The following is a 57,671-nucleotide window of genomic DNA, read 5'->3' on the forward strand; positions in this document are numbered from 1 at the left end:
GAATAGTCCCTTATAGGGACAGAGCAAGCCACCCGCTAAGCGGGTGGTCTTGACTATTCACCTAAAAACCCAAGATCAATTTCCCCATCAAACACCGTAGTTGCCGGACCGGTCATGTAGACGAGGTTTTCGTCTCTTTCCCAGGAGATGTTTAAGTTTCCTCCCAGGAGCTGTACAGTAACCGGTTTGCTGCCGTCAACTTTGTCGTTGAGGATGGAAGCTACCGTAACCGCGCAGGCGCCGGTGCCGCAGGCGAGAGTCTCTCCGGAGCCGCGCTCCCAGACACGCATCTTAACGGTGTGGCGGTCGATCACCTGAACAAACTCGGTGTTGACCCTGTCAGGGAAGCATACGTGATTCTCAAAGGACGGGCCGATTTTTTCCAGGTCAAGGCTGTCCACATCATCTACGTAGATGATGGCATGAGGATTGCCCATGGAAACTGCAGTCATATGATACTCTTTTCCGTCAACGGTAATGGGAGCGTTGATCACCTGCTCGGTTTCGGCAACCACCGGGATCTCTTTTGCAGTGAGGATCGGGGAGCCCATGTTGACTTTTACCATGGAAGCTTTGCCGTCGCGGATGGTGAGGTCTACATATTTAATACCGCTTCTTGTGGCAATGCTTAAAGATGTTTTGTCCACAATGCCGTGGTCGTAGACATATTTGGCAACGCAGCGGATACCATTTCCGCACATGGCGCCCTGGGAACCATCCAGGTTGTACATATCCATCTCGCAGTCCGCGATCTCAGACGGGCGGATCAGGATCAGGCCGTCGGAACCGATGCCAAAGTGGCGGTCGCTGACAAATTTCGCCACTGCGGCAGGATCTTTGACAGTCTCCTCAAAACAGTTTACATATACATAATCGTTTCCAATGCCGTGCATTTTCGTGAATTTCATAATAATAACCTCCTTATTCCTGAATATTATACTTGCTTTTTCCGGAGGAACACAAGCCCCTGCCGGAAAAATATACCAGTTTCTTCCTCAGGTATTATAGTATACTGGATAATTGTTATCGAAAAGTGAATTTTCCCGCAGATTGACAGAAAAAATACCGGGATTTATAATATTTTTATAAAGCTTATGAGAAGGAGGAAAGTACATGAGAAGAAAAAATATCTGGCTGAAAAAGGTTCTGGCAGTTTCCGTATGCGCGGCAATGGCGTTTCAGCCTGCTGTAACATTTGCGGAAGATTTTCCGGAAGAAAGTGTTCAGGAAGCCACCGGGGAAGTGGATGAAGAAACCGAGATCGGAGATGCAGCGGTAAAAGAACCGGAAGTTACGGAGGAACCGGCAGAGGAAATGCCGGAGGAACCAGCAGAAAATACCGAAATTCCGGACGCTGTGGAGGAACTTCCGGAAAACGAAGATTCACAGGTGGAGGATCTGGAGCCTGATGCAGCTGCAGAAAGTGATATGGACGATGAGGATGATCTTTTTTCCGACGGAGAAACTCCGGATGGAGAAGAAAAACAGGGTACCTGTGGAAAAGGTGTAAACTGGACATTGAAAGATGGAATCCTCACGATTTCCGGAAATGGGGAGATGGATGATTTTTATGTTGTTGCGGATTTTTTTACCGGTGAAATAACAGAAGAAAATTTGCCTGGCTGGAATGATTATAAAGATGAGATAACAGAAGTTTATGTAGAAGATGGTGTTACCTATATTGGAACGGAAGCGTTTATGAATTGTCCCAATCTGAAAAAAGCAGTGGTGGGAAATACGGTAAAAACAATTGAGAGAGATGCTTTTTCCGATGATCCATTGTTAACGGATCTTGCTCTTGGAAATTCACTGGAAAAAATTGGAGAAGAAGTATTCTGGGGAGCCGGACTGACAAAACTGGTATTGCCTGCAAGTATAAAAGAGCTGGATGGTTCAAGCCTGTCAGGGCTGAGGAGTTTGCAGTCTTTCGAAATGGAAGAAAATAGTATTTATAGCGTCAGAGATGGAATTCTTTATAAGGACAATGGAAAAACGTTACTTTCTTTTCCGGGAGGCCGTGTGGGAGAATACAGAATTCCGGAAGATGTGACCAGTATTGCAGAGAAAGCGTTTGCTTATACAAGCCTTACAAAAGTAACCATTCCAGGTACAGTGAAGAAAATGGGAGCATATCTGTTTCTCTGTGCAGAAAAGATAACGACTCTGATTTTTGAAAAGGGAATAAAAGAAATTCCGGATGGATGCTGTTACAGAGACTCTGTGCTGGAAAAAGTTGTAATTCCGGAAGGAGTTACGAGTATTGGAAATGGTGCTTTTGTGAGATGTCCGGCTTTGAAAGAGATTATGCTTCCATCTACTGTTGCGAAAATAGATGACAGTTTTGACAGCACTACAAAAATTAAATCCGCAGGTGGTGGTTTTTATACAATTGAGGATGGAACTTACATCAGCAGTGTAAAAGTAAACGTGCGTGCAAAGGAATGTTATGCAAAAGCTTTCGAAGTATTGAACCTGGTAAATAAGGAAAGAAAAAAATGTGGTCTGAAGGCACTGACCATGGATAAAAGTCTTCTTGAAACCGCAATGATGCGGGGATTTGAGAATGTACTATACTATTCGCATACAAGACCCTGTGGAAAAGACTGTTATACTGCCAATTCAAAAATGTACGGAGAAAACATCGCAGCCGGTACGACTACTGCATCTGCTGTAATGAATATGTGGATGAATTCCGAAGGCCATAAGGCAAACATTCTGGGAGAAGATTACCAGAGTATCGGAATCGGATGTGTATGCTACAATGGTTACTATTACTGGGTACAGTGCTTCAGCTATGACGGAGCAGATAAGGCAACATCATCTTCCTATAAAGATAAAACAAACGACCGCAAAATCGTCGTAAGCAAAGACAAAGAATACTACAGAGCTTCTCTGAACGTTTCCGCAACTTCCCTTAAAAAAGGCCAGACAGCAACCGCAACTGTTCTGTGGGATGGTATGCCGATGAAAAATACGGGAGTTGTGATGAAATCTTCCAATACATCCGTATGCACCGTGAAGGGGGGAAAGATCACAGCTGTAGGTGCAGGAACTGCAACCATCAAGATGTATTTTGCAGGATATGAAAACGGAGCTTCCACCAGAAAAATCACAGTAACTGATCCATCGGTTGCCAGATTGACGTTTAATCCAAACGGTGGCACAGTAACCACAAAAACCAAGAATGTCAAAGTAAAGGCAAAAGCAGGAACACTGCCGTCTCCGTCAAGAAAAGGCTATACCTTCACAGGCTGGTACACAGCAAAAAGCGGAGGCACAAAAGTAACAGCCGAAACAAAAATATCCAAAAGCCAGACCCTGTATGCACACTGGACAAAGACAACGGTTTCAAAGGCCGTGATCAGCAAGCTGACAAACACAGCCGGACAGAAACTGAATGTATCCGTAAATACAATCAAAGGCGTTCGTGGTTATCAGTTCATATATGCAGAAAAGAGTGATTTCAGCGGATATAAAAAAGTAAATTCCGCGAAAACGTCCGTAACACTTTCCAATCTGAAGAAAAATAAAACCTATTATGTAAAAGTCCGTGGATTCAAAAAAGATTCCGCAGGAAATTACGTATATGGAACATACAGTACTGTGAAAAAAATCACGGTAAGAAAATAGGAAAATCATGGTTATGAAGTTTCTGTGCTTGCATTTTATGAAAAACATGGTATCATAAAACAAGGCAATATGCATAATTATGTATAATTATTCCTGTACATTACGAATAGGGCTGACGGAAACCGGAGAGACATAACGTAAAGTACACAGAAACAGGAGGAAAAAAGAAATGAAAAGAAAACTTATGGCACTTGCACTGGCGGCAGCTATGACAGTATCCATGACATCCGCTGTTTTTGCAGCAGATGAGATCAAGAGCGCAGATGATCTGGAAGGAAAGAAGATCGGTGTTCAGCTTGGAACCACCGGTGATACCATTGCTACAGATATCAAGGACGCAACTGTAGAGAGATATAATAAAGGTAACGATGCAGTAATGGCTCTGAAGCAGGGCAAGATTGACTGTGTGGTGATTGACAGTGAGCCGGCCAAGAAATTTGTTGAGAAAAATGACGATCTTCAGCTTATCGACAATGTATTTGATAAAGAGGAGTATGCGATCTGTATTTCCAAGGACAACACAGATCTTACCAAAGAATTCAATGATGCGCTGAAAGAGCTTGAGGATGAGGGAACTCTGGATTCCATCAGAGATAACTACATCGGTGATGATGCAGGTAAAACTCCGTATGAGACTCCGAAGGATGCAGATCATTCCAAGGGAACTCTGACAATGGCTACCAATGCAACATTCCAGCCATATGAATATTATGACGGAGATAATATTGTAGGTATCGATGTTGATATCGCAAAGGCAATCTGCGACAAGCTTGGATACGACCTGAAAGTTGAGGATATGGAGTTTGATGCCATCGTAAATGCGGTAAAATCCGGAAAAGCTGACTTTGGTGCTGCAGGAATGACTGTAACAGAGGATCGTAAGAAGAGTATTGATTTCACAGATCCATATACAACTGCAGAGCAGGTTATCATTGTACAGAAATAAGTCTTTCTGATGAAAAATTATAAGAACTGAATTCAGGTTCCGGATATCCGGGAGTATACTTCCGGAATTCGGAACCTGTAGTTTGGGAAAGGGTGGAAATTTTGAGTCTTATTGAACAGTTTCAGTTTAATTTTCTGGACGACAGCCGCTGGCAGTTCATTGTATCCGGTCTGAAAAATACCATCATTATTACATTCTTTGCGGTATTGCTTGGTATTTTTCTTGGCTTTGTTATTGCCATTGTTCGTTCCACACATGATAAGACAGGCAAACTTAAGATCCTCAATGTGATCTGCAGAGTTTACCTGACTGTGATCCGTGGGACACCAACCATGGTACAGCTGCTGATCGTATACTATGTTATTTTTGCAACCGTAGATCCGGGAAAGATCGTAGTTGCGATCATTGCTTTTGGTATGAACTCTGCCGCATACGTGGCTGAGATTGTCCGTTCCGGTATCATGTCTATTGACCAGGGACAGTTTGAGGCTGGCCGAAGCCTGGGCCTTAATTACACACAGACCATGACGAAGATCATTCTTCCTCAGGCTGTCAAAAACATTCTTCCGGCTCTTGGAAACGAGTTGATTGTACTTTTGAAAGAGACATCTATCAGTGGTTATATTGGACTTATGGATCTGACCCGTGGCGGTGATATTATCCGAAGCCAGACCTACAGTGCGCTGTTCCCACTGCTTGCAGTAGCTGCAATCTATCTTATAATTGTTTGTTTCCTCACCTATCTGGTAGGAAGACTTGAGAGGAGGCTGAGAACCAATGAGCGTAAGTAATGAAGTACTTCTGGATGTGCAGGGCCTTCAGAAAGCCTATGGCAGCAATCAGGTCCTCAACGGAATTACCACACAGATCCGCCGTGGCGAAGTGGTGGCCATTATCGGACCATCCGGCTGTGGCAAATCTACATTCCTCCGTTCCCTGAACCTTCTTGAGGAACCAACCGGAGGAAAAATTCTCTTTGAGGGAACCGACATTACAGATCCGAAGGTGGATATCAACCGTCACCGTCAGAAGATCGGAATGGTATTCCAGCAGTTTAACCTGTTTCCGCATAAGACTGTAAAAGAGAACATCATGCTTGCACCGGTAACCCTGAAGCTGATGAGTAAAGAAGAAGCAGAGAAAACCGCTCTGGAGCTTCTCAAACGTGTCGGTCTTCCGGACAAAGCGGATTCCTATCCGGATATGCTTTCCGGTGGCCAGAAGCAGCGTATTGCCATTGCGAGATCTCTTGCCATGAATCCGGATGTGATGCTGTTTGATGAGCCCACATCCGCACTTGACCCGGAGATGGTCGGAGAGGTTCTGGAACTGATGCAGGAGCTTGCAAAATCCGGCATGACTATGGTTGTGGTAACCCATGAGATGGGATTTGCCCGCGAGGTGGCAACCAGAGTTCTTTTCATTGATGAGGGAAAGATACAGGAGGAGAATTCCCCGAAAGAATTTTTTGCAAATCCGAAGAATAAACGACTTCAGGAATTCCTTTCAAAAACATTATAAATCTGAATTATACTGAACTGATATTTTCCATATTCTGTACAAAAATGCAGGAGGAAAATATCAGTTTTTTTGTGGTATGACAGCTTCTGAAATGGAAAGTGTGTTATAATAATCAGAGAAAAAAGGGTTTTACAGCAAAAAACTAAGGGGGAAAAAACTATGACTATTTACACAGGAAAAGATTATCAGGATGTAAGCAGAAAAGCAGCCAATATCATGTCTGCACAGATTATTATGAAACCGGATGCGGTTCTCGGACTTGCTACCGGTTCCACACCGGTGGGCATGTATGCACAGCTGGTGGAGTGGTACAAAAAAGGAGATCTGGATTTTTCAAAAGTGACAAGTGTGAATCTGGATGAATATAAGGGACTTTCCGGTGACAATGACCAGAGTTACCGTTATTTTATGAATCAGAATCTCTTTGACCATGTAAATATTGACAAGGAGAGAACCTTTGTGCCTGACGGGCTGGAAGAGGACAGTGATAAGGCGTGTGCACAGTATAATGAAATCATCCGGAAAACCGGCGGTGTGGACATGCAGCTTCTTGGTATTGGCGGAAACGGTCACATCGGATTTAATGAACCGGGAGCGGCTTTTGAGAAAGAAACCCATTGTGTGGATCTGACGGAAAGTACAATCAAAGCCAACGCAAGATTTTTTGAAAGCATGGATGAGGTTCCGAAACAGGCCTACACTATGGGAATCAAGAACATTATGGCAGCAAAAAAAATCCTCCTTATGGCAACGGGAACTTCCAAGGCAGAAGCCCTGTACAATTCCCTGTACGGACCGATCACACCGAATGTTCCGGCATCTATTCTGCAGCTTCATCCGGATCTCACGGTTGTGGCAGATGAGGATGCACTGAGCCTGATCCGTGAAAAAGGACTTTTATAGAGGAAGCGCAGAGAGGGGCAAAAAAGTTATGATTATCCGAAATGGAAATGTTTTTCAGGAAGATGGCAGCTTCCGGAAAATGGATCTTTATGTGAAAGACGGGAAACTTGTATCCGGTGAGGCGGAAGTTTCTGATAAAGAAGAAATTGACGCTTCCGGACTGAAAATCTTGCCGGGACTTGTGGACATTCACAGCCATGGTGCGGTCGGACATGATTTTTCAGACGCAGATGCGGCCGGCCTGAAAAAAATTCTCCAGTATGAAAAAGTTCACGGAGTTACTTCCTACTGTCCTACATCTATGACACTTCCCATGGATGCGCTGATCCGGATTTTTGCGTCCGCAACAGAAGTGGAGCAGGATGAGAGTTGTGCCAGAATTGTGGGTCTGAATATGGAGGGACCGTTCCTAGATCCTGCAAAAAAGGGCGCACATGTGGAGGAATACATCCGCAAACCGGACATTGAATTTTTCCGGGAATGCCAGAACGCTTCCGGTGGAAGGATAAAGGTTGTGACTGTGGCTCCGAATATGGAAGGAGCAGAGGAGTTTATTGAAACGTTTAAAGATGATGTGGTGATTTCCATAGGCCATACAGGTGCGGATTATGATTGCGCCGCAAAAGCCATGGAAAAGGGTGCTCATCATGTAACCCATCTGTACAATGCCATGAATCCGCTGGGACACCGTGCGCCTGGAGTGATCGCAGCAGCGGCAGATGATCCGCTGTGTATGGTGGAGATGATCGGAGATGGAATTCATATTCATCCGGCAGTAGTAAGAAATACATTCCGGATGTTCGGGGAAGAACGGATTGTACTGATCAGCGATTCCATGATGGCGGCAGGAATGGAAAACGGTGTTTATGAGCTGGGCGGCCAGAAGGTGATTATGAATAACCGGAAGGCGGTTCTTGAGGATGGCACCATTGCCGGTTCCGCAACCAATCTCTATGAATGTATGCAGTGCGTGATCGCAATGGGTGTGCCGGAGCGTACGGCGATTTTTGCGGCCACCAGAAATCCTGCAAAGAGCATTGGCATCTATGGAGAGGTGGGCTCTCTTGTGCCTGGAAAACGGGCGGATATGGTACTTGCAGATGAGAAGCTGAATATTGTGAGGGTGATCTGATCGAATCAGATAAAGAAGGACAGAGAATAAGGCTCCGGTTCCCGGGAAAGCAGAATGAGAATATTCGCTTTATCCCGGGAACCGGAGCCTTGTTTTTGTTTTTTGGGGCTGGTAGCTGAGTTTATTCTTCAGCAGCGCCCTGTGCGGCTTTCATTTCGTTGTAACAGTATTTGATGATGGATTTTCTGGTTATGATTCCGATAAAGGCTCCCTGGTCATCCACAACTGGCACGAAGTTCTGATTGATGGCGCGGTCCAGGAGATCTTCCATATTGGAATCTGCGTGGACCGGTTTATAGGTGGCACGGCGTGGAATTGCCATGATGGGAACGCCCTCTGTTTCCTTGATATCGTGAATGTCTGCCCGGCGCATGCCCCAGAGAAGGTCGCCCTCTGAGATGGTGCCGAGATATTTGCCGTCCATGGTGAGAATGGGAATACAGGAGTACTTGCGGTGCTCCATTTTTTCAAGGGTCTGGCGAAGGGTCTCATCTTCGAAGATGTAGGCGACTTCGCTTTTGGGAATCAGAAAAAACAGAATGTTCACGTTATTACCTCATTTCCGCAAAAATTATAAATAAATCTGCAAGATGTTTTAGAGAAGCTGAAGTCCGTGTGCCTCTGCAGCATCTGTGATTTCTTTTGGCCAGAGAGATACATGTACTTCTCCGATGTGTGCTTTACGCAGGAAGAACATACAGATTCTGGACTGTCCGATACCGCCACCGATGGTGTACGGAAGTTCTTTGTTCAGGATGGCTTTCTGGAAAGGAAGCTCTCTTCTGTCATCGCAGCCTGCCTCGGTAAGCTGGCGGTCAAGTGCGTCCTCGTCAACACGGATTCCCATGGAGGAAAGTTCAAGTGCAATGTCAAGTACCGGATAGTACACAAGGATATCGCCGTTCAGTTCCCAGTCATCGTAGTCCGGGGCACGTCCGTCGTGGCGCTCTCCGTTTGTGAGGGTTTTTCCGACTTTCATAAGGAATACGGCACCTTTTTCACGGACGATCTTGTATTCACGTTCCTTCGGTGTGCAGTCCGGATACATGTCAAGAAGCTCCTGTGTTGTGATGAAGAAGATGTCTTTCGGAAGGATTTCTTCGATGTAGTCGTACTGTACAGCCATGTATTTCTCAGTTTTACGAAGGACACTGTAGATGGTGCGTACGGTCTCCTTGAGAGTCTCCATGGAGCGCTCTTCCTTGGAGATGATTTTTTCCCAGTCCCACTGGTCTACGTAAACAGAGTGGATATTGTCCAGATCTTCATCGCGGCGGATCGCTACCATATCTGTGTAGAGGCCTTCACCGTGAGAAAAACCGTATTTTTTCAGAGCGTAGCGTTTCCATTTCGCAAGGGAGTGTACGATCTCGGCGTTGCTGCCTTCGATAGCCTTGATATCAAAGCTTACCGGGCGCTCTACACCATTAAGGTTATCGTTAAGGCCGGATTCCGGTGCTACAAATGTTGGAGCGGATACTCGGAGAAGGTTGAGCTTCTGGGAGAGTGTCTGCTGGAAGAAATCTTTTACTGTTTTGATCGCAATCTGTGTGTCATGGAGGTTCAGGTCTGCATGATAGGTTGCGGGGATTGTGATTGTGTTCATTATCGCTTCCTCCTGATGATTTTTTGGCTTGTTGCTCTGTGGGGTATTATAGCAGAAAATGGCCAGGGTGGCAATATAAGGAGGTGTGAAGTCCGGGCCCTGGAGCGGGAAAAATACTGGGTATTGAGAGCATGATATGATATACTGAATGTAAATTGTGGAATGATCGCATTCAGGGACATGCAGCAGGACGAAATGGGAATGTCCGATTGATAAAAATAAATGTAAATGTCCGTTTTAACGGACAGAATGGAGGGAGTTTATGGCAGGTGAGAAGTGTCAGGTTTGTGGCGGCAGGGTTGTAAATGGCAGGTGTTCACTGTGCGGGATGCCTTACAGAAATGATGAAGTACTTTACCATCTTAATGAGCCCCGTGAGGTACATTACAGACATGCTTCCGCCAAAGTGCGGGATATGATGCGACAATATGGACAGACCGTTGATAAAACAGCACAGCGCAGCGGCCGGGTGAAGCAGAGTACGAATATGGGGCGGAATACGAATGCAGGCCGCAATATGAATACGGGACGGAATGCAGGAGTGAACCGGAATCCAGGCGGAAACCGAAATATAGGAAATACAGGAAATGCAGCTGCAACTGTGAAAAAGACCGCACCGGCAGGTAGTACCGTGTATAAAACAACGGCGAACAGAAATCGTACAGAAGTTTTAAATCAGGGGAAAAAGCAGCAGAACGAAGGCCGGAAAAGAAACAGTATAAGCTGGATCATATGGCTTATAGTGGCATTGGTCGCCCTGCTTCCCGAGATATGGGATTTCATCGCAGAATGGTTCCAAATGAATTTGTAAGAATATTTCCGCAGTGAGATCATGCAGTGCTAAAAGTCTGTATTTTTTTGTATACAGAAATATCCCTTTTCTTTTCCTCCCAGCTGTGGTATACTCATGCCTAGCACAATATATAGAGAAAAATCAAGATATAGGTAGAGATAGTACTATATATAGTATTTGGGAGAGATGAGCCATGTTATATGTAATTAAGAAAGACGGAACAAGAGAGGAGTTTAATCCTCAGAAAATCGTGGCTGCCGTGAACAAATCAGCAGAGCGTATTCTTTATACTTTTTCCGATGAGGAGAAGGATTTTATCTGCCGTTTTGCCCAGGAGCATGCGGATTCCCTTGGGAAAAATGAGATCGAGATCCAGGAGATGCACAACATCGTAGAGGGAGCGCTGGAGCGTGTAAATCCTGCAGTTGCCAAGAGCTACCGCGATTACCGGAATTACAAGCTGGATTTCATTCACATGATGGATGATGTTTACACCAAGAGCCAGGCTATCCGTTACATCGGTGATAAGAGCAATGCCAATACGGACAGTGCGCTTGTTGCAACCAAGAGAAGCTTGATCTTCAATGAGCTGAACAAAGAGCTTTACCGGAAGTTCTTTATGAACCGTAATGAACTTCAAGCATGTAAGGACGGTTACATTTACATTCATGATCAGTCTGCACGTCTGGATACTATGAACTGTTGTCTGTTTGATGTGGCAGCTGTTTTAAGCGGCGGTTTTGAGATGGGGAATGTCTGGTATAATGAGCCGAAGACCCTGGATACAGCCTTTGATGTGATGGGCGATATCATCCTCAGCACAGCAGCGCAGCAGTACGGTGGTTTTACCGTTCCTGAAGTTGATAAGATCCTGGCACCGTATGCGAAGAAGAGTTACGATAAATATATTTCCGAATTTCTGAAATACTCTGATGAGAGCTGGAGCGGCCGCGAGGAACGTGCGATCGAGTATGCCCTTGACAAAGTCCGCAGGGATTATGACCAGGGATGGCAGGGAATTGAATACAAGTTGAATACGGTTGGTTCTTCCAGAGGTGATTATCCGTTTGTTACAGTAACACTTGGTCTTGGAACCGAGCAGTTTGAGAAGATGTGTACGGTTTCTCTTCTTGAAGTGCATCAGGGAGGCCAGGGAAAAGCCGGACATAAAAAACCGGTACTGTTCCCGAAGATCGTATTCCTTTATGACAAAGAGATCCACGGCCCTGGAAAGTGCTGTGAGGATATTTTTGAGGCTGGTGTGGAGTGCTCCTCCAAGACCATGTATCCGGACTGGCTGTCCATGTCCGGCGCAGGCTATATCTCCAGCATGTACAAGAAATACAAAAAAGTCATCAGCCCGATGGGATGCCGTGCTTTCTTAAGCCCGTGGTATGAGCGTGGTGGCATGGAACCGGCAGATGAGAATGATACGCCTGTTTTTGTGGGCCGTTTTAACATCGGTGCGGTAAGCCTTCATCTTCCGATGATCCTTGCCAAGGCCAGAGCGGAGAGCAGAGATTTCTATGAAGTTCTGGATTTCTATCTGGAAATGATCCGTAATCTGCATATCCGTACGTATGAGTATCTGGGACAGATGCGTGCGTCTACCAACCCTCTTGCGTACTGTGAGGGTGGTTTCTACGGCGGACATCTGAAACCAAATGAAAAGATCGGCAAGATCCTGAAGCCGATGACTGCTTCCTTTGGTATCACAGCACTCAACGAGCTGCAGGAGCTTTACAATGGAAAATCCATTGCAGAGGATGGTGCTTTTGCCCTGGAAGTTCTGAAATATATCAATGACAAGGTAAATCAGTATAAGAAGGAAGACGGTTACCTTTACGCAATCTACGGAACGCCGGCAGAGAGTCTCTGTGGCCTGCAGGTAGAGCAGTTCCGTAAGATGTACGGAATTATTGAAGGGGTTTCTGACAGACCATATGTAAGCAACAGTTTCCACTGTCATGTAACAGAGGACGTAACCCCAATCGAGAAACAGGATCTGGAGGGACGTTTCTGGGAGCTTTGCAATGGTGGTAAGATCCAGTATGTACGTTATCCCATCGGCTACAATAAAGAAGCCATCCGTACACTGATCCGCAGAGCCATGGATCTGGGATATTATGAGGGCGTGAACCTTTCTCTTGCATACTGTGACGACTGTGGTCATGAGGAGCTGGAAATGGATGTGTGCCCGGTCTGCGGTTCCAGAAACCTGACGAAGATCGACCGTATGAACGGATATCTTTCCTACAGCCGTGTTCATGGGGACACCCGTCTGAATGAGGCGAAGATGGCGGAGATCGCTGAGCGAAAATCCATGTAAAATATAGGCCGGACAGATTGGCTGAGGTAGAGCTATTTACACAGATATGGCATTATGCTGTATCTGTGTTTTTTTGCGCCGATTTCCGGCATAAAAAATATCCCGCAGAACTGCCGGTAGATTCAGCAGTTTTCTGCGGGATATTGTTATGGGAAAGTGTATTATTTAATGATGGTTCCTGTCTTCTCACAGTATCCGTCTTTGGCGTGAGCCATATCGGTGATGATGGTACGGCGTCCGGTGCCTTTTTCAACGAAGGAAACACCTGCTTCAATCTTCGGAAGCATGGAGCCTGCCGCAAACTGATTGTCTGCGATGTATTTCTTCGCATCTTCTGTGGAGATGGTATCCAGATAAGATTCCTGATCGGTGTTGTGGTTAAGGCTTACCTTCTCAACACTTGTAAGAATCATCAGGGTATCTGCATTCAGTTCCTCTGCAAGAAGTCCTGCTGCACGGTCCTTTTCGATGATGGCGCTGGCACCGTTCAGCTGGGTACCCTGCTCAAGAACCGGGATTCCGCCACCGCCTGCTGCGATAACGATCTGCTCTGCCTGGGAAAGAACCTTCACGGTCTCGATCTCCACGATCTTCTGTGGCTTCGGTGCTGCAAGGATTCTTCTGTACTGTCCTTCCCCTACTTTTGTGACGAAGTTTCCTTTTTCTTCCTCGGCTTCTGCTTCTTCTGCATTCAGGACACGACCGATGATCTTCTCCGGTTCGGAAAATGCTTCATCATATGGATCAATGACAACCTGTGTGAGAATGGTGCTGACAGGTTTATAGATTCCTCTGGAAATAAGTTCCGCACGAATGGCGTTCTGAAGGTCATAGCCGATATAACCCTGGCTCATGGCAGAACATACGGACATTGGTGCAAATGTATAATCAGGATGTGCCTTGCCGAATTCATTCATTGCGGTGTGGATCATCCCTACCTGCGGACCGTTGCTGTGGGAGATTACCACGCGGGTTCCCTCTTCAACCAGGTCTGCGATTGCCTTGGCTGCAAGTCGGGCGGCTGTTTTCTGCTCAGGAAGTGTGGTACCAAGTGCTCGGTGGCCTAATGCAACTACTACGGTTTTTTCGCTCATAGGAAATACCTCATTTCTCTTTAAAATTGGTTACTGTTCAATAGTAACGAGTATTATATTTTATTATAAAAGACCTATGTTGGAAATGCAATAGAATTTTAGATGAATATGGTTTACAGATAGTTGTCAGGCCGTGAATTTTCAGACAAGGAAAAACCGCCTGATTCGGTCAGGCGGTTCATTTCCTACTATTTTTTGAGGGGGGAGATAGAGAGTGGTTTTTCATCTATCCAAGACCTATTATATAGAGGAAATATGTTTAAATTATGTCGGCAATCTAAAAGAAATCGAAAATTTATAAAGAAAGTTTAAACAAACTTTATAATTTTTATATCTGGTTGCGCCCATTTGAGGAATGTGCTACATTGAAAGAGTCTAATTTCCGCGCTCTGCGGAATGTATTCACGCATCAGTTCGATGCAGAAATCCTTTTTTTATTGATAAATATTGTTTTTCTGACGGTTATGCACCGTTTTGCCGGGGAGGGATGCCTTTGTCTGTGGAAAAGTAAGCTTCTGTTAAATGTGAATGTGTAAAAGATAATGCCATAGCAGGCAGAAATGGAGAATTGTGATGAAAAACAGAATATGGAAACAGATAAGGAGAACTTCAATTGCAGCTGCAGCTGCGGGAACTGTACTGGTGGGAAATATTCAGCCGGGAACCGTTTTGGCATCTGCATTTCAGTCAGGGCCGAACCCGAAAGTGGAGCAGAGTTGTTTCTGGACAGACAGAGAGAAGGGAATGGCAGAGCTGGATATCCGGATCACGGGATTAAAGGACTGGATAATGGAAAGAAGGATTTCGGACGGCAATGAGAACCTGCCGGAAATAACAGAATCGGAAAATAAGCAGGAAATGGAGGAAGAAGATGAGTACATGGAGGAGCTGGCATCCGGGAAAACAGTATACGAAGAGAATGAAACGCAGGAGGAAGAGAGTGAGGGCTCACAGGAGGGAACGACGTCCGGAGGAGAAGATGTAGAGAATGAAAGCTCTGCCATGATACTGGAAAACGAAGAAGTCACGGAAGAGGATCAAAATCCGGAAGAAACGGAGGAAATGCCAGAAGAAGAATCGGAAGAGGAATCCGGGGAAAACAAAAATCCTGACGTGGAACCGGAACCAGTGACCTGCGTGGTGTATGTCTCGGAATATTTTTCCCCGGAAACAACATCACTTCCGGAAAATGTACAGACACAGCAGATACCGGTGAAAAATCAGAAAGGCGAAGATACGGAAATCACAAAACTGGTATATAAGATAGAAACGGAAAATTTCCATGAGGAATCTATTTTGCTGCAGATTCCGCTGTCTCTGCGGGAAGAATACAGATATCCGGTGGAAGAAACCAGTTATCTGCTGGTGCAGGATGAACCGCTGCAGAAAGACTGTGATGGTGCGGGAACAGCTCTTCTGGTGAAAGAAAACGGAAGTACTCAGATTCTTGCGGAAGGAATTTCTCCAATTCTTACTGTGGAAGCTGCAAAAGCAGATATGACACTTTCTGTAACTTCCGAGACAGAAGAAATGAAAGCCGGAAAAACCATCCGTTATCGGGTAGATCTTGCGAATACAGGGGCTCTGGATCTTGAGAATATCCGGATGACCAGCAGTTTTTCCTGCCCGAAGATTACGCAGCAGTGGGAAGAAGCACAGGGACTTACCGGAAAAGGCTCCAGGGCGGAAGTGACAGAGTTGAAAGCCGGTGAACAGAGGAGTTTTTATATTCTGGCACCGCTTTTAAATGAACAGGAAAAGGATCTGGAGCATAAAGTGGAAGCAGGGGCAAAAGTGAAAGGCCGTCCGGAGGAAACTATCTTTCGGAAGGCGGAGGTGGTCAGTCCGCTGCAGTCTTTGAAGGCGGATTTTTCCGTAAAGAAAACAGCAGACCGGGAAAGCGCAGCTCCAGGAGAAACCGTGACGTATCAGATCTGTATCATAAATACAGGGGAAAAAACACTGCATTCGGTTGTTGGAACAGAACGTTTTCAGGCAGAGGGAATTGAAGCACAGTTTGTGGAAAAGGAAGGCATTAGGTTAAACAGCACCAGAACCAAGGCACTGATCCCACAGATAGCGCCAGGAGAAGCCGTGTCACTTCAGGCAACGGTAAAGATTCCGGAAAAAACCGTAAACCAGAAACTTTTTAACCAGATCTCTGTGACAAGTAAGGAAACCGGTGAAAAACAGGTGACTGCATCCGCAGAGATTACTGTGGAAGGAAAAGCCACCCAAGCGCTGGAAACAGAGATGATCTCAGAAAATGGAGAGCCGGATTCCACATCTGTACAGGAAGGAATGGCAAGAGAGGCATCCACACATCCGAAAACAGGAGATGATACAGATACAGAACTGTTTGTTCTGCTTGCACTGACAGCTGCAATCACAGCTCTGGGGGCTTTCTGGCTGTACCGAAAATATGCCGGAATGCGAGAGAAAAAGTGATGTTTCAGGCGTTGGGCGCACCGTAAAGAAACGTTGAAAACAGGGGGCAGGTGTGCTATTCTATATGGTATGTACATAAAACAAGAATAGTATGCCTTCCCGTATTCTGGCCGCGAAGCGACAGCAGAGATACGGGGAAATGGAGGAGAAAAAATGAAACTTTTATCCTTATTGGAACATCTTGAATACAAATGTCTTCAGGGAAGTACAGACCAGGAAGTTTCTTCTGTTGTTTATGATTCCCGTAAAGTGGAAGAGGGAAGCCTTTTTATCTGCATCCGGGGCGCTGTAGTAGACGGACATAAATTTGTGCCGGATGTTGTGGCAAAGGGAGCCAGAACTCTTATTGTGGAGGAACCTGTAGAAGCTCCTTCTGATGTAACGGTAATTCAGGTGAAGGATACCCGTTATGCCATGGCGTTTATTTCCGCTGCATGGTTCGGACATCCGGCAGAGAAACTGAAAACCATCGGAATCACAGGAACAAAAGGAAAAACCACAACCACCTATATGGTAAAATCCATCCTTGAGAATGCTGGATACAAGGTAGGTCTTATCGGAACTATCGAGGCGATTATCGGAGAAAAACATATCCCGGCTGCCAATACCACACCGGAGTCCTACATGGTACAGAAATATTTTCATGATATGGTAGAGGCAGGATGTGACGCGGTAGTTATGGAGGTTTCCTCACAGGGACTGATGCTTCACAGAACCCAGGGCTTCATCTTTGATTTTGGTATCTTTACCAATATTGAACCGGATCATATCGGACCGAACGAGCATAAGGATTTTGACGATTATCTTCACTGCAAATCCATGCTTCTCAAACAGTGTAAAGTCGGTATCGTAAACCGTGACGATGAGCATTTTGACCGGATTGTGGAGGGACACACCTGTGCTCTTGAAACTTACGGATTTTCTGAAAAAGCGGATCTTCGTGCAGAAGATGCAAAACTTGTGGGAAGAAAAGGATATCTTGGAATTTCCTACCATGTGAAGGGACTTCTGGACTTCCCGGTTGAGATTGATATTCCGGGTAAATTCAGCATCTACAATTCCCTGACAGCCATTGCCATCTGCCGTCATTTCAAAGTATCAGAAGAGAACATCATCAAGGCTCTGAAAGTAGCCAAAGTCAAAGGACGTATTGAGATGATCAAGGTATCGGATGAATTTACACTGATGATCGATTACGCACATAACGCCATGGCACTGGAGAGCCTTCTTGGAACACTGAAGGAATACAACCCGCACAGACTGGTATGCCTGTTTGGATGTGGTGGAAACCGTTCCAAACTCCGCCGTTATGAGATGGGTGAGGTTTCCGGAAAAATGGCAGACCTGACCATCATCACATCCGATAACCCAAGAGATGAAGATCCGCAGGCTATCATTGACGATATTAAAATCGGAATGGCAAAAACAGATGGAAAATATGTGGAGATTCCGGATCGTAAGGAAGCGATTGCCTATGCGATTCATCATGGCGAACCAGGAGATATTATTGTTCTTGCAGGAAAAGGCCATGAGGATTACCAGGAAATCAAGGGCAAAAAATACCCAATGGATGAGCGTGTGCTGATTCAGGAAATCCTGGAAGAAGACCAGAAAGCGTAAACGGATGATTTATGCAGATGTGATCATTGACATTTCACATGAGAAGCTGGACCGGGATTTTCAGTACCGTGTTCCGGAAGAACTGGAGCAGTCCATAAAACCGGGCGTTGTGGTTACAGTGCCTTTCGGAAAGGGAAATACAGTCCGGAAGGGTTATGTAATCGGGATTTCCACAGAAGCCAAATACGATGCTTCCAGAACCAAGGAAATCCAGGGAGTATCCACAGATGGTGAGACAACAGAATCCAGGCTGATCGCACTTGCGGCATGGATGAAAGAGACGTATGGTTCTACCATGATTCAGGCACTGAAGACGGTTCTGCCTGTAAAAGATAAAGTCCGGGCCAAAGAAAAAAAACTGATTTTTTTTACCGGGGAGAAAGCGGCTGCCGAAGAATTGCTGAAAGAACTGGAGGGCAGCCGCTTTAAGGCACGTGAAAGATTTCTGCGGACAATTCTGGAGTCAAAAAGTCTGGATTACACCTACGCATCCAAAGAACTGGGGGCCAGCAGTTCTGTTCTTGATTTCTTCGAAAAAAAAGGTTTTATAAAAATCGAAAGTCAGGAAATGTACCGGATTCCGGAAAGTGAGGGGCTTGTAAAAGACGACAGAGAGCTGTGCCTGAATCAGGAACAGCAGGAAGCGGCAGAGCAGATTTTCCGGGAATGGCAGAATCCACATCCGAGACCAACGCTCCTGTTCGGAGTAACCGGAAGCGGAAAAACCCAGGTCTATATGCGGCTGATCCAGAAAGTTCTGGAGGAAGGAAAACAGGCCATTGTCCTGATTCCGGAGATTGCCCTTACGTACCAGACTGTCCGCCGCTTTTATGCCATGTTTGGGGATAAGGTTTCGGTTCTGAATTCCAGACTTTCTTTAGGAGAGCGTTATGATCAGTTTAAACGGGCAAAACGTGGAGAGGTGCAGGTGATGGTAGGCCCCAGATCTGCACTGTTTACACCGTTTTCCAATCTGGGACTGATTGTGATTGATGAAGAACATGAACCCACATACAAGAGCGAAAATACGCCCAGGTATCATGCGAGGGAAACTGCGATCCAACGTGCACAGATGGAACATGCACAGGTTGTGATGGGTTCCGCAACTCCGTCACTGGAAGCATACAGCCATGGGTGCAGCGGAGAATATCTGCTGGTGAGACTGCGTGCACGTTATGAGGAAAGACCTCTTCCACAGGTATCGATTGTGGATTTGAGGGAAGAATTAAAAAAAGGAAACCGTTCTGTGCTGAGCCGGGAACTTAAAACTCAGCTGGAACAGGTCCTTGAAAAACGGGAACAGGCCATGCTGTTTCTGAACCGGAGAGGTTATGCAGGGTTTGTCTCCTGCCGGGCCTGCGGCCATGTGATGAAATGTCCACACTGTGATGTATCTTTAAGTGAGCATAACGGAAATCGGCTGATCTGCCATTACTGTGGTTATGAAACAGCGAAGCCGGAAGTCTGTCCGTCCTGTGGTTCGCCTCATATTGGAGGATTTAAGGCAGGAACCCAGCAGATTGAGAGAGTTCTGGAAAAAGAATTTCCGGAAGCCAGGGTACTTCGGATGGATTTTGATACCACAAGGACCAAGGACAGCTATGAAAAAATTCTGGCATCTTTTGCAGGGCATGAGGCAGATATTCTGGTGGGAACCCAGATGATTGTCAAGGGACATGATTTTCCGGATGTAACTCTGGTCGGCGTGATTGCGGCAGATCTTTCCCTGAATATGGATGATTATCATTGTGGAGAGAGAACCTTTCAGCTTCTGACCCAGGCAGTGGGACGTTCCGGCAGAGGTGACCGGCCGGGACATGCGGTGATCCAGACGTATCAGCCGGAACATTACAGCATTCAGGCGGCAGCTATCCAGGATTATGAAAAATTTTATAAAGAAGAAATGGGTTACCGGATGCTTCTGGATTATCCACCGGCAGCCCATATGATGACCGTTTTTGGCGCCTGCCAGGATGAAGAATTTCTCAAAAAAGCCATGTATTATATAGAAGTTTTTATCCGCAGGGTAAGTCCGAAAGAGGAGCTTCACATGATCGGCCCTGCGTCTGCATCGGTAGGAAAAGTAAAAGATGTTTACCGCCAGGTGCTCCATCTGAAGCACACAGATATACGTTTTCTCACGGCAGTCAGAGAAAAGCTGGAGAAATATATAGAGATAAATTCCGGATTCCGGAAGATATACATTCAATTTGATATGAATTAAAGGAGAAGAAAAATGGCACTTAGAACAATTCGTGTACAGGGCGATTCTGTACTGACAAAAAAATCCCGCACAGTGGACAAAATGACACCAAGGATCGGAGAACTGATTACAGATATGCTGGATACCATGTATGATGCAATGGGCGTAGGCCTTGCGGCACCACAGGTGGGAATCCTGAAACGTATTGTTGTAATTGATGTAGGGGAAGGCCCGATTGTCCTGATCAATCCGGAGATCCTTGAGACCAGCGGTGAGCAGACCGGTGATGAGGGATGCTTAAGTGTTCCTGGAATGGCAGGACAGGTTACACGTCCGAACTACGTGAAAGTAAAAGCACTTGACGTCAACATGGAAGAGCAGATCCTTGAGGGTGAGGGACTTCTTGCGAGAGCGTTCTGCCACGAGATCGACCATCTTGACGGAAAAATGTATACAGAACTTGTGGAGGGAAAACTTCACAAGGTAACTTATGATGAGGAAGACTAAAGGCGGGATAATATGAAAATTGTTTATATGGGAACTCCGGACTTTGCGGTAGCACCTCTTGCGGCGCTGGTAGAGAACGGATATGAGGTGGAGGCTGTAATTACACAGCCGGATAAACCTAAGGGCAGAGGCAAGACCATGATGCCTACCCCTGTGAAAGAAGAAGCACTGAAACATGAAATTCCGGTTCTGCAGCCGGTGAAGGTAAGGGATCCGGAGTTTGTGGAGAAACTTAAATGTCTTGCACCGGATATTATTGTTGTAGCGGCATTTGGACAGATTATTCCGAAGAGTATTCTGGATATGCCGAAGTTCGGATGCATCAACATCCATGCATCTCTGCTTCCGAAGTACCGTGGAGCAGCGCCGATCCAGCAGGCAGTGATCGACGGAGAAAAAGAATCCGGCGTTACCATCATGCAGATGGGAACCGGACTGGATACCGGTGACATGATTTCAAGAATTGTGGTGCCACTTGCGAAGGATGAGACAGGAGGAAGCCTGTTTGCCAAACTTGCCCAGGCGGGCGCGGAACTTCTGATTCAGACATTGCCGTCCATTTTTGACGGAACTGCCACCCGCGAAAAACAGCCGGAAGAAAGTCCGACTCCATATGCGGCCATGATCTCCAAGAAAATGGGACTTCTGGATTTCAGCAAAAATGCAGAGGAACTGGAGCGACTGATAAGAGGCTTGAATCCATGGCCAAGCGCATTTACCTTTATCAATGGAAAAACAATGAAGGTATGGAAGAGTTCTGTACAGGAAAAACAGGCAGAAGAAGCGCCGGGAACTGTGATTTCCGCAGACAAAGAGGGAATCCGTGTAGCATGTGGAAAGAATGTGCTGGTGCTTCAGGAAGTACAGCTGGAAGGCAAAAAACGTATGGAAGCAGATGCCTTCCTCCGGGGATATCAGCTGAAACCAGGAGACATGTTTAAAGATTCCAGGGAGTGATGAGTTATGTACGGATATGGTTATTACGGATGGGGAATGGACCCTACCGTTCTTTTACTTGTAATCGGAATGCTTCTTTCTCTTGCAGCCTCCGCAAAGCTCCACAGTACCTTTGCGGTTTACAGAAAAGTCCGGAATCATTCCGGGATTACCGGCGCAGAAGCTGCACAGAGAATCTTAAGAGCCGCCGGAATTACGGATGTACAGGTGGTTCCGATCAGAGGAAGCCTTACGGATCACTATGACCCAAGAACAAAAACCGTGTCTCTTTCTGAAGATATTTATGGAAGAAATTCACTGGCAGCAGTAGGTGTGGCTGCACATGAATGTGGACATGCCATTCAGGACGCCATCAATTATGCGCCTCTGAATATCCGGTCTGCCATTGTGCCGGCTGCAAATATCGGGTCACAGTTATCATGGCCACTGTTTATTGCAGGACTGATTTTTTCGATCCGTCCCCTGGTAACTCTGGGAATTGTTCTGTTTTCACTGGCAGTTCTGTTTCAGCTGGTAACATTGCCGGTTGAGATCAATGCATCTTCCAGAGCCCTGAAGATGCTGGAGAGCACCGGTATTTTAGGCACAGATGAAAAAAAAGGAGCAAAAAAAGTACTGACAGCGGCAGCACTTACCTATGTGGCAGCGCTGGCGGCATCTATCTTACAGCTTCTGAGACTGATTATCCTTGCAGGAGGTAGAAATCGTGATTAACAGCGGAGTAAATGCAAGAGAACTGATCCTTGAGATCCTGCTGCAGATTGAGGAAGAAGGCGAGCACAGCCACATTGCCATCCGCAATGCTCTTTCCAAATATCAGTTCCTTCCCAAGCAGGAACGCAGTTTTATAACGAGAGTATGCGAGGGAACCCTGGAATACAGGATTTATATTGACTATGTGATTGATTCTTTTTCCAAAATATCCGTAAATAAGATGAAACCGCAGATTCGTGAGATTTTAAGAAGTGCGGTATATCAGCTGAAATTTATGGACAGTGTGCCGGACAGTGCTGTATGTAATGAGGCGGTGAAGCTGGCACAGAAAAAAGGCTTCTATAATCTGAAACCTTTTGTCAACGGAGTGCTCCGTACCATTGCAAGGGAAATTGGAAATCTGGAACTTCCGTTAAGAGAAGAGAACGAAGTACGTTATCTTTCTGTGAAGTATTCCATGCCGGAATATCTTGTGGAAAAATGGAATGCTGCCTATGGTGTGAAGACAACCGAGAAAATTCTTGAAGATTTTCTCACAGAAAGACCGATTACAGTGCGGTGCCGGACACATAAAGCGTCTCGGAAGGAAATCGTTACCAGCCTGAAAGCACAGGGAGTAACGGTGGAACAGGCACCGTATCTTTCCTATGCACTGAAAATTTCTGATTACAACCATATCCTGACACTGGATGCATTCCTTCAGGGAAAAATCCTGGTGCAGGATATCAGCTCCATGCTGGTGGCAGAGGCGGCCAGCCCCAAAAAAGGGGATTACATCATTGATATGTGCGCGGCGCCAGGTGGCAAGAGTATTCACGTCGCAGATAAGATGGGCGATTACGGAAATGTGGATGCAAGGGATGTAAGCCAGTACAAAGCCGATCTGATTAAGGAAAACATTCAGAGAACCGGTGTGATCAATGTTGATGCAAAAGTTCAGGATGCAACCATTTATGATCCGGAGTCTGAACAGGCTGCAGATATTGTGATTGCGGATGTACCGTGTTCCGGGTATGGAGTTATCGGCAAGAAACCGGAGATTAAATACAGGGCAACGCCACAGAAACAGGAAGAAATCGTAATGCTTCAGAGGATGATCCTTGACAAGGCGGCGAAATACGTGAAACCGGATGGAACACTGATTTTCAGTACCTGTACCATTGCCCGTGAAGAAAACGAAGAAAATGTATTATGGTTTTTAAAGAACTATCCGTTCCGACTGGAAAGCCTTGACCCGTATATTCCGGAAGAACTTCACTGTAAATCCACCAAGCTTGGATATCTGCAGCTTCTGCCTGGAATACATAAGACAGACGGATTCTTTATTGCCAGATTCAGAAGGAAATAACAGAAAATGACAGATATAAAATCCATGACAATGGAGGAACTGAAAAATCTGATGACAGAGATCGGCGAGAAGCCCTTCCGTGCAAAACAGATCTATGCATGGCTTCATCAGCAACTGGTTACCTCCTGGGATGAAATGACAAATCTTTCCAAAAGCCTCCGTGAAAAGCTTTCGGTTTATCCGATTACAGCGCTCAGCCAGGCGGATGTGAGGATTTCAAAAATTGACGGAACCAGAAAATATCTTTTTCAGCTGGAAGACGGAAATGTAATTGAGAGTGTTCTTATGAGATATCATCACGGAAACTCCGTATGTATCTCCTCGCAGGTTGGTTGCCGTATGGGCTGCCGGTTCTGTGCCTCCACCATTGGAGGACTGACCAGATGCCTGAAACCTTCCGAGATGCTGGATCAGATTTACCGGATTCAGGCAGATACCGGAGAGCGTGTGGCCAATGTGGTTGTAATGGGAACCGGAGAGCCGATGGATAATTATGATAATCTTGTCCGCTTTATCCGGATTCTTACCGACGAGAACGGCCTTGGAATCAGCCAGAGAAATGTGACGGTTTCCACCTGTGGAATTGTGCCGAAGATGTATGAGCTGGCGGAAGAAAAACTTCAGATTACCCTGGCGCTTTCCCTTCATGCTCCAAATGATGAAAAGCGTCAGGAACTGATGCCTATTGCAAATAAGTATTCCATGGATGAGGTTTTGGATGCCTGCAGAAATTACTTTGACAAAACAGGTCGGAGGATTACGTTTGAGTACAGTCTTGTGGCCGGGGTCAATGACAGCGAGGAAGATGCAAAGCAGCTGGCAGGCCGTATCAGAGGAATTAACTGCCATGTAAATCTGATTCCGGTTAATCCGATTAAGGAACGTTCCTATGTGAGGTCTACTCGACAGGCTGTGGAGAATTTCAAAATAAAACTTGAAAAATACGGAATTAATGTTACTATTAGAAGGGAAATGGGCAGTGATATTGACGGTGCCTGTGGACAGCTAAGAAAAAGTTACATGGAAAAAACAGAAAGCGAGAAGTGACATGAGGATATACTCAGCTACTGATGTAGGGCAGAAGCGGAAGATGAATCAGGATTACGTGTTTGCGTCTGAAGGTCCGGTGGGAAATCTGCCTAATCTTTTCACAGTCGCGGACGGGATGGGTGGCCATAACGCCGGTGACTATGCATCCTCACATGCAGTACGGATCCTTGTGGATGAAATCCGTGAAGATGCGGATTACAATCCGGTGAAGGTCATTCGTCATGCCATTGAAACTGCAAACACGGAGATCAGAAACCGTGCACAGGAAGACGAAAACCTCCGGGGCATGGGAACCACTATGGTAGTGGCGACTATTGTAGATCAGTATGCCTATGTAGCCAATGTAGGTGACAGCCGTTTGTACGTGATTCAGGACGGGATCCACCAGATCACCAGAGACCATTCACTGGTCCAGGAAATGGTGAGAATGGGCGAGATCAGCCAGGAGGAAGCACGGAATCATCCGGACAAGAACATTATTACAAGGGCGCTTGGCGCGGAGAAAACGGTGGATGTGGATTTCTTTGATCTGAAACTTGAGGAAGGCTGTACCATTCTTATGTGTTCAGATGGCCTCAGCAATATGGTTGCAGATGAAAAGATTGCAGAAATCATATCCGATCCGGAAGCAGATATTGATCAGAAGGGCAGCGCGCTCCTTCGGGAAGCAAATCAGAATGGTGGTAAGGATAATATTGCAATCGTACTGGTAGAACCATTCACGAATGAGGTGGAAACATGTTGAAGACGGGAATGATCATAGCCGAGCGCTATGAGATCGTAGGAAAAATCGGAACTGGCGGAATGGCAGATGTCTATAAGGCTATGGACCACAAGCTGAACCGCTTTGTAGCAGTGAAAGTCCTGAAACCGGAATTTCGGGAGGATACCACATTTATCAAAAAGTTCAGAAGTGAGGCCCAGGCAGCAGCCGGTCTTACTCATCCGAACATTGTCAATGTATTTGACGTGGGAGATGACGGTGGTGTTTATTACATTGTTATGGAGCTGATTGAGGGAATTACCCTTAAGGAATATATTTCCAAAAAAGGCAAACTCTCCATCAAGGAAGCAACAAGCATTGCGATTCAGGTTTCCATGGGTCTGGAAGCAGCACACAGCCATGGAATTGTTCACAGAGATGTAAAACCGCAGAATATTATCATCTCCACAGATGGTAAAGTGAAGGTAACAGACTTTGGAATTGCCAGAGCTGCGTCATCCAATACCATCAGCTCCAATGTGATGGGATCGGTACATTACAGTTCTCCGGAACAGGTAAGAGGTGGATACAGCGATGAGAAGAGCGATATCTATTCTCTTGGTATCACACTGTATGAAATGGTAACAGGAAGAGTTCCTTTTGACGGAGATACAACCGTTGCCATTGCTATCAAGCATCTACAGGAAGAGATGGTTCCGCCAAGTGTGTATACACCGGATCTTCCGTACAGCCTGGAGCAGATCATCCTGAAATGTACCCAGAAGAGTGTGGATCGCCGCTATGGACGTATGGAGGATGTGATTGCAGATCTGAAGCATTCACTGATTGATCCTCAGGGAGATTTTGTGAAGCTTGCCACGGTAGATACAGACGCCAAGACTGTTGTGATCTCCGAGGAAGAACTGGGAGAAATCAAACATACACCGAAGCAGATTACCAAGCCGGAACCCACTGCTCTTGAGGAAGAAGAGTATGATGATAACGACTACGATGATGCTGAGGACGACTACGATGCAGGCGCCAGAAAGAAATCCGGAAAGAAAAAGAAAAAAGGTTCCGGCATGGGCCTGACAATTGCTGCATTAATCGGAGGGGCGGCCCTTCTGATTATCCTGGTGGTTGTTTTTGGACGTGCGGCAGGCCTTTTTGGAAACAGCAGTACAAACAGCGGAAAAACAGAGACCGAGCAGAAGACAGAAGAGTCAGCATCCAATATGGCAACTGTGCCAGATCTTGTAGGTAAGACAGAAGATGAGGCAAAGACACTTGCAAATGATGCACACCTTGGTGTACAGATGGCAGGTGAGGAATCTTCCAACCAGGAAAAAGGCAAGATTTCCCGTCAGGAAACCGCAGCGGGAACTCAGGTGGAAGAATATACAACTGTGAAGTACTGGGTAAGTACCGGAACTGCACAGGTTACCATTCCGGATCTGGATGGACGTACCGGAATTGACGCACAGCAGACTCTGGAGGATCTGGGACTTGAGGTAACTGTTCAGAAGGAGTACAGTGAGACCGATGATAACGGTTACGCACTGGTAGATCCGGGATATGTTTACAGCGTTGAGCCGGCAGCAGGCACTTCTGTGCAGGCTGGATCTTCGGTAACACTGACAGTCAGCCGTGGTGTTGATTATGGCGATAACGCAGAGGTTCCAAGTGTTGTTGGAATGAGCAAGGATGATGCGCTTACTACTTTGGGCAAGTTTATTGATATCCAGATTACAGAGCAGCAGAGTACAGAGGCTGCCGGAACTGTTATCGCACAGGAACCGGAAGCTTATGCGGCAGCGGATCCGGATCAGCCAATCTATCTGACGATCAGCTCCGGTGACCAGGCTCCGTCTACGGACAGCAGTGCATCCACAGACAGTACCGCGTCTACAGACAGCAGCGTGTCCACAGACAGCACAGCCGCCACAGACAGTACTGCATCTACAGACAGCACAGTGGCATCCGCAGGAAGCACAACAAGCGGTTCCGGCTGGAAATGTACACAGACACTGGATACTCCGTCCGGATATAACGGAGGAGCAATCCGTCTGGAACTGATTCAGGAAGTAAATGGTGAGCCGAAGGCTTCCACCATCCTTGACGGACAGAATGTAAACTTCCCGTATCAGCTTGATGTGACAGGTGCAGACGGTGTTACAACCGGAACCATTTACCTTTACGAGCAGGTAAATGGAGATTATCAGCAGCTTGGTACTTATACCGTTACCTTTAAGGAAGCCAACTGATTATGCAGGGAAAAATAATCAAAGGTATTGCCGGATTCTACTATGTATATGCAGAAGACGGCAATACATACGAATGCAGAGCAAAAGGCATTTTCCGAAAAGATAAATTCAAGCCCCTGGTAGGGGATAATGTAGACATTGCAGTTCTGGATGAAAAAGAGCTGGAAGGCAGTGTGACAGAGATTCATAAGCGGAAGAATTCTCTGATCCGCCCGGCAGTAGCCAACGTAGATCAGGCGCTTGTAATCTTTGCCATGGATAACCCCAAACCTAATTTCATGCTTCTGGACCGTTTCCTCATTATGATGGAACGGGAAGATGTTCCGGCGGTTATCTGTTTCAACAAAAAAGACCTGGCAACGGAAGAAGAGCTGGAGTTTCTCTGTGAAACTTACCAGAGCTGTGGTTATCAGGTAATTCTGTCAAGTGCCCTGAAAGGGGAAGGCCTTGGCGAGATTGAGGAAGTGCTTCAGGGCAAAACAACGGTTGTTGCAGGTCCTTCCGGTGTTGGGAAATCTTCCCTTACCAATTCCCTTCAGGAAGAGGTAGAGATGGAGACCGGTGAGATCAGCCGTAAGCTGAAGCGTGGAAAACATACTACCCGCCATGCACAGATTATACCGGTAGCGCAGGATACGTTTCTTGTGGATACGCCAGGATTTTCCTCCTTATATATTGAAAATATGGAGGAACAGGAACTGAAGGATTATTTTCCGGAGTTCCGGAAATATGAAGGACAGTGCCGTTTCCAGGGCTGCCGTCATATACATGAACCGGGCTGCGCCGTTAAGGAAGCCCTTGAGAACAATGAGATCAGCAGACTCCGTTATGAAGACTATCTGGAGCTGCATCAGGAATTAAAAGAGAAAAGGAGATACTGAGTCATGGAATACCGATTGTGCCCGTCGATTTTATCAGCAGATTTTAACCGACTGGGAGAACAGATTAAAATTCTCGAAAGAGAAGGTGTTGAATATCTGCATATTGATGTTATGGATGGAGATTTTGTTCCGAGTATTTCGTTTGGAATGCCGGTGATCAAATCAATCCGGAAAGAATCCAACATGTTTTTCGACGTACATTTGATGGTAACAGAACCGGAAAGATATATTCGCGATTTTGTAGAGTGTGGAGCAGATTCCATTACCGTACATGCGGAGGCATGTGAGGATCTGGAGCGTACGCTGGAGCAGATTAAAGCTTCCGGTGTAAAAGCGGCAGTTTCCATTAAACCATCCACACCGGTAAATGACATCAGCCATCTTCTCGAAGATGTGGATATGGTGCTCGTGATGACCGTTCAGCCGGGCTTTGGCGGACAGAAATATATGGATGAGTGTACAGAGAAGATTCAGGAGCTCCGTGAACTGATCGATGAGGAAGATCTGGATGTTGACATTCAGGTAGACGGTGGCATCAATGATGATACCCTGGAAACCGTTATGCGTGCAGGAGCCAATTTTATGGTAGCCGGTTCCTGGGTATTTAAGGGAGATGTGGCAGCCAATGTAAGACATATCACAGAGCGGATTCACGATATCAAAGAAAAGCTGGACTGAAAATGATTGATACAGTAATAATTAGCGGGGGCAATATCCAGGATGGTTTTGCCCTCGGTTTTTTGAAAAAAAGAATAGAAGAAGGCCAAAGAGAAAGCCTTGCCCTTGTTGCCGCAGATAAAGGCATGGAATGGTTCATGAGAAACCGGGAATTTACTCCGGATCTTGCAGTGGGAGATTTTGACAGTCTTTCTGAAGAAGGGGAAGCCTACATGGAAAGCCTGAAGGATCTTGAGATTGTCAGGCTGAAGCCGGAAAAAGATGATTCCGATACACAGTCTGCCGTGAATCATATGATCCGTGAAGGGGCAAAAGAAATCCTGATTTTTGGTGCCACCGGAACAAGGCTAGATCATGTACTGGCCAATCTTGGACTACTTTCCATGGGAAAAGAACAGGGAGTACAGATTGTTCTTGCAGATCAGTGGAATTATATTACTCTGGTTGAAAGTGGAACCGTGCTGAAAAAAGAGGAGCAGTTTGGAAAATATGTTTCTTTTTTCTCTGTAGGAGGAGATGTAGCCGGATTGTCCCTGAAAGGATTTAAGTATCCGTTGAACCGGTATCATCTCACCGTTGCGGACAGTGGACTGACTGTCAGCAATGAGATTACAGAGGAAACGGCTGAAATTACCTATGACAGTGGTCAGCTTCTGATGATTATGTCCAGGGATTAAAGCATTGGCTGTTACGGCACAGAGAATCCGGTGGGCGGCAGTCCCGGGTTGCGGATTCCGGTTGTGTGTGGTAAGATGGGAACAGCAAAATGGCTGAAAATGCTGTGAAATCAATACATTTAAAGGAGAAATATAGAGAAATGAAACTTGGTATTGTTATTACGAGACCGATTTCATAAATGTCCATATAAGTTGTTAAATGCCTTTAAATGCTGATAGCTAGAGCATTTAACGGATTTCCGACTTGGATAAAACTCTATATAAATTCATGTAAGTTTTTGAAAAATGGCCCACTTTGTGGCCCATTAACTTTTGATTGAAGTCCTAATATGGTAAGGAGAAGTGCTTGTATGAGCGCTTCTTTTTTGCAAGTATTATAATAAAAATAACTGGTGATTAGGTTCCAATATGAATATGTAACTGGAATTTTAAAGGCATAGTATGTTGTACCATCTAATAAATTTTGCTTTCATTTTTGCTCATGACCATGAGACTTTTTTCACTCAAACTGCATGCTGATGATATATTTCTAGTATCGAACAGAACGTTGTTGTATTATGATTTGCTTTTAATTGTCACGGCAGTGTTTAATGGATGCTGTGAAAGCCTAGGCTTTAAAGGATTTTTTGATGATTGACGAATAATTTACACCTTATTTATACCTTTGGAAGACCGGATCGGAATAATAGAGAAATAAAGAAATAGATAAATATAACAGGAAGCAATTTTGTCATATTGGAAATAATTAAAATTTGCTGAACCGTGTTGATTTTATTGATTGAGTATAATAAAAGTAAGAACAGAAACTTCCATGTTTGAAGCGGTTACCAGAATTGACAAAGAAATGCAAGTTAGCCAATCCGGTAGTCCAGCATATTTTTTCATTGTCACCCGACGTTTATACAAAACATATACTTATTCCGCTTGATGCGTCATTCTTGTTCTGAAAACAGGAACAGAATCCTTACAGCGACTGTAAGTGTTATTTATTGTGCTTCTGTGCTATCATTTACCCAGAAATGGATAGGAGGCATTCACATGAAACCAATTTTGAATATTGAAAATCTTACCAAAGTCTATGGGGCGTTGCCAAACCAGACGAGAGCACTGAACGGAATCACTTTTCAGGTCATGCCGGGAGAGTTTCTCGGTATTATGGGAAGCAGTGGTTCCGGCAAATCCACGCTTCTCAACTGTATTGCAACTGTGATTCAGCCTACAGGTGGAAGCATTCAGGTGGAGGGAGATACTCTGCAATCCCTCAAGGAAAAGGCTCTTGCCGAGTACCGTGGCAAAAAAGTTGGTTATCTATTCCAGAACTTTGAATTGCTGGACAACCTGACTGGCAGGGAAAATATCCTGCTCCCGACTTCCTTGCATGGGGTAGCCGAAACAGAAAGCAGCCAGCGGCTGAAGCAGTTGGCTGACTATCTGGAAATTTCTGATGTTCTGGATAAGTTTCCGTCCAAGATGTCCGGTGGCCAGCGTCAGCGTGTTGCGGCAGCAAGGGCTCTGATCTTACATCCCCAAATGATCCTTGCCGATGAACCGACGGGTGCGCTGGATTCTAAGAACGCAAGAAGTCTTATGGAGAAGCTGTCCGGCCTGAATCGTGACGAACAAGCTACGATCCTGATGGTAACCCATGATTCCAATGCCGCCAGTTTCTGTAAGCGCATCCTGTTCATCCAGGATGGCGTGATCTTTCATGAGCTTCGGCGTGGAGACGAAAGCCAGCAGGAGTTCTACGGGCGCATCCTGAAGGTGATGGCGCAACTGGGAGGGGGCAGCGCAAATGTTCTCTAATCTCATTCTTCGGAACAGTCGCCGCAGCCGAAAGGAAAACGGTCTGTTTTTCAGCTCCCTGGTGATTTCTATTGTTGCATTTTACATGATTCTTTCCATCTCCACTCAAGATGTGATGCTCTTTTTGCAGAAAATGGAGAGTGACGCAGTTGACAAACTCCTGCTTCTGATTCCTGCGTTTTATGGGATGACCCTCGGTATTCTGTTCTTTTTGATCTATTTTGCCTGCAAGTATCAGTTCGAGCGCAGACGGCATGAGTTTGGTGTTTATCTAATGTTGGGGATGCGTAGAAGTAAACTGTTTGGTATGCTTCTGGCGGAAGATTTCCTGACCAGTATTCTTGCCATGCTCATAGGATTACCTGTGGCTGTGGTGCTTTCAGAAATTGTCAGTCTTGTCACCGCCAAACTGGTAGGCATGGGGATCATCGGTCATCAGTTTTCTTTATCCTGGTCTGCGATTGAATGGACGCTGGCAGGATTTCTGGCAATTAAGCTGACGGCACTTCTGATTTTGAGTGGACGAATCAGCCGCCAAGAGATCGGTACTTTGCTATCCCAGCCAACGAACCACCCCAAAAAGCAAATGCCATCTGTTATCTATGGACTGGCTGCTATATGCGGAAGTGTGATGTTGGCAGTGGCTTACTACATGGCGATTCAGAGAATTGCATGGACAAAGGTAAGTATGATGGGACTGACTTTGCTGTTGGGCATAGTTGGTACGATGCTGCTTTTCTATGGGATGCGTGCGCTGATTGCTTTGATTGTTAAGAAAGGAAAAGGAAATAAGCAGCTGCATGTATTTACCTTCCGGCAGATTCAGGAGAATGTCATTCATCAGTCAAACTCCATTGCCATCAGCTCCCTGCTGATTCTGGCAGCGCTGTGTTGTTTTGGTGCGGGCGTAGGAATTGCAGGAACGAATAGCCTGTCTTCTGACCATGTAATCGACTATACTTTTGAAGATCATACTGCAGAAGATTCATCGCAGGTTCTTCCGAATATAAAGGCAGCCCTGAAAGAAAACGGTTTGGAAAATCAATTTTCAGAGCTTTTTGAAATGAGGGTTGGGAGTATTCACACCACAGAAGATTATGATAATGCCTACAGCATGGACGTTGTTATGGACTCTCTTCGAAGCCTGCCCCAGTCGGAAGACCGGGATGTCCTTTTGAACAATCTTGATTATGCCACATACCCATATTTGATTTGTTTATCGGACTATAATCGTTTGTTGGAATTGTCCGGCAATCCGGCTCTCCAATTAGGCGAAAAGGAGGCCGCTGTCTATATTGATACAGAGTTTACTACGGTAAGCCGTACCGCAATGCTGAACCAAGTATTGGCCGGGCATCCCAAGGTGGAACTGGATGGTAGTCCGATTCATCTTACAGGAGAGGTTCAGTCTGTGAATTTGGTCACGGACCGTTCTATAACCTTGTCCTTTGCATTGATTCTTCCGGATGAAGCATTCCTATATTATAGCCAGGGGATGTATGATACCTATGTCAATGCGGTGCTCAGTGAACAGGCTCTGGATGGAAATAGCCTTATGACTGCATATTTGGATTTGAACGAGAAGCTGGACGAAACTGGCATTGAATATGAAAGCTATCTTCAGAATATGGGTCGTCAGCTTTTCTACACCATAGCATCCAGTTATATTACCCTATATCTAGCAATTGTTTTCCTGGTAGTTGCCAACACCATCGTGGGTGTTCAGTTCCTGATGAGTCAGCAGAAAACCGGGCGCAGATACCAGACTCTGATCCGCCTGGGAGCTACTTACGAAACCCTTTGCCAGTCTGCTGGAAAGCAAATTACCTGGTTTATGGGACTTCCTGTATTGGTTGCGGCTGTCAGCAGTCTGTTTGGAGTCAGGGCGTTATTTACAGGGATACTCTCGTCTCGAACCCGTGGGACAGTGTCTGAAATGCTACTTGTATCTGCTACTATGATTTTGCTGCTTTGCGTGATAGAATATATTTATATGAGAGTGGTCAAGCGCTCCAGTGATCGGTATTTGCTGACACTGATGCAGCCACAGAGAGAAGAATAATTTGGAAGGAGGTGCTGCCGTGAAAAGAATTGCTGTTGTGGAAGATGAAGTCTATATGCGGGAAGAACTCTGCAATATGCTTCAAAAGGACGGGTATCTTGCGGAGGCAATCACCGAGTTGGAAGATGCCGTTCGGCTCCTGGCAGCCCTCCGTCCTGACCTTGTGATCTTAGACCTGAATTTGCCGGAGATCAGTGGCTTTCAAATCTGCCAGGAACTAAAGAATAAAACCGCTATCCCCGTCCTGGTACTGACTTCCAGAGATCAGGTAAAGGATGAACTGCAAGCGTTCCACTTGGGTGCTGATGAATATTTGACGAAGCCGTGCAGAAAAGATCGACTTCTTGCCAGGGTATCCAATATTCTCAAAAGGTATGAAGGCCGTACCAATCTCATAGAGGGACCAGATTTCCTGTTAGACCAGCAGACCTACACGCTTTATATTCATAATACCTCTGTCGTGCTTCCAAAAAATCAGGGAAAACTGTTGGTTGCTCTTTTGTCCGGCGGCGATGCTCTGGCCACGACGGAGCAACTTTGCATAGCACTATGGGGAACCACGGAATACATAGACGAAAATGCCTTGCAGGTTAATCTGACCAGGCTGAAAAAGACGATGTCCGGTCTTGAGATGAAGCAGCGAATCGTTGCGGTTCGTGGGATGGGCTATCGTCTGGAAACGGGGGTGGCTCCATGAAGCGGCTTTGGCGCATGATAGAACGGTACTACCCCTGGCTGCTGTTGCTGTTGGGCGTGGATTGCTTTTGTGCTATCATTCTTTGGATTTCTGACATTCAGGCATTTCAAACCTTGAGTGGGTTAGTAGTTCTGACAAGCCTCCTTTTGTTTTCAGCAATTCTGTTTGTACTAAACAAGCGGGAGACCACCCGCCGAGAGCTGTTCCGGGATTTCCTCAGTGATCCTACCATCTGCAACGAGGAACGGCTGCTCAGTGCCATCAGCCGGGAAGAAGGAGAATCTATCCGGCTTCTGGCATCAGTTTTACAGGAACACAAAACTGAGAGTAACAGTATGGCAGATGCCCTACAGGACTATGAAGAATATGTGGAGGGCTGGGCACATGAAGCGAAAACGCCCCTATCGTTGTTGACCATGCTCCTGGATAATCGGAGCAACGAAATGTCTCCTCCCCTGCAAGCAAAACTGGATTATGTCCGCAGTCAGCTTCAGGAGGATGTCACTCAGATGTTATACTATGCCCGGTTAAAGAGCAGTACAAAGGATTATCAGTTTAAGGATATCAATTTGAATGACTGCTTGGGGGAAGTTCTGGAGGACTATGCCCCACTTCTGGAAGAAAAGCAGTTTGTAATTATCAATAAACTGCAATCTGAAACAGTCTATACAGACCGTAGAGGGCTTCAGTTTATGTTGGGACAGATCGTGAGCAATGCCATAAAATATAGCAGCGATAGTCCCATGCTAACAATCTCTATGATACATTCGGAGATCGCAGATGTTCTTTCAGTTGAGGATAATGGCATCGGTGTAAAAAAATATGATCTGCCGTATATTTTTCAAAAGGGCTTTACCGGGGATTCTACTGACAGCAGAAAGAAAGCTACCGGTATAGGGCTTTACCTGGTTAAGAAGATGGCTGACGATCTAAACCTTCGTCTGGAAGCTGCTTCCCCGTGGGAAAAGGGCTTTAAGATAGTCATCTTCTTTCCAAAATTGAGATCCAACGGAGGAAAATAATATAAGCAAAAAACGGGGCTGTAAAATAAGTCTCTGCTAAAGAAACGCTAGTTCCGACAAATGCTGGTTCTGGCGTTTCTTTACATTAATATATGTTTTTTGAAAATCGTCACTGTTTTATGTAAAAAGGGTACACTTAATAAGCTTGGATAGATTTCTTCTGTACGTCCATATTTTTTATATCTTACATGTTGTTTTCGTTTGAAAAGAAATTTACGTCCAATAGGGCATATAGGATTTCCGTTCTCATCTCTTATATAGTTTACAGCACGATAAGGATTCGTGTGATGTTTTTTATCTGCCGTTTCTTTTTTGTACATGGTAAATATCATTAAATTTTTCCATTAAAGGTACAAAGCATTCCATGCCTTGTCTTCCATAAAATCAATTCTACGTTAAAAACATACCGTCTAGACAGCTATTTTTTAAGCTATCATTTGAAAGACATATATAATATATAGGCTCAAATGGTGAAAGTGCCCATTTGGGCCTATTATTGTATGAATTCATACGTTACAACCAGAGCAAGATCCACCCGTGTATTACAGTATTGTCATTTTGACAATTTTGTATTACTTACGAGTAGCAGACTTGATGGGGGTTACGTCCCCATACCCACGTGAAAATATAATTGCAGGCAATTACATTTTAGCAGATACGCAAGCGTTTCTGAGTAAGCGTCATAGACAACAAAATAAGAAAATTTTGATAAGGCATTCACCTGGATAGGTGAGTGTTTTTTTATTTTCAAATATTTAATTAACAGAAAAAATAAAAAAGTTTTCCTCAGGGGGCTGTAAAAATGCCTCTCAGCGTTTCGTATTAATGAAAGGGTATTTTTTGCAGGAAAAATAAAAAATTTTCATCAAGAGCCTGTATTTATGCCCTTCATCTTTTGAATATGTGTAAGGACATTTTTTGAGCCGGCATAAAAATGATTTTTACAACAGTTAGAAACAGAAACGAGGCGAGAAAAGAATGAAATATGAATACATGAAGGAGTCAGAGCAGATGCTTCAGTACTTCCAGTTTCCGAAGTTTTTGCTAAAACTGCGAATTTCTCAAACTGCAAAATTCCTTTATATGATTTTGTATGACCGGGCACGGATATCGAGAATGAATAGTTGGATAGACAAGTATGGAAATGTTTATCTGATTTTTCCGATAGAGGAATTGTCTGCTCAAATCGGTAAATGTAAATCTTCTGTAAAAACAGCATTGAAGGAATTAGATGATGTGGGACTATTGGTTCGCAGATCTGGTGGTTTTTCAAAACCCAATCATTTATATATAAAAATTCCATCTGATGAGATTGGTTTACAGCTGGTTGAGAATAAGGCGGTTGAAAAGATGGTTGCAACAGAGTCGGAAAAGCAACCTTCATCTGGTCGTAAAAATGGCTGTGCAGGAGTCGGAAATGTGGCACCTAGTAAAGTAACTGAGAAATATAAAAGAAATAAATATCATGAAGTAAATTATTGCTATGGAGAAGGAGAGAGTTTGTGATGAGAGAAGAAGATATCGTATGTGTAGGCAGTGATGGTTTGCAATACTGCAAAGTCTGTGGGGAAGCGAAAGAAGCTTTTTTCCCCGAGGGTGGCTTTATGGGGATGAAAAAACATACTAGGCAATGTGCCTGTGACAGAAAAGCGTATGAAGAAGAACAAAAATATTTTAAAGAGAAAGAACACCGGGAATTAGTCAGTAGAAATACGAGCATCTGTTTTGACGAGAGCAGGATGGAAGAGTGGACATTTGAGAATGCAGATATGTCAGATGCAGTAATGCATAAGGCAAAAAGCTATGTTGATAACTGGGAGGAAATGAAAAGAAATCATATAGGCTGTTTGTTCTGGGGACCGGTTGGTACCGGGAAAAGTTATATTGCCGGGTGTATTGCCAATGAACTTCTTAAGCGGGAAGTAACGGTAAAGATGACAAATTTCAATACCATTATTGATGATATATTTCCACTGGCAGACAAAACGGAATATATCAATGCATTGGCTTCTTACCAGCTTTTGATTATTGATGATCTTGGAGTGGAACGAAATTCAGAATATGCGTTAGGAATTGTTTTTAGCGTCATAGACCGCAGGATCCGTTCGGGACGACCTTTGATCATCACAACCAATCTTCCGCTGAAAGAAATAAAAAGCGAGACCATGTTGGACAAAAGGCGTATCTATGATCGTATTTTAGAAATGTGTACACCAATGTATGTTGGAGGTACAAGTAAACGAGAAGCGATTGCAAGTATGAAAATGGAGAAAGCGAAAACGTTGTTGAATACAAAGAATGATCGTGTGTATTGCGGATAGAAGTGTATGCTACGCACGTTAAATAATAAGGGAAGGATTTTATGAGCAAACAACATGTTGCGATATGTGAAAAAGTGGCTCTTACAATTGAAGAGGCAGCAGAATACAGTAATATTGGACAAAACAGAATAAGTGGTCTTTTGAAAGAACCGAGATGTCCGTTTGTGCTTTACGTAGGCACGAAAAAACTTGTAAAGAGAAAAGAATTTGAAAAATTCATTTCGGAAAGTGTGGAAATATAAATGATTGACAGGAGATGGGGCAGGAGATGAGATGAAAATGAATATTCACAAAAATAAGATGCTATGGTATAATACAAGGTACTGTATTAGGGCTTCTTATGAGAGGAGCTGAAATATGGGAAAAGATTTAAAAGGCAAAGAACTTGGCAAGGGAATATCCCAGGAAAGTACGGGATTATACTCAGCCAGATTTGTAGATCGGTTTGGAAAGAGAAAACATAAACGATTCAAAAAGCTGCAAGAGTGCAGAGCATGGATTGCTGATGCGACTTATGTGGATGAACACAGTGATATTTCAATGCCATCAGATATGCTGGTCGATCAATGGTTTGATTATTGGATTGGGATAAAAAAGAAAACAGTCCGTTCAAATACTGTTCGCAATTATACGGAGAGATATATTAAAAATATTAAACCGGTAATTGGGAAGATGACACTATCAGACGTGAAACCACTTCAATGTCAGAAAATATTTTATGATATGGCAGATCAGGGGTATCGCACATCTACAATTTATCAGGCAAGAATTGCATTATACAATATGTTTGAGTATGCAAAAGAGAATGAAGTCTTGCGTAGCAATCCCTGTAAAAAATCTGTGAAAAGTGATATGGGAAAGCCTTCTGAGAAGAAGGTTGCTTTAACAAGAGACATACAAAAAACATTTTTACAATATGCAGAAAATCAAAGCTATGAAAATCAGTATCGTTTTATACTACAAACCGGATTGCGAACAGGCGAATTGGTAGGATTGAAATGGGGAGATGTCGATTTTAAATCCAAAACAATTCAGATTCGCAGAAGTATGGAATATCGTTACAGTGCAAAGGAGTGGCGTATCGGAGAACCAAAGAGTAAATCAGGTTACCGTACGATACCCTTAACAGAAGAAGCGGTTTCTATACTAAAAAAACAAAAAGAAAAGAATAAGAGGATTTCAGAAATTTCAACAGAATGGGAAGAATTTGTGTTTCTGTGTCGAAAAGGAACACCTGTCAAGAACAGTACATATGATACAGCGCTGTTTAAAATCTGTGACAAAGCAAAAATTCCAAGATTTTCGATGCATATCTTGAGACATACTTTTGCTACCAGATGTATTGAAGCAGGAATGAAACCGAAAACACTTCAGATGTTACTGGGCCATTCGAATATTGGAATTACAATGAACTTATATGTTCATACTACCGAGGAAGAAAAGAAAAAAGAAATGGACTTGGTAGCAGAAGCACTTATGGCAATGTAATGGCCCACTAAATGGCCCACTTGCAAAAATAAGTATGCTGAAATCCCTTGAAATCAAAGGATTTATAGGAGGAAATAGAAAAAATGAAATTAGGAATTGTAGGTCTTCCTAATGTGGGAAAAAGTACATTATTTAATTCACTGACAAAGGCCGGCGCAGAGTCAGCAAACTATCCGTTCTGTACCATTGATCCGAACGTAGGCGTTGTAACCGTACCGGACGAGAGACTGAATCTTCTCGGTGATTTTTACAAATCAAAAAAAGTAACACCTGCAGTGATTGAATTTGTGGATATTGCAGGTCTTGTAAAGGGTGCATCCAAAGGTGAGGGACTTGGAAACCAGTTTCTCGCAAATATCCGTGAGGTAGATGCCATTGTTCATGTAGTACGTTGTTTTGAGGATTCCAATGTTGTCCATGTAGATGGAAACATTGATCCGCTTCGTGATATTGAGACCATTAACCTGGAGCTTGTTTTCTCAGATCTTGAGATCCTTGAGAGAAGAATTGCAAAGGTTACCAAGACTGCACGTATGGATAAGGAAGCAGCCAAAGAGCTTACATTCCTCGAAAAAGTAAAGGCACATCTGGAAGACGGCCAGCTTGCAATTACTCTTGAGACAGAGAATGAGGATGAGGATGCATGGCTTGCAACTTACAATCTTCTTACTGCTAAGCCGGTTATTTATGCTGCCAATGTTGCGGAAGACGATATTGCAGATGACGGTGCAAATAATGCACATGTACAGGCTGTACGTGAGTATGCGTCCAAACAGAACAGTGAGGTATTTGTAATCTGTGCACAGATCGAGGAAGAGATTTCCGAGCTGGACGAGGATGAGAGAAAGATGTTCCTGGAAGACCTGGGACTGACAGAATCCGGTCTTGAGAAGCTGGTACGTGCAAGTTATCATCTTCTTGGCCTTATGAGTTTCCTGACAGCAGGAGAGGACGAGACAAGAGCATGGACGATCAAGATCGGAACCAAGGCACCTCAGGCAGCCGGTAAGATCCACACAGACTTTGAACGTGGCTTTATCAAGGCAGAGGTTGTAAACTATCAGGATCTTCTGGACTGCGGTTCCTATGCAGGCGCCAGAGAGAAAGGTCTTGTAAGAATGGAAGGAAAAGATTACGTTGTACAGGATGGAGATGTGATCTTATTCCGCTTTAATGTATAACAGGTGATTTTATGGATATGTCAATTCGCTTTCCCGGATTGAAACTGATATTGGATTATGTTCCGAAATCCTTTGAAATCTTTGGATTCGAGATCACGATTTATGGTGTTCTGATTGCGGTCGGAATGCTTCTTGGAATCTTTTTTGTGGTACTGGAAGCAAGGAGAAATCATGAAGAGCCGGATGCTTATCTGGATCTGGCTATCATAACACTGATTACAGGGGTGATCGGAGCAAGGCTTCTGTATGCTGCTTTTTCGTGGAGCCTTTATAAGAATGATCCCGGACAGATTCTGAATGTGCGCTCAGGAGGCATGCTTTTTTATGGCGGTCTTCTCGGCGGAGTGCTGGGTGGTATCGTCTATTGCAGGATACGTAAAAAATCATTCTGGAAAATGGCAGATCTTGCCTGTATGGGAATTCTGATCGGGCAGATCATAGGAAAGTGGGGAAGCTTTTTTAACAGAGAGTCCTTTGGGGAATATGTGGATAATATTCTTTCCATGCAGCTTCCACTGACTGCGGTAAGGGCCGGAGAAGTGACGACCACAATGCGTGAGAATCTCCAGATGGTAGATGGAGTATCCTGCATTCTGGTGCAGCCGCTGTTTCTTTATGAAAGTCTCTGGTGTCTTCTGGTGCTTATGCTGCTTATGATGCACCTTCGCAGGAGAGTATTTCAGGGAGAAATTTTTCTGAGATATCTTGCTGGTTACGGACTTGGAAGATTTGTGATCCAGTGGATGCGTACAGATAAAGTATTTTTTCCGGGAACGGAGATTGATGTTTCATTAGTGATTTCAGGTGTGCTTTTTGTCCTGTGTACAGTGATTGTTACTGTAAAGATTGTGATGGCGAAGAAGCGTGCCCGGGTACGAAAGAGAAGAATCGAAAAAGATTACCAGGCAGAGCAACAGGCCGCAGAACAAAGAAAAAATGCAACAGAGAATCTGGAAACAGAAACTGTACAGGGAGAAAAATATGAGTCAGAACAAAATACAAATACAGCAGAACCAGGAGACTCTCCGGAAAGCATCCCTTCTGCAGCAATTGCAGGAGGAACGGAAGAATCTGGACAGCCAGATCAGAAGCAGGAGCGATCTTCTGAAGAATCTGGAAGCCAGTCAGAGAGTTGACCGCATTCTGGAGTTATATTATCAGTGCTGAGGATATAGCTGAAAAAATAAACACGGATCTGTGTGAAAACCTGAAGGTTCAGGGGCATACAGATCCGTGTTTTTTTAGTACATTTTCCGGAAGTCCAGAGGTGTTGTGCCGGTAATTTTTCGGAACATGGCAATAAAATGGCTGGAATCGGAAAAGCCGGAGGCGCAGGCAACATCCTGAATTTTCATATCCGGTTTGGAAAGAAGCAGCTCCCTGGCACGGCTGATGCGGTACATGGTAACGTATTCATAGACAGAACAGCCAAGAAAACGCTGGAACAGACGGGAAAGATACTGCGTGGATACAAAGACACTCTGACTGAGTTCGGCAGCGGTGATGTCCTGCTGATAACGGGTTTCAATTTCTTTTATTACGGGAACAACATATCTCTGGTAAAGAGGGTTATCCTGAATTTTCGGAGAAGCGGCGCAGTCCATAAAATTCATGAGAAGATTATAGCAGTCCGAGGAGAGCGATTTCATATTCGGGGTTGGTTCGTGGTATTTTCGAAGGGAATAAGAAATCAGTTTCCGGATATTTAAGCCCTGCTCTTTCGGGATGAGGATGACGTCCTGATTATCGGTCATGGATGGGATGCTGCCGGCGAGAGTTCCGGTAAATGTGGCAAACATGGTAATCCATGAAGTAGATTCCCGGTGATAGGAGTGGGGAACGGAAGGTGCAATGAGGATGCCTTCGTTGGCACCCAGAGTGTAGTGCTTTCCATTTACTTCGATGCGGCCGGTTCCTTTTTCTGTCTGAAGATAATGATAGTATGGGTATCCGTCCGGCCGGTTTATGGTATCCTGGTTCCAGTGATTTCCGAGAGATTCGAACATAAACGGAGCACTGACAGGAGTATTTCTGAAATAAATTGACATATGCTTCACCTGTTTCTAAATGTTATATATTTTGGCGAAACATATTATACCATAATCTGTAAGTTTATACTATAATAATGTACAGACAGAAACGAAGTTACGAAAATACAACTGTAAAACACAGCATTTCAGGAAATTCAGACAATATTTACCGGGATACAAAAGCCGGACAGGAGGAAAACATGAAAAAATTTGATTATTCTCTGGTGAAAGACCCACAGTATTTCTGTGACGGAAGAATGGAAGCACATTCTGACCATATGTATTATCGCAGTGAGGAAGAACGGGAAGATGAGGAAACTTCCTATCGCCACAGCCTCAACGGACTTTGGAAATTCCACTATGCGAGAAATTATGCAAGTACAGTTGCAGGATTTGAGGAGGACTCATATTCCTGCAAAGACTGGGAAGATATTTATGTGCCGGCCCATATCCAGATGGAAGGATATGATGCACCACAGTATGCCAATGTCCAGTATCCATGGGAAGGTCACGAGGAACTTCACCCGGGACAGATCCCGGAGCGTTTTAACCCGGTGGGAAGCTATGTGAAATATTTCCATGTGCCGGAAAACATGAAAGGAAAAAGAGTATTTATCTCCTTCCAGGGAGCAGAAAGCGGACTGGCTTTGTGGCTCAACGGAACTTTTGTGGGATACAGTGAAGATTCTTTTACCCCTTCAGAATTTGAGCTTACAGAGTATCTGAAAGAGGGCGAGAACAAACTGGCAGCCCAGGTATTCAAATGGACAGCCAGCAGCTGGTGCGAAGATCAGGACTTTTTCCGTTTTTCAGGAATTTACAGAGATGTTTATCTTTATACCGTGCCGGAGGTTCATGTCTATGACCTGCAGATCCGTTCAATCCCGGATGAGACCCTCAAAAAAGCAAGCCTTGAGATTGTGACAAAAACCTGGGGAAAAGTAAAAATGAAACTTACACTTTCCAGAAAAGGCGAGATCCTTTTGCAGGATGAAAAAGCTCTGGACGGTGAAGATACCTGTACATGGGAAATTTTGAATCCTCTGCTCTGGAGTGCGGAAGAACCGAATCTTTATGACCTTGACATGGAAGTGTATGATGAGAACGGAATGCTCCAGGAGATTATTCCGGAAAAAGTTGGTTTCCGCCGCTTTGAAATGAAAGACGGCATTATGACCCTCAACGGAAAACGTATTGTGTTCAAAGGTGTGAACCGTCACGAGTTCAGTTCCGTCACAGGAAGACACGTATCCCGTGAGGAACTGATCCAGGATATTGTGACTATGAAGCAGAACAACATCAATGCCATCCGTACCTGCCATTATCCGGATGCCTCTCCGATCTACCGCCTCTGTGATGAGTACGGCCTTTATATGATCGCGGAAAACAATCTGGAATCCCATGGTTCCTGGGATGTGGCCGAACTTACCGGAGATTACACAGATATTGTTCCTCACAATAAACCGGAATGGCTTGGTATGATGCTGGATCGTGTAAATTCCATGTACCAGCGTGACAAAAACCACCCGGCAATCCTGATCTGGTCCTGTGGAAATGAGTCCTTTGGTGGAAAAGATATCTTTGAGATGTCCGAATTTTACCGCAAGAATGATCCTACAAGACTTGTGCATTATGAGGGACTTTTCCATGACAGAAGCTACAATGCCACCAGCGACATGGAAAGTCAGATGTATCCGTCTGTAGAAGCAATTAAGGATTTCCTTGCAAAAGATGACAGTAAGCCGTTTATCTGCTGCGAGTACACCCATGCAATGGGAAATTCCTGTGGCGCAATGCATAAATATACAGATCTTACTGACACAGAACCGAAATATCAGGGTGGTTTCATCTGGGATTACATTGACCAGTCCATTTACAAAAAAGACCGCTACGGAAAAGAATTCCAGGCATACGGCGGTGATTTCGGTGAGCGTCCGACGGACTATAATTTCAGTGGAAACGGTATTGCATACGGCGGCGACAGAACTCCGTCCCCGAAGATGCAGGAGGTCAAATTCAATTACCAGAATATCACTGCAGAAGTAACAGAAGATGCTGTAAAAGTTATCAACAAAAATCTGTTTGTAAATACCGATACGCTCCGATGCGAAGTGACTCTTGCAAAGAATGGACATGTCCTCCGTACAGAGACACTGGAGACATCCGTAGAACCGTTAAGCGAAAAAACATACCCACTTCCTTTTGGAAAACAGCAGCGTCCAGGCGAATATACAGTGACCGTATCCTTCCTTCTCAGAGAAAAAACACTCTGGGCAGAGGCTGGACATGAGGTTGCGTTTGGACAGTATGTTTACAGTGTAGAAGGAGCGGAAAAAGCTCCGGTTTCCGGTGTGGAGATTGTGAGAAGCCTTCATAACATCGGCGTTCGCGGAGAGAATTTTGAGGTGATGTTCTCTGTTCTCAATGGTGGCCTGGTTTCGTATAAATATGCAGGAAGAGAAATGCTCGAGGCAATTCCGAAGCCGAATTTCTGGAGAGCACCTACAGATAATGACTGTGGAAATCAGATGCCAATGCGTTATGCACAGTGGAAAATTGCCAGCATGTACGCAAGCCACAAAGAGTTCCGCAAGGGAATGTATGGTCCGTCCAACGCTCCGGAGACAACTGTTCATGACAACAGCGTGGAGGTCGCTTTTACCTACATCATGCCGACTACGCCGGTCAGTGAGTGCCGTCTTGCCTACGAAGTATTCGGAGACGGAAGAGTAAAAACTACCCTGACCTATGATCCGGTAAAAGAACTGGGGGATATGCCGGAGTTTGGTGTACTCTTTAAATTCAACGCAGATTATGACCATGTGAAGTGGTATGGACTTGGACCTGTGGAAACTTATGCTGACCGCAAACATGGTGCAAAACTTGGCATCTATGAGAATCTGGTAACAGACAATCTGGCACGTTACCTGGTACCGCAGGAATGTGGCAGCAAAGAAGGCGTACGCTGGGCAAAAATCACAGACAGAAAGGGCAGGGGAATGCTCTTTGAGATGGACGAGAAAAACGGCCCGATGATGTTCTCAGCACTTCCATATACCCCTCATGAAATGGAAAATGCCATGCATCCGTATGAACTTCCGGAAATTCATTATACCGTTGTCCGTGCTGCAAAAGCACAGATGGGTGTGGGAGGAGATGACAGCTGGGGCTCCTATACTCACCCGGAATATCTTCTTGACACCAATGAAAAAATGGAATTTTCCTTTGTATTCAAAGGTCTTTAAAATGTCATAAAAAGACACTGCAGAAACCAGAAAAAAGCTTCCGGAATTTTCCCGGAAGCTTTTTTATTTCATAATAATGCACAGAAAATATACATGTTGAAAAAAAACCTGTGGATATTTCATGAAAAGAAAAAAAACTTGGATATGCACTTGTTTTTTCATGGTAAATAGTTTAGAATGATTACATAAGTGGTAGAAAGTGGTGAATAGTGGTAGCGAATGGGGCTGAGTGGCAGAACACACCATTTGCACCCTGGAAACACGAAGGGGAGAATCGTGTTTCACGAGAGTAGGTGGGTTTCATGTTCATGGGCGAGTATAATCATACGATCGACGCGAAGGGGCGTCTGATCATCCCATCCAGGTTCAGGGATCTCTTAGGGGAAGAGTTCGTACTGACCAGAGGGCTCGATGGTTGCCTTTCCATTTATCCTATGGATGAATGGGCTGCCTTTGAAGAGAAACTCCGAGCATTACCACTTACAAATAAAGACGCAAGAACCTTTTCACGTTTCTTTGTAGCCGGAGCTACAACATGCCAACTGGATAAGCAGGGGAGAATTCTGGTGCCGCAGACGCTGCGCCAATTCGCTGGTCTGGAGAAGGATGTGGTGCTTACGGGTAATCTGAACCGGATTGAGGTCTGGAGCAAGGAGAAGTGGAGCGAGAACTGCAATTATGATGACATGGACAGCATTGCGGAGAGCATGCAGAACATTGGAATCGTCATTTGAGCATAGCGCAGGTAGAAATCCCACAGGAGATGGATATGGAATTTAAACATAAATCTGTATTACTCGATGAGACCATTGACGGCTTAAGGGTAAAGCCGGATGGAATCTATGTGGATGGCACTTTAGGAGGAGCGGGACACGCCACAGAGGTGTGTAAGAAACTTTCTGCCAAGGGGAGATTTATTGGCATAGATCAAGACCAGGATGCGATAATTGCTGCGAGTGAACGGCTGTCAGCCTTTAATCAGGTGACAATCATTCGCAGCAATTATTGTTACATGGCAGATGAGTTAAGATCCCGTGGCATTGAAAAAGTGGACGGGATCCTGCTGGATTTAGGAGTGTCATCTTATCAGCTGGATAATGAAGAGAGAGGTTTTTCCTACAGGTATGATTCTCCTCTGGACATGCGAATGGACAGAAGGCAGAGCCGTACAGCCGGAGATATTGTCAACGGTTATGAAGAACGGGAACTTTATCGGATTATCCGCGATTACGGCGAGGATAAATTCGCCAAGAATATAGCGAAGCACATCGTGGCTGCCAGAGCGCAGGCACCAATTCAGACAACCGGGGAACTGACAGAAATTATAAGGGGAGCGATCCCCATGAAAGTACAGGCTACAGGAGGACATCCGGCCAAGAGGACTTTTCAGGCGATACGTATTGAGCTGAACAGAGAGCTTGACGTACTCCGTGATTCTCTGGACGGAATGATCGATCTTCTGGATGACGGAGGAAGGATCTGTATTATCACATTCCATTCTCTGGAAGACAGAATCGTAAAAACGATTTTCCGCAAAAATGAAAATCCATGTACCTGTCCGCCGGATTTTCCGGTTTGTGTATGCGGAAAGAAATCAAAAGGTAAAGTGATCACAAGGAAACCCATCCTTCCCAGTGAACAGGAGATGGAAGAGAATCCGAGATCAAAAAGTGCGAAGCTTCGTATTTTTGAACGTAAGCTGTAAAAGAGTTTTTTTAGATGGAAGGTAGGCAAATGGCGAAGACAGGAAGAGGGACTACAGCCAGAAGAAATCGGAATACCGTCAGGAACAGCAGAGAAATGTATGTTCAGGGAAATGCGGTAAAAAGGTTACAGGAAGTTCCTCGGAGAACTGATCTGCACGATGTACAGGAAAGGCGTCGGCTGGCCCAGGAGAGAAAACAGAAATCCGCAGTTCCGGTGACACCTGCGAAGCAGGCTGTGAACAGGAGGACACAGCGGAACAGAGAGAAAGCGATGGCCATGAATAAAGGTTTCGTTCTGTTTCTCACTGCGGTTTCCATTGCAGTATTATTTACCTGTATCAATTATCTGCAGGTAAAATCAGAAATCACGGCGAGTATGAAAAATGTTGCAAATCTGGAATCTGAGCTTGCACAGCTGAGGGAAGATAACGATGCATATTACAGTCAGGTTACTTCTGATGTTGATATCAGCGAGATCAAGAAAAAGGCAATCGGTGAGCTTGGGATGAAATATCCTTCTGAGGATCAGATACAGACATATGTTACCGAGGGTAACAGCTATGTGAGACAGTATCAGGATGTAGATTCGCACAAGTAACAGATGTACAGTTTTTTGAGCAGGTGATCGATTGAGTACAAGAAGGCGCAGGCCGGTAAAAAAAATTAATAAGAATATGAAAAAAAAGCTGGCAGTACTATTTTCTTTAGTGGTGTTGGCTTTAGTTGGTTTGGTGGCAAGAATTACCTATATTAATGCCACAAGCGGAAGCAAATACAGAAAACAGGTGCTGAGTCAGGCACAGCAGAAATATGAAAATCAGACACTCCCCGCCAAAAGGGGAGATATTTATGACCGGAATGGAAATATTCTGGCAACAAGCAACAAGGTCTATAATGTAATTCTTGACTGTCTGGAAGTCAACAAGGATGAGGACTCTGTGGAGCCGACCATCAAGGCTCTTGTGGAAGTACTTGGCCTGGATGAGGAGGAGATGCGTAAGCTTCTCAACGATGACAGCACAAAGAGCAGTCAGTATCAGATTGTCAAGAAACAGATCTCCATGGATGATAAGAAAGCCTTTGAGAGCTATGAGAATCCGGGGGATGACAGTGAGCTGAGCGCCGCTCAGAAGAAAGAGCGTTCCAAGGTCACAGGAGTATGGTTTGAGGAGGATTACTTAAGATCTTATCCGTTCAACGAAACAGCCTGTGACACCATTGGTTTTACACTTTCCAGAGATGTGGCAGATGCAGGTCTGGAGGGCTATTACAATGCAACGCTTGCCGGTGTTGACGGAAGACAGTATGGATACATCAACAACAATTCTGATGTGGAGCAGACGATCATAGAGCCCACCGACGGAAAAAGCATAGAAACTTCCCTTGACCTGGGGCTTCAGCAGATTGTGGAGAAGTATGTAAATACTTTTGAAGAAAAAATGGGAGCCAAGAATGTCGGTGTCATTATCGAAGATCCAAAAACAGGAGAAATTCTGGCCATGGATGGTGGTGACCGTTACGATCTGAATAATCCGAGAGACCTTTCCAACGTTTATTCCGAGAGTGAGATTGCGGCCATGAACGATGAGGAAACCGTAGATGCCCTGAACGGAATGTGGAGTAATTTCTGTGTGACAGACGCATACGAACCGGGATCAGTAGTAAAGCCCATTGTTATGAGTTCTGCTCTTGAGATGGGAGCCATTTCCGAGACAGATAATTTTGTCTGCGACGGAGGACAGTCCTTTGGTGCGGAAGGAGCTACGACATTTATTAAATGCGCGGTATGGCCCGATGCCCATGGAACAGAAACACTTTCCGATGTTATTGCCAATTCCTGTAACGATGGTATGATGCAGATCGCGGCGAAAATGGGAAAAGATAATTTCCTCAAAACGCAGAGTACGTTCAACTTCGGAACAAGAACCGGTATTGACCTTCCGAATGAGGGAAGCGGTGTAATCCACACCAGCGAGACCATGGGAGAGACAGAGCTTGCATGTTCCGCATTTGGACAGGGATATACGCTGACGATGATCCAGGAGATCAACGCCATGTGTTCCGTTATCAATGGTGGATATTATTATCAGCCACATCTGGTAACCAGGATCAAAGACAGCAGTGGTGGAATTGCGAAGACGATTTCTCCGACTCTGATGAAACAGACCATTTCCGAGAAGATATCCGCAGATATCCGCTCCTATATGGCAGCCAGTGTAGATCACGGTACCAGCCGTACTTCTAAGGTTCAGGGCTACAGCTCCGGTGGTAAAACCGGTACAGCCGAGAAGCTTCCGCGAGGCAATGGCAAATATCTGGTATCTTTTATCGGCTTCGCGCCGGTGGATGATCCGGCTCTTGTAATTTACGTAGTTGTAGATGAGCCGAATGTAGAGGATCAGGCAAGCAGTACTTATGCACAGTATATTGCCCAGGGAATCCTTTCTGAAGCGCTTCCGTATCTGAATGTACAGCCGGATGAGGCTGAGGACGGTGAAGTTCCGACGACAGAACTGTGGGATATCTTTAAGGGTATCAGTGATTCCGCAACAGGATCTGCCACAGACGGACAGAAGGAAGCAATCTCCAATGAGGATGTTCCAAGTCCGCCGGAAGATGATTCTGAGGACGAAGATACCGAAGACAACAATGATATGCAGAGTGATGGCCTTACCAATGAAGAGGCCGGCCTGGAATAAGATTTCGAATACCCTCTCAGGGAAATGTCATATATTACAATGACAATCTCTGAGGGGGATTTTTTTATGATCCGGACCATGGTTTATCACAGGAAAAAAATCTGGGTGGTTTTTATAGTCTGTGCGGCGCTTCTTCTGGGACTTGTGGGGAGACTTCTGTACCTTATGGGAGCACAGTCTGAATATTATTCAAAAAAAGCAGACGACCTTCATGAGCGGGAACGTGACATCAAAGCTGCCAGGGGAAAAATTCTGGATATCAATGGAAATATTCTGGCAGATAACCGGACAGTCTGTACCGTATCGGTGATACACAGCCAGATGAAAGATCCGGAAAAAGTAATTCAGGTACTTGCCAGAGAACTGACCATGGATGAAGAAATCATCAGGAAAAAAGTAGAAAAAGTTTCTTCTATTGAAAGAATTCGAACAAATGTGGAAAAAGCAACCGGGGATGCGATCCGTGAGTATGCACTCGCGGGAGTGAAAGTGGATGAAGATTACAAAAGATATTATCCCTGTGGTTCCCTTGCCTCCAAAGTGCTGGGATTTACAGGGGGTGACAACCAGGGAATCATTGGCCTTGAGGTGAAATATGATGAGATCCTGAAAGGTGAGCCCGGAAAAATTCTCACAGTTACCGATGCACGTGGAGTGGAGATTGACGGGACAGGAGAACGGCGGAAGGAACCGGTGGCGGGAAATACACTGCGAACCAGTCTGGATGTTAACATTCAGAAATACGCACAGCAGGCGGCTCTGAAAGTGATGGAGGAAAAACAGGCAGAGAGGGTGTCCATTCTTCTCATGAATCCTCAGAATGGAGAAATCTATGCCTGTGTCAATGTTCCGGAATTTGACCTGAACGATCCGTTTACGCTAAACACAGAAGAAACGTCTTCAGATAGAAAAAAGAAGCAGGATCTTCTGAACCAGATGTGGAGAAATCCCTGTCTGAACGATACTTATGAACCAGGTTCGACTTTTAAGATTATCACCATGGCAGCGGGATTGGAAGAAGGAGTTGTGTCAACGGAAGACCGTTTTTTCTGCCCGGGGTATAAAGTGGTGGAGGACCGGAGGATACACTGTGCAAAGAGGACCGGACATGGTGCCCAGAACTTTGTGGAGGGAGCTCAGAACTCCTGCAACCCGGTGTTTATTGAAGTGGGGCTGCGGCTGGGAGTAGAGAATTATTATAAATATTTCAAACAGTTCGGGCTTTTGAAAAAAACAGGAATTGATCTTCCGGGAGAAGCGGGAACGATCATGCATAACCCGAAAAATATGGGGGAGGTGGAGCTTGCCACTGTATCTTTTGGCCAGTCGTTTCAGATTACGCCGATCCAGCTGGCAACAACAGTCAGTGCGATCATCAATGGCGGAAACCGGATTACGCCCCATTTTGGAATCAGTGTGGAAAGTGCGGACGGAACAAAGGTGCGGACGCTGGAGTATCCGGTGGAAACCGGGATCGTGTCCGGCGAGACTTCACGGACGGTACGGACAATTCTGGAAACAGTAGTTTCGGAAGGCTCCGGGAAAAATGCAGGGATCGAGGGTTTTTCCATCGGGGGAAAAACAGCTACTTCCCAGACCCTGCCAAGGGGTTCCGGCCGATATATTTCTTCATTCCTGGGTTTTGCACCGGCAGAAGACCCAAAAGTCCTGGCTCTTTGTATTATCCATAATCCTAAAGGTATGTATTATGGAGGGATCATTGCCGCGCCGGTAGTACGGAGCATCTTTGAAAATGTGCTGCCCTATCTTGGAATTGAAAAGACCGTCACGGAAACTCCATCCGGGGAAAACCAGGCAGATGGGGTTGATTAATGAAAGGAAAAGCCTTATACTGTTGAAGAAGTATAAAAAAACGAAAGAATTAGAGGTGTGAGGATGGAGTTTCATGTTGTGATCCCTGTGCTGATTTCATTTGCGATCAGCCTTGTATTAGGACCGATTGTTATCCCTTTTTTAAGAAGACTTAAAATGGGACAGACAGAGAGAGAGCTGGGCGTGCAGTCCCACCTGAAAAAGAACGGTACCCCCACCATGGGCGGAGTGATCTTTCTCATTGCGACAACTGTAACATCACTGTTTTATATCAGAGATTATCCGATGATCATCCCGGTACTTTTCCTGACCCTGGGATTTGGACTGATCGGATTTCTGGATGATTATCTGAAAGTAGTCCTGAAACGTTCAGACGGACTTCTGCCATGGCAGAAAATGGCACTGCAGATTGTTGTGACAGCTGTATTTGCTTTTTATCTTGTAAATTATTCCAATGTATCCCTGACCATGAAGATCCCGTTCTGGAGCGGACATTATCTGAATCTGGGATGGTTTGCGGTTCCGGTACTGTTTTTTGCAGTTATTGGTACAGTAAACGGAGTAAACTTTACCGACGGACTTGACGGACTGGCATCCAGTGTTACCCTGATCGTTGCAGTATTCTTTACCGTTGTTTCCCTTGGAATGAACAGCGGCGTGGAGCCGATCACCTGTGCAGTTGTGGGCAGCCTTATGGGCTTCCTTCTCTTTAACGTATATCCGGCCAAGGTATTTATGGGAGATACCGGTTCTCTGGCACTGGGCGGTTTTGTGGCTGGTGTGGCTTATGCCATGCAGATGCCGCTGTTTATCATCCTGGTGGGACTGATCTATCTTATTGAGGTACTGTCCGTTATGATCCAGGTATCCTATTTCAAGGCAACACACGGAAAAAGAATTTTCAAGATGGCGCCTATCCACCATCATTTTGAGCTTTGCGGGTGGTCCGAGACACGGGTCGTTGCAGTGTTCTCTGTTGTAACTGCCATTATGTGCCTGATCGCTCTCCTGGCATTATAAGGAGGAACAGAAAAATGGATTTAAAAGGAAAAAAAGTTCTCGTTTTCGGAGCTGGAAAAAGTGGCATTGGTGCCGCTGACCTGCTTGGAAGTGTAGGAGCACAGCCGATAATCTATGACGGAAATGAAAACCTTGATAAAGAAGCGGTTTTACATAAAACAAACGGAACATACACCCCGGAGATCTGGGCCGGTGCTTTTCCGGAAGGAGAGATGGAAAGTCTTGATCTCGTAGTGTTAAGCCCGGGAGTACCAACAGATCTTCCACTGGTAAAGAGCTTCTACGAAAAAGGCCTTCCGGTATGGAGTGAGGTAGAACTTGCCTACCGTACAGGAAAAGGTGAGGTTCTTGCAATTACAGGAACCAACGGCAAGACAACAACAACAGCTCTCCTTGGAAAGATTATGGGAGATGCCCGTGAATCTGTATTTGTTGTAGGAAATATCGGAACTGCATATACATCAAAATCACTAGAGATGCGTGAGGATTCTGTAACCGTTGCGGAGATCAGCAGCTTCCAGCTGGAGACTATCGAGCAGTTCCGCCCGAAGGTCAGTGCGATCCTCAACATTACAGAAGATCATCTGAACCGTCATCATACCATGGAAGAATACATCCGTGTAAAAGAGCTGATTACCAAGAATCAGGGACCAGAAGATGTATGTGTCCTGAATTATGAGGATGAAGTCCTCCGTAAATTCGGTGAGAACATCGTTCCGAAGGTGGTATATTTTTCAAGCCTTCGTAAACTGGATCAGGGTATCTATCTGGACGGAGATCAGATCATTCTGAAAACAGAAAAAGAAGAGATCCCGATCGTAAAGACAGGAGAACTTAAGATCCTTGGCCGTCATAATCACGAGAATGTAATGGCTGCAGCAGCCATGGCATATTATGCGGGAGTTTCTGTGGAGAGCATCCACAAGAGTGTTTGCGAGTTTGTGGCAGTTCCTCACAGAATCGAGTATGTAACAGAGAAGAACGGCGTTGCCTATTATAACGATTCCAAGGGAACAAACCCGGATGCAGCTATCAAGGGAATTCAGGCTATGAACCGTCCGACTCTTCTCATCGGCGGTGGCTATGACAAGGAATCCAGCTACGATGAGTGGATAGAATCCTTCGACGGAAAAGTCCGTTATCTTGTTCTCATCGGCCAGACGAAAGAAAAGATCAAAGCAGCAGCAGAACGTCTTGGATTTACAGACATCATTCTCTGTGAGGATCTGAAAGAAGCTGTTCAGGTCTGCGCGGAAAAAGCCAATCCGGGAGATGCGGTTCTTCTTTCACCGGCATGTGCAAGCTGGGGACAGTTCGACAACTATGAACAGCGTGGCGACATGTTCAAGGAATATGTGAAAGCACTGTAATAATCCGAAAAATACATACATAAGCTGAAATAAAGACCACTGTGGAGGCCACAGCATGAAGGCAGAACAGAAACAGACCGGAAAGACTGATACCGTTCTCTGGGTTCTGGTTCTGATCCTTGTTGTGTTTGGCCTGGGGGCGCTTTTTTCGGCAAGCGAATATAATGGCAGAGTGCGTTTTCACGACTCTGCCTATTATTTTAAGAAGCAGCTCTTTGCCACGGCACTGGGGCTGCTTGTTATGTATCTGGCATCAAAGGTGGATTATCGCATTCCTGTGAAGCTGGCACCTGGAGCATATATCCTTTCACTTTTTCTCTCAACGGCAGTGCTGCTTTTCGGACAGGAAATTAACGGATCGAAGCGGTGGCTGAATCTCGGGCCGCTATCATTTCAGCCCTCGGAATTTTCCAAGGTTGCGGTAATCCTTTTTCTTGTGTGGCAGATCAGCCGGACAAAAAGCAAGACAACCGGATTCTGGTTTATGTGCAGGACCATGATGACGTTGCTTCCGGTAGTTGGTCTGGTAGGTTCCAACAACTTAAGTACAGCGGTGATCATTCTCGGGATTGGTGTGCTGCTGATCTTTGTGGCCAATCCCAGATACCTGCAGTTTCTGGCTCTGGGGAGTGCGGGAATCGGATTTATTGCAGTTTTTCTTGCTGCGGAGAGTTACCGTCTGGAGCGTCTGGCAATCTGGCGGGATCCGGAAAAATATGAAAAAGGCTTTCAGACCATACAGGGTCTGTATGCCATAGGAAGCGGAGGGATTTTTGGCAAAGGTTTCGGAAACAGCCTTCAGAAGCTGGGATTTGTGCCGGAAGCCCAGAATGATATGATTTTTTCCATTGTGTGTGAGGAGACCGGGATCCTGGGAGCGTTTCTGGTATTGTTTCTGTTTGGGCTTCTGATCTGGAGGCTTTGTGTTCTGGCACTGAACTGCCGGGATCTTCAGGGGACACTTCTTTGTGCCGGGATCATGGCACATATGGCGATCCAGGTAGTTTTGAATGTTGCGGTTGTGACGAACACGATCCCCAATACCGGGATTACGCTGCCTTTTGTAAGTTATGGCGGAACTTCCGTTGTTTTTCTTCTGGGGGAAATGGGGCTGGCGTTAAGTGTCAGCAGTCACAGACAGGGAAGAATCACATAGAATAAAAAGTAAGAGGCCCTTTTAGGAGTGGAAGACTTGAATGAGATCGATGAGATCGTCGTAACCGGAGGCAGGCCGCTGCATGGGACTGTGCGAATCCAGGGGTCAAAAAATACAGCACTTCCGGTTATGGCAGCGGCCCTTTTAAGCTCCGGGACCAGTGTGTTGCGGGAATGTCCGAAGATCACAGATGTATTTCTGATGGAAAAAATCCTCCGGGAGCTGGGGGCGAGAACCTGGTGGGAGGGTCATGACCTTTATCTGGACTGCAGCCATGCGGACGGTACCGTGATACCGGAACATTTTTCCGGAAAAATGCGTTCTTCCGTGATTCTGATGGGGGCAATGCTTGGACGGAACGGGAAAGCACAGACCGGTTATCCGGGCGGATGTGTCATTGGCAAACGCCCGGTGGATCTTCATATACAGGTTTTACAGAAACTTGGTGCCAGAATCGTGGAAAACGGAAGTGAAATTCAGGCAGCCTGTGGAAAACTGAAAGGAGCGGAAATAATTTTTCCCAAAAGCAGTGTGGGAGCTACGGAACAGGGAATTCTGGCAGCTGTCTTGGCAGAAGGAAAAACCGTTCTTTCGGGATGTGCCCGCGAACCGGAAATTAACTGGCTGTGCCAGTATCTGACCGGGATGGGCGCAAGGATTGAAATCCTGAAAAATGGAAGGATCTGTATCGAAGGTGTAAAGAAACTGCATCCCGGCAGCGGGACGATTCCCCCGGACCGTATTGTTGCCGGAACCTATCTTATGGCAGCGGCAGCGACCAGAGGAGAGATTATTCTGGAAAATCCGCCGCTTGATGAAATGGATGCAATCCTGGAAGTATATCGGAAAATGGGTGGACAATGCCACCAGGTAGGTGGTAAACTAATAGTCAACGGAAAAAATGCAGGTTTTCCCCTTGAACTTCTGGAGACAGATGTTTACCCAGGATTTCCTACAGATCTGCAGTCCCCGGCGATGGCTGTGCTGGCCACGATCCCGGGAGTGAGCAGGATCCGCGAGAAGATTTTTGAGGACAGATATAAACTGGCGTCATGGCTCTGTTATATGGGAGCGAAGATTGAGATCCGGGATGGAATTGCTGTGATACACGGTGGTTATCCGCTTAAGGGATGCACTGTGGAAGCAGAGGAACTCCGCGGAGGTGCAGCACTTGTAATCACGGCACTTGCGGCAGAAGGTGTTACCAGGATCAGAGGCTGCTCCTTTATTGAAAGAGGTTATGAACATATCTGTGAAGATTTGACTGCGCTTGGCGGTCTGCTGATAAAGGACAGAGGAACTTTATGAAAAAATCCAAAAAAAATTCGCTGGCAGCAGCCGGAATGATTCTGGTTCTGCTGCTGGCAGGCGTTATTTTCTTTTTTACTTATTATCAGGTTGATGAAGTACAGGTGATGGGAAGTAGCCATTATTCTGAGAAACAGATCAAGAAGATGGTCCTTCGGGGGCCGCTGGCATCCAATTCTGTTCTGGCACCCCTTCTTTACACCAAACAGAATACAAAAGATGTTCCTTTTGTGGATGGTTATACAGTGACCAGACTTAACCGTCACACCATTTGTGTCAGTGTGAAGGAGAAGGATATTGTCGGCTGTATTCCTTATCTGGACAGTTACATTTACTTTGACAGAAATGGAGTTTTTGTGGAAGGTTCCACAGAACGCAATGAGAAGATTCCTTTTTTTGACGGAATTAAAGTAAAAAAAGTAATTCTCAATGAGAAGCTTCCTATTAAGGATGAGACTGTGATGAATACAGCCGTGGCTTTGTCTACTATCTTTTCAAAAAATGACAAGGTTCCGGATCATATTGAATTCGGAGATGACGGGCAGATCAGCCTGGTTTACGGAGATATTACGGTCAAGCTTGGAAAGGACGAGTATCTGGAAGACAAAATGACCAGGGTACTTGCCATTCTTTCGCTGATTTCCGGAAAAAAAGGAATTCTCCACGCTGAAAATGTAAATGATAATTCCAAGACCATAACACTGGAGCAGGAACAGGATGAGA

At 45.2% G+C, this 57,671-nt stretch carries 47 protein-coding genes (1 of these 47 running past the window's edge); 42 read left to right on the plus strand and 5 right to left on the minus strand.

Translation table 11 applies throughout. The annotated features are described in order from the left end of the window. Nucleotides 1-53 precede the first annotated feature (53 nt). Nucleotides 54-908, minus strand: coding sequence for a diaminopimelate epimerase (gene dapF / locus G5B06_RS08760; RefSeq protein ID WP_148448496.1), 855 nt, complete (start codon nucleotides 906-908; stop codon nucleotides 54-56). A gap of 205 nt (nucleotides 909-1,113) precedes the next feature. Here dapF and G5B06_RS08765 point away from each other — a divergent pair, with 205 nt between their 5' ends. The 6 genes from G5B06_RS08765 to nagA all read left to right on the plus strand — a co-directional run bounded on the left by G5B06_RS08765 (nucleotide 1,114) and on the right by nagA (nucleotide 8,132). Next, nucleotides 1,114-3,630, plus strand: coding sequence for a leucine-rich repeat protein (locus G5B06_RS08765; protein WP_173771784.1), 2,517 nt, complete (start codon nucleotides 1,114-1,116; stop codon nucleotides 3,628-3,630). 169 nt (nucleotides 3,631-3,799) lie between these two features. Next, the gene (locus G5B06_RS08770; RefSeq protein ID WP_148448499.1) at nucleotides 3,800-4,576 is read left to right on the plus strand and encodes a transporter substrate-binding domain-containing protein; all 777 of its coding nucleotides are present in this window, start codon (nucleotides 3,800-3,802) and stop codon (nucleotides 4,574-4,576) included. A 101-nt stretch (nucleotides 4,577-4,677) separates the two neighbouring features. Beyond that, nucleotides 4,678-5,367: an amino acid ABC transporter permease gene (locus G5B06_RS08775; RefSeq protein ID WP_180215131.1), complete on the plus strand. Its 690-nt coding sequence runs from the start codon at nucleotides 4,678-4,680 to the stop codon at nucleotides 5,365-5,367. Then, a complete protein-coding gene (locus tag G5B06_RS08780; RefSeq protein ID WP_148448501.1) occupies nucleotides 5,354-6,097 on the plus strand; it encodes an amino acid ABC transporter ATP-binding protein in 744 nt (247 codons plus the stop codon). Before G5B06_RS08775 ends, G5B06_RS08780 begins: the two co-directional genes overlap by 14 nt. A 159-nt stretch (nucleotides 6,098-6,256) precedes the next feature. Further along, nucleotides 6,257-7,000: a glucosamine-6-phosphate deaminase gene (gene nagB / locus G5B06_RS08785; protein ID WP_148448503.1), complete on the plus strand. Its 744-nt coding sequence runs from the start codon at nucleotides 6,257-6,259 to the stop codon at nucleotides 6,998-7,000. Between the two features lie 28 nt (nucleotides 7,001-7,028). Beyond that, on the plus strand, nucleotides 7,029-8,132 hold the full coding sequence (gene nagA / locus G5B06_RS08790; RefSeq protein WP_173771786.1) for an N-acetylglucosamine-6-phosphate deacetylase: 1,104 nt from the start codon (nucleotides 7,029-7,031) through the stop codon (nucleotides 8,130-8,132). 121 nt (nucleotides 8,133-8,253) lie between these two features. On the opposite strand, the gene G5B06_RS08795 is transcribed toward nagA, so the two are convergent. Both G5B06_RS08795 and asnA read right to left on the minus strand, forming a co-directional pair. Further along, entirely contained in the window at nucleotides 8,254-8,679 is a 426-nt protein-coding gene (locus G5B06_RS08795; RefSeq protein ID WP_021977908.1) for a CBS domain-containing protein, read from the minus strand. Nucleotides 8,680-8,727: 48 nt separating this feature from the next. Then, on the minus strand, nucleotides 8,728-9,738 hold the full coding sequence (gene asnA, locus G5B06_RS08800; RefSeq protein WP_148448506.1) for an aspartate--ammonia ligase: 1,011 nt from the start codon (nucleotides 9,736-9,738) through the stop codon (nucleotides 8,728-8,730). A 262-nt stretch (nucleotides 9,739-10,000) separates the two neighbouring features. Here asnA and G5B06_RS08805 point away from each other — a divergent pair, with 262 nt between their 5' ends. Both G5B06_RS08805 and nrdD read left to right on the plus strand, forming a co-directional pair. Then, on the plus strand, nucleotides 10,001-10,549 hold the full coding sequence (locus G5B06_RS08805; protein ID WP_173762422.1) for a hypothetical protein: 549 nt from the start codon (nucleotides 10,001-10,003) through the stop codon (nucleotides 10,547-10,549). Between the two features lie 175 nt (nucleotides 10,550-10,724). Continuing rightward, the gene (nrdD, locus tag G5B06_RS08810) at nucleotides 10,725-12,860 is read left to right on the plus strand and encodes an anaerobic ribonucleoside-triphosphate reductase (protein WP_021977905.1); all 2,136 of its coding nucleotides are present in this window, start codon (nucleotides 10,725-10,727) and stop codon (nucleotides 12,858-12,860) included. Nucleotides 12,861-13,021: 161 nt separating this feature from the next. Here the strand turns inward: nrdD and arcC are convergent, their stop codons facing one another. Next, nucleotides 13,022-13,954, minus strand: coding sequence for a carbamate kinase (gene arcC / locus G5B06_RS08815; protein WP_173762423.1), 933 nt, complete (start codon nucleotides 13,952-13,954; stop codon nucleotides 13,022-13,024). A gap of 573 nt (nucleotides 13,955-14,527) precedes the next feature. Here arcC and G5B06_RS08820 point away from each other — a divergent pair. The 23 genes from G5B06_RS08820 to lgt all read left to right on the plus strand — a co-directional run bounded on the left by G5B06_RS08820 (nucleotide 14,528) and on the right by lgt (nucleotide 41,717). Continuing rightward, entirely contained in the window at nucleotides 14,528-16,402 is a 1,875-nt protein-coding gene (locus tag G5B06_RS08820) for a DUF7507 domain-containing protein (protein ID WP_173762424.1), read from the plus strand. Between the two features lie 153 nt (nucleotides 16,403-16,555). Then, the gene (locus G5B06_RS08825; protein WP_148448514.1) at nucleotides 16,556-18,022 is read left to right on the plus strand and encodes a UDP-N-acetylmuramoyl-L-alanyl-D-glutamate--2,6-diaminopimelate ligase; all 1,467 of its coding nucleotides are present in this window, start codon (nucleotides 16,556-16,558) and stop codon (nucleotides 18,020-18,022) included. Nucleotides 18,023-18,026: 4 nt separating this feature from the next. After that, entirely contained in the window at nucleotides 18,027-20,246 is a 2,220-nt protein-coding gene (priA, locus tag G5B06_RS08830; protein ID WP_173762425.1) for a replication restart helicase PriA, read from the plus strand. Nucleotides 20,247-20,258: 12 nt separating this feature from the next. Beyond that, nucleotides 20,259-20,732, plus strand: coding sequence for a peptide deformylase (gene def / locus G5B06_RS08835; RefSeq protein ID WP_173762426.1), 474 nt, complete (start codon nucleotides 20,259-20,261; stop codon nucleotides 20,730-20,732). 12 nt (nucleotides 20,733-20,744) lie between these two features. Next, nucleotides 20,745-21,689 (plus strand): methionyl-tRNA formyltransferase, encoded by a 945-nt coding sequence (gene fmt / locus G5B06_RS08840; RefSeq protein ID WP_173762427.1) that lies wholly within the window; start codon nucleotides 20,745-20,747, stop codon nucleotides 21,687-21,689. Between the two features lie 6 nt (nucleotides 21,690-21,695). Then, complete coding sequence (locus G5B06_RS08845; RefSeq protein ID WP_148448520.1) at nucleotides 21,696-22,403, plus strand: zinc metallopeptidase; 708 nt, start codon at nucleotides 21,696-21,698, stop codon at nucleotides 22,401-22,403. Further along, entirely contained in the window at nucleotides 22,399-23,751 is a 1,353-nt protein-coding gene (gene rsmB, locus G5B06_RS08850) for a 16S rRNA (cytosine(967)-C(5))-methyltransferase RsmB (protein ID WP_148448577.1), read from the plus strand. The genes G5B06_RS08845 and rsmB overlap by 5 nt, the downstream gene beginning before the upstream one ends. A 6-nt stretch (nucleotides 23,752-23,757) precedes the next feature. Next, nucleotides 23,758-24,798, plus strand: a complete 1,041-nt coding sequence (gene rlmN, locus G5B06_RS08855) for a 23S rRNA (adenine(2503)-C(2))-methyltransferase RlmN (RefSeq protein WP_173762428.1) — start codon at nucleotides 23,758-23,760, stop codon at nucleotides 24,796-24,798. 1 nt (nucleotide 24,799) lies between these two features. Beyond that, entirely contained in the window at nucleotides 24,800-25,546 is a 747-nt protein-coding gene (locus G5B06_RS08860; RefSeq protein ID WP_148448523.1) for a Stp1/IreP family PP2C-type Ser/Thr phosphatase, read from the plus strand. Beyond that, nucleotides 25,540-27,768, plus strand: a complete 2,229-nt coding sequence (gene pknB / locus G5B06_RS08865) for a Stk1 family PASTA domain-containing Ser/Thr kinase (RefSeq protein ID WP_148448525.1) — start codon at nucleotides 25,540-25,542, stop codon at nucleotides 27,766-27,768. Before G5B06_RS08860 ends, pknB begins: the two co-directional genes overlap by 7 nt. A 2-nt stretch (nucleotides 27,769-27,770) precedes the next feature. Next, entirely contained in the window at nucleotides 27,771-28,649 is an 879-nt protein-coding gene (gene rsgA, locus G5B06_RS08870; RefSeq protein ID WP_148448527.1) for a ribosome small subunit-dependent GTPase A, read from the plus strand. A gap of 3 nt (nucleotides 28,650-28,652) precedes the next feature. Further along, entirely contained in the window at nucleotides 28,653-29,327 is a 675-nt protein-coding gene (rpe, locus tag G5B06_RS08875; protein ID WP_173762429.1) for a ribulose-phosphate 3-epimerase, read from the plus strand. Between the two features lie 2 nt (nucleotides 29,328-29,329). Continuing rightward, entirely contained in the window at nucleotides 29,330-30,004 is a 675-nt protein-coding gene (locus G5B06_RS08880) for a thiamine diphosphokinase (RefSeq protein ID WP_173762430.1), read from the plus strand. 1,038 nt (nucleotides 30,005-31,042) lie between these two features. After that, nucleotides 31,043-31,810 (plus strand): ABC transporter ATP-binding protein, encoded by a 768-nt coding sequence (locus G5B06_RS08885; protein WP_161143304.1) that lies wholly within the window; start codon nucleotides 31,043-31,045, stop codon nucleotides 31,808-31,810. Further along, on the plus strand, nucleotides 31,800-33,872 hold the full coding sequence (locus tag G5B06_RS08890; RefSeq protein ID WP_008372098.1) for an ABC transporter permease: 2,073 nt from the start codon (nucleotides 31,800-31,802) through the stop codon (nucleotides 33,870-33,872). The genes G5B06_RS08885 and G5B06_RS08890 overlap by 11 nt, the downstream gene beginning before the upstream one ends. A gap of 19 nt (nucleotides 33,873-33,891) precedes the next feature. Then, a complete protein-coding gene (locus tag G5B06_RS08895) occupies nucleotides 33,892-34,569 on the plus strand; it encodes a response regulator transcription factor (protein WP_161143303.1) in 678 nt (225 codons plus the stop codon). Beyond that, nucleotides 34,566-35,591 carry a sensor histidine kinase gene (locus G5B06_RS08900; protein ID WP_008372095.1) on the plus strand — a complete coding sequence of 342 codons (1,026 nt, stop codon included), beginning with the start codon at nucleotides 34,566-34,568 and terminating at the stop codon, nucleotides 35,589-35,591. The genes G5B06_RS08895 and G5B06_RS08900 overlap by 4 nt, the downstream gene beginning before the upstream one ends. A gap of 978 nt (nucleotides 35,592-36,569) precedes the next feature. Then, nucleotides 36,570-37,097, plus strand: a complete 528-nt coding sequence (locus tag G5B06_RS08905; RefSeq protein WP_161143302.1) for a replication initiator protein A — start codon at nucleotides 36,570-36,572, stop codon at nucleotides 37,095-37,097. Further along, complete coding sequence (locus tag G5B06_RS08910; protein WP_161143301.1) at nucleotides 37,097-37,912, plus strand: ATP-binding protein; 816 nt, start codon at nucleotides 37,097-37,099, stop codon at nucleotides 37,910-37,912. Before G5B06_RS08905 ends, G5B06_RS08910 begins: the two co-directional genes overlap by 1 nt. A gap of 41 nt (nucleotides 37,913-37,953) precedes the next feature. Continuing rightward, a complete protein-coding gene (locus tag G5B06_RS08915; RefSeq protein WP_008372088.1) occupies nucleotides 37,954-38,154 on the plus strand; it encodes an excisionase in 201 nt (66 codons plus the stop codon). Nucleotides 38,155-38,269: 115 nt separating this feature from the next. Next, the gene (locus G5B06_RS08920) at nucleotides 38,270-39,400 is read left to right on the plus strand and encodes a tyrosine-type recombinase/integrase (protein ID WP_117980708.1); all 1,131 of its coding nucleotides are present in this window, start codon (nucleotides 38,270-38,272) and stop codon (nucleotides 39,398-39,400) included. An 83-nt stretch (nucleotides 39,401-39,483) separates the two neighbouring features. Continuing rightward, nucleotides 39,484-40,581: a redox-regulated ATPase YchF gene (ychF, locus tag G5B06_RS08925; protein ID WP_021977889.1), complete on the plus strand. Its 1,098-nt coding sequence runs from the start codon at nucleotides 39,484-39,486 to the stop codon at nucleotides 40,579-40,581. Nucleotides 40,582-40,592: 11 nt separating this feature from the next. Further along, a complete protein-coding gene (gene lgt, locus G5B06_RS08930) occupies nucleotides 40,593-41,717 on the plus strand; it encodes a prolipoprotein diacylglyceryl transferase (RefSeq protein ID WP_148448533.1) in 1,125 nt (374 codons plus the stop codon). Between the two features lie 105 nt (nucleotides 41,718-41,822). Here the strand turns inward: lgt and G5B06_RS08935 are convergent, their stop codons facing one another. Further along, nucleotides 41,823-42,629 (minus strand): helix-turn-helix domain-containing protein, encoded by an 807-nt coding sequence (locus G5B06_RS08935; protein WP_148448534.1) that lies wholly within the window; start codon nucleotides 42,627-42,629, stop codon nucleotides 41,823-41,825. Nucleotides 42,630-42,811: 182 nt separating this feature from the next. On the opposite strand from G5B06_RS08935, the gene G5B06_RS08940 reads away from it, so the two are divergent. The 11 genes from G5B06_RS08940 to G5B06_RS08990 form a co-directional block, all read left to right on the plus strand. After that, the gene (locus tag G5B06_RS08940; RefSeq protein WP_173762431.1) at nucleotides 42,812-45,856 is read left to right on the plus strand and encodes a glycoside hydrolase family 2 TIM barrel-domain containing protein; all 3,045 of its coding nucleotides are present in this window, start codon (nucleotides 42,812-42,814) and stop codon (nucleotides 45,854-45,856) included. 302 nt (nucleotides 45,857-46,158) lie between these two features. Then, nucleotides 46,159-46,590: a division/cell wall cluster transcriptional repressor MraZ gene (gene mraZ / locus G5B06_RS08945; RefSeq protein ID WP_148448538.1), complete on the plus strand. Its 432-nt coding sequence runs from the start codon at nucleotides 46,159-46,161 to the stop codon at nucleotides 46,588-46,590. A gap of 35 nt (nucleotides 46,591-46,625) precedes the next feature. Further along, nucleotides 46,626-47,561 carry a 16S rRNA (cytosine(1402)-N(4))-methyltransferase RsmH gene (gene rsmH, locus G5B06_RS08950; protein WP_148448540.1) on the plus strand — a complete coding sequence of 312 codons (936 nt, stop codon included), beginning with the start codon at nucleotides 46,626-46,628 and terminating at the stop codon, nucleotides 47,559-47,561. Nucleotides 47,562-47,590: 29 nt separating this feature from the next. Then, on the plus strand, nucleotides 47,591-48,160 hold the full coding sequence (locus G5B06_RS08955) for a hypothetical protein (protein ID WP_173762432.1): 570 nt from the start codon (nucleotides 47,591-47,593) through the stop codon (nucleotides 48,158-48,160). Nucleotides 48,161-48,191: 31 nt separating this feature from the next. Then, a complete protein-coding gene (locus G5B06_RS08960) occupies nucleotides 48,192-50,261 on the plus strand; it encodes a peptidoglycan D,D-transpeptidase FtsI family protein (protein WP_243279053.1) in 2,070 nt (689 codons plus the stop codon). Between the two features lie 66 nt (nucleotides 50,262-50,327). After that, a complete protein-coding gene (locus G5B06_RS08965) occupies nucleotides 50,328-52,094 on the plus strand; it encodes a peptidoglycan D,D-transpeptidase FtsI family protein (protein ID WP_173771789.1) in 1,767 nt (588 codons plus the stop codon). A gap of 63 nt (nucleotides 52,095-52,157) precedes the next feature. After that, on the plus strand, nucleotides 52,158-53,114 hold the full coding sequence (gene mraY, locus G5B06_RS08970) for a phospho-N-acetylmuramoyl-pentapeptide-transferase (RefSeq protein WP_021977880.1): 957 nt from the start codon (nucleotides 52,158-52,160) through the stop codon (nucleotides 53,112-53,114). A 14-nt stretch (nucleotides 53,115-53,128) separates the two neighbouring features. Next, the gene (gene murD / locus G5B06_RS08975) at nucleotides 53,129-54,484 is read left to right on the plus strand and encodes a UDP-N-acetylmuramoyl-L-alanine--D-glutamate ligase (RefSeq protein ID WP_148448544.1); all 1,356 of its coding nucleotides are present in this window, start codon (nucleotides 53,129-53,131) and stop codon (nucleotides 54,482-54,484) included. A 55-nt stretch (nucleotides 54,485-54,539) separates the two neighbouring features. Beyond that, entirely contained in the window at nucleotides 54,540-55,640 is a 1,101-nt protein-coding gene (locus G5B06_RS08980) for an FtsW/RodA/SpoVE family cell cycle protein (protein WP_173771791.1), read from the plus strand. A gap of 27 nt (nucleotides 55,641-55,667) precedes the next feature. Beyond that, nucleotides 55,668-56,948, plus strand: coding sequence for a UDP-N-acetylglucosamine 1-carboxyvinyltransferase (gene murA, locus G5B06_RS08985; RefSeq protein ID WP_330606706.1), 1,281 nt, complete (start codon nucleotides 55,668-55,670; stop codon nucleotides 56,946-56,948). Beyond that, nucleotides 56,945-57,671, plus strand: the 5' portion of a protein-coding gene (locus G5B06_RS08990; RefSeq protein ID WP_173771793.1) for a cell division protein FtsQ/DivIB. It continues 569 nt past the right edge of the window; only the first 727 of its 1,296 coding nucleotides appear in the window; it begins with the start codon at nucleotides 56,945-56,947; the stop codon falls past the right edge of the window. The genes murA and G5B06_RS08990 overlap by 4 nt, the downstream gene beginning before the upstream one ends.

This window comes from Blautia luti (assembly GCF_013304735.1).
Classification (GTDB): Bacteria; Bacillota; Clostridia; order Lachnospirales; family Lachnospiraceae; genus Blautia_A.

Excerpts from the sequence above, each read along its gene's own strand:
- dapF (WP_148448496.1), bottom strand. The coding sequence starts at position 908 with ATGAAATTCACGAAAATGCACGGCATTGGAAACGATTATGTATATGTA.
- G5B06_RS08765 (WP_173771784.1), top strand. The coding sequence starts at position 1,114 with ATGAGAAGAAAAAATATCTGGCTGAAAAAGGTTCTGGCAGTTTCCGTA.
- G5B06_RS08770 (WP_148448499.1), top strand. The coding sequence starts at position 3,800 with ATGAAAAGAAAACTTATGGCACTTGCACTGGCGGCAGCTATGACAGTA.
- G5B06_RS08780 (WP_148448501.1), top strand. The coding sequence starts at position 5,354 with ATGAGCGTAAGTAATGAAGTACTTCTGGATGTGCAGGGCCTTCAGAAA.
- nagB (WP_148448503.1), top strand. The coding sequence starts at position 6,257 with ATGACTATTTACACAGGAAAAGATTATCAGGATGTAAGCAGAAAAGCA.
- nagA (WP_173771786.1), top strand. The coding sequence starts at position 7,029 with ATGATTATCCGAAATGGAAATGTTTTTCAGGAAGATGGCAGCTTCCGG.
- asnA (WP_148448506.1), bottom strand. The coding sequence starts at position 9,738 with ATGAACACAATCACAATCCCCGCAACCTATCATGCAGACCTGAACCTC.
- G5B06_RS08805 (WP_173762422.1), top strand. The coding sequence starts at position 10,001 with ATGGCAGGTGAGAAGTGTCAGGTTTGTGGCGGCAGGGTTGTAAATGGC.
- nrdD (WP_021977905.1), top strand. The coding sequence starts at position 10,725 with ATGTTATATGTAATTAAGAAAGACGGAACAAGAGAGGAGTTTAATCCT.
- arcC (WP_173762423.1), bottom strand. The coding sequence starts at position 13,954 with ATGAGCGAAAAAACCGTAGTAGTTGCATTAGGCCACCGAGCACTTGGT.
- G5B06_RS08820 (WP_173762424.1), top strand. The coding sequence starts at position 14,528 with ATGAAAAACAGAATATGGAAACAGATAAGGAGAACTTCAATTGCAGCT.
- G5B06_RS08825 (WP_148448514.1), top strand. The coding sequence starts at position 16,556 with ATGAAACTTTTATCCTTATTGGAACATCTTGAATACAAATGTCTTCAG.
- priA (WP_173762425.1), top strand. The coding sequence starts at position 18,027 with ATGATTTATGCAGATGTGATCATTGACATTTCACATGAGAAGCTGGAC.
- def (WP_173762426.1), top strand. The coding sequence starts at position 20,259 with ATGGCACTTAGAACAATTCGTGTACAGGGCGATTCTGTACTGACAAAA.
- fmt (WP_173762427.1), top strand. The coding sequence starts at position 20,745 with ATGAAAATTGTTTATATGGGAACTCCGGACTTTGCGGTAGCACCTCTT.
- G5B06_RS08845 (WP_148448520.1), top strand. The coding sequence starts at position 21,696 with ATGTACGGATATGGTTATTACGGATGGGGAATGGACCCTACCGTTCTT.
- rlmN (WP_173762428.1), top strand. The coding sequence starts at position 23,758 with ATGACAGATATAAAATCCATGACAATGGAGGAACTGAAAAATCTGATG.
- G5B06_RS08860 (WP_148448523.1), top strand. The coding sequence starts at position 24,800 with ATGAGGATATACTCAGCTACTGATGTAGGGCAGAAGCGGAAGATGAAT.
- pknB (WP_148448525.1), top strand. The coding sequence starts at position 25,540 with ATGTTGAAGACGGGAATGATCATAGCCGAGCGCTATGAGATCGTAGGA.
- rsgA (WP_148448527.1), top strand. The coding sequence starts at position 27,771 with ATGCAGGGAAAAATAATCAAAGGTATTGCCGGATTCTACTATGTATAT.
- rpe (WP_173762429.1), top strand. The coding sequence starts at position 28,653 with ATGGAATACCGATTGTGCCCGTCGATTTTATCAGCAGATTTTAACCGA.
- G5B06_RS08880 (WP_173762430.1), top strand. The coding sequence starts at position 29,330 with ATGATTGATACAGTAATAATTAGCGGGGGCAATATCCAGGATGGTTTT.
- G5B06_RS08885 (WP_161143304.1), top strand. The coding sequence starts at position 31,043 with ATGAAACCAATTTTGAATATTGAAAATCTTACCAAAGTCTATGGGGCG.
- G5B06_RS08890 (WP_008372098.1), top strand. The coding sequence starts at position 31,800 with ATGTTCTCTAATCTCATTCTTCGGAACAGTCGCCGCAGCCGAAAGGAA.
- G5B06_RS08900 (WP_008372095.1), top strand. The coding sequence starts at position 34,566 with ATGAAGCGGCTTTGGCGCATGATAGAACGGTACTACCCCTGGCTGCTG.
- G5B06_RS08905 (WP_161143302.1), top strand. The coding sequence starts at position 36,570 with ATGAAATATGAATACATGAAGGAGTCAGAGCAGATGCTTCAGTACTTC.
- G5B06_RS08910 (WP_161143301.1), top strand. The coding sequence starts at position 37,097 with ATGAGAGAAGAAGATATCGTATGTGTAGGCAGTGATGGTTTGCAATAC.
- G5B06_RS08915 (WP_008372088.1), top strand. The coding sequence starts at position 37,954 with ATGAGCAAACAACATGTTGCGATATGTGAAAAAGTGGCTCTTACAATT.
- G5B06_RS08920 (WP_117980708.1), top strand. The coding sequence starts at position 38,270 with ATGGGAAAAGATTTAAAAGGCAAAGAACTTGGCAAGGGAATATCCCAG.
- ychF (WP_021977889.1), top strand. The coding sequence starts at position 39,484 with ATGAAATTAGGAATTGTAGGTCTTCCTAATGTGGGAAAAAGTACATTA.
- lgt (WP_148448533.1), top strand. The coding sequence starts at position 40,593 with ATGGATATGTCAATTCGCTTTCCCGGATTGAAACTGATATTGGATTAT.
- G5B06_RS08935 (WP_148448534.1), bottom strand. The coding sequence starts at position 42,629 with ATGTCAATTTATTTCAGAAATACTCCTGTCAGTGCTCCGTTTATGTTC.
- G5B06_RS08940 (WP_173762431.1), top strand. The coding sequence starts at position 42,812 with ATGAAAAAATTTGATTATTCTCTGGTGAAAGACCCACAGTATTTCTGT.
- mraZ (WP_148448538.1), top strand. The coding sequence starts at position 46,159 with ATGTTCATGGGCGAGTATAATCATACGATCGACGCGAAGGGGCGTCTG.
- rsmH (WP_148448540.1), top strand. The coding sequence starts at position 46,626 with ATGGAATTTAAACATAAATCTGTATTACTCGATGAGACCATTGACGGC.
- G5B06_RS08955 (WP_173762432.1), top strand. The coding sequence starts at position 47,591 with ATGGCGAAGACAGGAAGAGGGACTACAGCCAGAAGAAATCGGAATACC.
- G5B06_RS08965 (WP_173771789.1), top strand. The coding sequence starts at position 50,328 with ATGATCCGGACCATGGTTTATCACAGGAAAAAAATCTGGGTGGTTTTT.
- mraY (WP_021977880.1), top strand. The coding sequence starts at position 52,158 with ATGGAGTTTCATGTTGTGATCCCTGTGCTGATTTCATTTGCGATCAGC.
- murD (WP_148448544.1), top strand. The coding sequence starts at position 53,129 with ATGGATTTAAAAGGAAAAAAAGTTCTCGTTTTCGGAGCTGGAAAAAGT.
- G5B06_RS08980 (WP_173771791.1), top strand. The coding sequence starts at position 54,540 with ATGAAGGCAGAACAGAAACAGACCGGAAAGACTGATACCGTTCTCTGG.